This window comes from Couchioplanes caeruleus (assembly GCF_003751945.1).
In the GTDB taxonomy this organism is placed as follows: Bacteria; Actinomycetota; Actinomycetes; order Mycobacteriales; family Micromonosporaceae; genus Actinoplanes; species Actinoplanes caeruleus.
In genome coordinates this window covers 2,222,856-2,280,526 of sequence record NZ_RJKL01000001.1, presented here as the reverse complement: position 1 = coordinate 2,280,526, position 57,671 = coordinate 2,222,856, and the positions used below count along the sequence as shown (strand labels likewise).

Annotated in this window: 48 protein-coding genes, 2 pseudogenes and 1 riboswitch (2 of these 51 cut by a window edge); of the genes and pseudogenes, 43 read left to right on the top strand and 7 right to left on the bottom strand. The window is 72.4% G+C overall.

The features are described 5' to 3' along the window. The 6 genes from EDD30_RS09840 to EDD30_RS09815 form a co-directional block, all read left to right on the top strand. Positions 1-3,046, top strand: the 3' portion of a protein-coding gene (locus EDD30_RS09840; protein WP_071809679.1) for an error-prone DNA polymerase. It extends 302 nt beyond the left edge of the window; the window shows 3,046 of its 3,348 coding nt (coding positions 303-3,348); its start codon lies off the left edge, out of view; it ends in the stop codon at positions 3,044-3,046. 89 nt (positions 3,047-3,135) lie between these two features. Further along, a complete protein-coding gene (locus tag EDD30_RS09835; protein WP_084557786.1) occupies positions 3,136-3,639 on the top strand; it encodes an SSI family serine proteinase inhibitor in 504 nt (167 codons plus the stop codon). A 77-nt stretch (positions 3,640-3,716) separates the two neighbouring features. Further along, positions 3,717-4,463, top strand: coding sequence for a methyltransferase domain-containing protein (locus EDD30_RS09830; RefSeq protein WP_071809678.1), 747 nt, complete (start codon positions 3,717-3,719; stop codon positions 4,461-4,463). Continuing rightward, positions 4,460-5,641, top strand: coding sequence for an alkaline phosphatase family protein (locus EDD30_RS09825; protein ID WP_071809677.1), 1,182 nt, complete (start codon positions 4,460-4,462; stop codon positions 5,639-5,641). The genes EDD30_RS09830 and EDD30_RS09825 overlap by 4 nt, the downstream gene beginning before the upstream one ends. Before the next feature lie 158 nt (positions 5,642-5,799). Continuing rightward, on the top strand, positions 5,800-7,095 hold the full coding sequence (locus EDD30_RS09820) for a DNA polymerase IV (protein ID WP_071809676.1): 1,296 nt from the start codon (positions 5,800-5,802) through the stop codon (positions 7,093-7,095). 92 nt (positions 7,096-7,187) lie between these two features. Next, on the top strand, positions 7,188-7,574 hold the full coding sequence (locus EDD30_RS09815; RefSeq protein ID WP_071809675.1) for a DUF3040 domain-containing protein: 387 nt from the start codon (positions 7,188-7,190) through the stop codon (positions 7,572-7,574). A gap of 503 nt (positions 7,575-8,077) precedes the next feature. Here EDD30_RS09815 and EDD30_RS09810 read toward each other — a convergent pair. From EDD30_RS09810 to EDD30_RS09800, 3 genes are read right to left on the bottom strand one after another with little or no spacing between them, the layout of a single operon-like run. Next, on the bottom strand, positions 8,078-10,534 hold the full coding sequence (locus tag EDD30_RS09810; RefSeq protein ID WP_071809674.1) for a transglutaminase TgpA family protein: 2,457 nt from the start codon (positions 10,532-10,534) through the stop codon (positions 8,078-8,080). Between the two features lie 16 nt (positions 10,535-10,550). Continuing rightward, positions 10,551-11,843, bottom strand: a complete 1,293-nt coding sequence (locus tag EDD30_RS09805; protein WP_071809673.1) for a DUF58 domain-containing protein — start codon at positions 11,841-11,843, stop codon at positions 10,551-10,553. Position 11,844: 1 nt separating this feature from the next. Continuing rightward, on the bottom strand, positions 11,845-12,894 hold the full coding sequence (locus EDD30_RS09800; RefSeq protein ID WP_071809672.1) for an AAA family ATPase: 1,050 nt from the start codon (positions 12,892-12,894) through the stop codon (positions 11,845-11,847). A 395-nt stretch (positions 12,895-13,289) separates the two neighbouring features. Here EDD30_RS09800 and leuS point away from each other — a divergent pair, with 395 nt between their 5' ends. After that, positions 13,290-16,103 carry a leucine--tRNA ligase gene (leuS, locus tag EDD30_RS09795; RefSeq protein ID WP_084557790.1) on the top strand — a complete coding sequence of 938 codons (2,814 nt, stop codon included), beginning with the start codon at positions 13,290-13,292 and terminating at the stop codon, positions 16,101-16,103. 60 nt (positions 16,104-16,163) lie between these two features. On the opposite strand, the gene EDD30_RS09790 is transcribed toward leuS, so the two are convergent. The 3 genes from EDD30_RS09790 to EDD30_RS09780 all read right to left on the bottom strand — a co-directional run bounded on the left by EDD30_RS09790 (position 16,164) and on the right by EDD30_RS09780 (position 18,933). Next, positions 16,164-16,901 carry a TVP38/TMEM64 family protein gene (locus EDD30_RS09790; protein WP_071809670.1) on the bottom strand — a complete coding sequence of 246 codons (738 nt, stop codon included), beginning with the start codon at positions 16,899-16,901 and terminating at the stop codon, positions 16,164-16,166. 64 nt (positions 16,902-16,965) lie between these two features. Then, positions 16,966-17,679, bottom strand: coding sequence for a type 1 glutamine amidotransferase (locus EDD30_RS09785; protein ID WP_071809669.1), 714 nt, complete (start codon positions 17,677-17,679; stop codon positions 16,966-16,968). Between the two features lie 33 nt (positions 17,680-17,712). Then, positions 17,713-18,933, bottom strand: a complete 1,221-nt coding sequence (locus tag EDD30_RS09780; RefSeq protein WP_071809668.1) for a MurT ligase domain-containing protein — start codon at positions 18,931-18,933, stop codon at positions 17,713-17,715. 504 nt (positions 18,934-19,437) lie between these two features. Beyond that, a riboswitch (cyclic di-AMP (ydaO/yuaA leader) is annotated at positions 19,438-19,560 on the top strand. Between the two features lie 6 nt (positions 19,561-19,566). Here EDD30_RS09780 and EDD30_RS09775 point away from each other — a divergent pair. The 27 genes and pseudogenes from EDD30_RS09775 to EDD30_RS09650 all read left to right on the top strand — a co-directional run bounded on the left by EDD30_RS09775 (position 19,567) and on the right by EDD30_RS09650 (position 50,922). Further along, positions 19,567-20,379, top strand: a complete 813-nt coding sequence (locus EDD30_RS09775; RefSeq protein ID WP_244945182.1) for a C40 family peptidase — start codon at positions 19,567-19,569, stop codon at positions 20,377-20,379. A 438-nt stretch (positions 20,380-20,817) separates the two neighbouring features. After that, positions 20,818-21,249: a division/cell wall cluster transcriptional repressor MraZ gene (mraZ, locus tag EDD30_RS09770; RefSeq protein WP_071807514.1), complete on the top strand. Its 432-nt coding sequence runs from the start codon at positions 20,818-20,820 to the stop codon at positions 21,247-21,249. 227 nt (positions 21,250-21,476) lie between these two features. Beyond that, complete coding sequence (gene rsmH, locus EDD30_RS09765; protein WP_071807515.1) at positions 21,477-22,544, top strand: 16S rRNA (cytosine(1402)-N(4))-methyltransferase RsmH; 1,068 nt, start codon at positions 21,477-21,479, stop codon at positions 22,542-22,544. Then, positions 22,541-23,020 (top strand): annotated as a pseudogene (gene ftsL / locus EDD30_RS09760) (cell division protein FtsL); the annotation flags it as partial. The gene rsmH and the pseudogene ftsL, both read left to right, overlap by 4 nt. 364 nt (positions 23,021-23,384) lie before the next feature. After that, entirely contained in the window at positions 23,385-25,853 is a 2,469-nt protein-coding gene (locus EDD30_RS09755) for a peptidoglycan D,D-transpeptidase FtsI family protein (protein WP_123678199.1), read from the top strand. A 55-nt stretch (positions 25,854-25,908) separates the two neighbouring features. Next, complete coding sequence (locus tag EDD30_RS09750) at positions 25,909-27,423, top strand: UDP-N-acetylmuramoyl-L-alanyl-D-glutamate--2,6-diaminopimelate ligase (protein ID WP_123678198.1); 1,515 nt, start codon at positions 25,909-25,911, stop codon at positions 27,421-27,423. Further along, positions 27,420-27,557, top strand: coding sequence for a hypothetical protein (locus EDD30_RS38945; RefSeq protein ID WP_170047319.1), 138 nt, complete (start codon positions 27,420-27,422; stop codon positions 27,555-27,557). Before EDD30_RS09750 ends, EDD30_RS38945 begins: the two co-directional genes overlap by 4 nt. After that, complete coding sequence (gene mraY / locus EDD30_RS09745; protein ID WP_071806128.1) at positions 27,554-28,651, top strand: phospho-N-acetylmuramoyl-pentapeptide-transferase; 1,098 nt, start codon at positions 27,554-27,556, stop codon at positions 28,649-28,651. The genes EDD30_RS38945 and mraY overlap by 4 nt, the downstream gene beginning before the upstream one ends. A 169-nt stretch (positions 28,652-28,820) precedes the next feature. Further along, entirely contained in the window at positions 28,821-30,173 is a 1,353-nt protein-coding gene (locus EDD30_RS09740) for an FtsW/RodA/SpoVE family cell cycle protein (RefSeq protein ID WP_244945583.1), read from the top strand. Next, complete coding sequence (murG, locus tag EDD30_RS09735; RefSeq protein ID WP_071806130.1) at positions 30,173-31,282, top strand: undecaprenyldiphospho-muramoylpentapeptide beta-N-acetylglucosaminyltransferase; 1,110 nt, start codon at positions 30,173-30,175, stop codon at positions 31,280-31,282. The genes EDD30_RS09740 and murG overlap by 1 nt, the downstream gene beginning before the upstream one ends. A gap of 28 nt (positions 31,283-31,310) precedes the next feature. Further along, complete coding sequence (murC, locus tag EDD30_RS09730) at positions 31,311-32,729, top strand: UDP-N-acetylmuramate--L-alanine ligase (RefSeq protein WP_071806131.1); 1,419 nt, start codon at positions 31,311-31,313, stop codon at positions 32,727-32,729. Positions 32,730-32,781: 52 nt separating this feature from the next. Continuing rightward, positions 32,782-33,549 carry a cell division protein FtsQ/DivIB gene (locus EDD30_RS09725; protein WP_071806132.1) on the top strand — a complete coding sequence of 256 codons (768 nt, stop codon included), beginning with the start codon at positions 32,782-32,784 and terminating at the stop codon, positions 33,547-33,549. 281 nt (positions 33,550-33,830) lie between these two features. Beyond that, positions 33,831-34,976 carry a cell division protein FtsZ gene (ftsZ, locus tag EDD30_RS09720; protein ID WP_071806133.1) on the top strand — a complete coding sequence of 382 codons (1,146 nt, stop codon included), beginning with the start codon at positions 33,831-33,833 and terminating at the stop codon, positions 34,974-34,976. A gap of 4 nt (positions 34,977-34,980) precedes the next feature. Then, a complete protein-coding gene (locus EDD30_RS09715; RefSeq protein WP_071806134.1) occupies positions 34,981-35,793 on the top strand; it encodes a YggS family pyridoxal phosphate enzyme in 813 nt (270 codons plus the stop codon). A 224-nt stretch (positions 35,794-36,017) separates the two neighbouring features. Further along, entirely contained in the window at positions 36,018-36,731 is a 714-nt protein-coding gene (locus EDD30_RS09710; protein WP_071806135.1) for a cell division protein SepF, read from the top strand. Positions 36,732-36,755: 24 nt separating this feature from the next. Continuing rightward, complete coding sequence (locus tag EDD30_RS09705) at positions 36,756-37,061, top strand: YggT family protein (protein ID WP_071806136.1); 306 nt, start codon at positions 36,756-36,758, stop codon at positions 37,059-37,061. Positions 37,062-37,119: 58 nt separating this feature from the next. Next, positions 37,120-37,941, top strand: a complete 822-nt coding sequence (locus EDD30_RS09700) for a DivIVA domain-containing protein (protein ID WP_071806137.1) — start codon at positions 37,120-37,122, stop codon at positions 37,939-37,941. 49 nt (positions 37,942-37,990) lie between these two features. Continuing rightward, positions 37,991-38,177: pseudogene (locus tag EDD30_RS41965) on the top strand (hypothetical protein); the annotation flags it as partial. Between the two features lie 1,367 nt (positions 38,178-39,544). Beyond that, complete coding sequence (locus tag EDD30_RS09690) at positions 39,545-39,904, top strand: DUF167 domain-containing protein (protein WP_071806139.1); 360 nt, start codon at positions 39,545-39,547, stop codon at positions 39,902-39,904. After that, a complete protein-coding gene (locus EDD30_RS09685; protein ID WP_071806140.1) occupies positions 39,901-41,418 on the top strand; it encodes a potassium/proton antiporter in 1,518 nt (505 codons plus the stop codon). The genes EDD30_RS09690 and EDD30_RS09685 overlap by 4 nt, the downstream gene beginning before the upstream one ends. A gap of 303 nt (positions 41,419-41,721) precedes the next feature. Beyond that, positions 41,722-42,123, top strand: coding sequence for a TraR/DksA family transcriptional regulator (locus tag EDD30_RS09680; RefSeq protein ID WP_071806141.1), 402 nt, complete (start codon positions 41,722-41,724; stop codon positions 42,121-42,123). Between the two features lie 74 nt (positions 42,124-42,197). Then, positions 42,198-42,743 (top strand): signal peptidase II, encoded by a 546-nt coding sequence (gene lspA / locus EDD30_RS09675; protein ID WP_084556474.1) that lies wholly within the window; start codon positions 42,198-42,200, stop codon positions 42,741-42,743. Beyond that, entirely contained in the window at positions 42,740-43,666 is a 927-nt protein-coding gene (locus EDD30_RS09670; RefSeq protein ID WP_071806143.1) for an RluA family pseudouridine synthase, read from the top strand. Before lspA ends, EDD30_RS09670 begins: the two co-directional genes overlap by 4 nt. A gap of 29 nt (positions 43,667-43,695) precedes the next feature. Further along, positions 43,696-44,718 carry a hypothetical protein gene (locus EDD30_RS38940; RefSeq protein WP_170047321.1) on the top strand — a complete coding sequence of 341 codons (1,023 nt, stop codon included), beginning with the start codon at positions 43,696-43,698 and terminating at the stop codon, positions 44,716-44,718. A gap of 186 nt (positions 44,719-44,904) precedes the next feature. Continuing rightward, positions 44,905-46,500, top strand: coding sequence for a MinD/ParA family ATP-binding protein (locus EDD30_RS09660; protein ID WP_071806145.1), 1,596 nt, complete (start codon positions 44,905-44,907; stop codon positions 46,498-46,500). An 83-nt stretch (positions 46,501-46,583) separates the two neighbouring features. Further along, complete coding sequence (dnaE, locus tag EDD30_RS09655) at positions 46,584-50,117, top strand: DNA polymerase III subunit alpha (RefSeq protein ID WP_071806146.1); 3,534 nt, start codon at positions 46,584-46,586, stop codon at positions 50,115-50,117. Positions 50,118-50,160: 43 nt separating this feature from the next. Then, on the top strand, positions 50,161-50,922 hold the full coding sequence (locus EDD30_RS09650) for a DUF2567 domain-containing protein (protein WP_084556475.1): 762 nt from the start codon (positions 50,161-50,163) through the stop codon (positions 50,920-50,922). On the opposite strand, the gene EDD30_RS09645 is transcribed toward EDD30_RS09650, so the two are convergent. After that, positions 50,837-51,547, bottom strand: a complete 711-nt coding sequence (locus tag EDD30_RS09645; RefSeq protein ID WP_071806147.1) for an LON peptidase substrate-binding domain-containing protein — start codon at positions 51,545-51,547, stop codon at positions 50,837-50,839. The genes EDD30_RS09650 and EDD30_RS09645 overlap by 86 nt on opposite strands. Positions 51,548-51,695: 148 nt before the next feature. Here EDD30_RS09645 and hisD point away from each other — a divergent pair, with 148 nt between their 5' ends. The 9 genes in view from hisD to hisF are tightly spaced (at most 22 nt apart) and all read left to right on the top strand, a layout consistent with a single transcriptional unit that may run on beyond the window. After that, positions 51,696-53,006: a histidinol dehydrogenase gene (gene hisD / locus EDD30_RS09640; protein WP_071806148.1), complete on the top strand. Its 1,311-nt coding sequence runs from the start codon at positions 51,696-51,698 to the stop codon at positions 53,004-53,006. After that, positions 53,003-54,079 (top strand): histidinol-phosphate transaminase, encoded by a 1,077-nt coding sequence (locus tag EDD30_RS09635; protein ID WP_071806149.1) that lies wholly within the window; start codon positions 53,003-53,005, stop codon positions 54,077-54,079. Before hisD ends, EDD30_RS09635 begins: the two co-directional genes overlap by 4 nt. Then, positions 54,076-54,687: an imidazoleglycerol-phosphate dehydratase HisB gene (gene hisB / locus EDD30_RS09630; protein ID WP_071806150.1), complete on the top strand. Its 612-nt coding sequence runs from the start codon at positions 54,076-54,078 to the stop codon at positions 54,685-54,687. Before EDD30_RS09635 ends, hisB begins: the two co-directional genes overlap by 4 nt. After that, positions 54,684-54,857, top strand: coding sequence for a hypothetical protein (locus EDD30_RS38935; protein WP_170047317.1), 174 nt, complete (start codon positions 54,684-54,686; stop codon positions 54,855-54,857). Before hisB ends, EDD30_RS38935 begins: the two co-directional genes overlap by 4 nt. Continuing rightward, positions 54,854-55,483, top strand: coding sequence for an imidazole glycerol phosphate synthase subunit HisH (hisH, locus tag EDD30_RS09625; RefSeq protein ID WP_071806151.1), 630 nt, complete (start codon positions 54,854-54,856; stop codon positions 55,481-55,483). Before EDD30_RS38935 ends, hisH begins: the two co-directional genes overlap by 4 nt. Continuing rightward, positions 55,480-55,794 (top strand): hypothetical protein, encoded by a 315-nt coding sequence (locus tag EDD30_RS09620; protein WP_071806152.1) that lies wholly within the window; start codon positions 55,480-55,482, stop codon positions 55,792-55,794. Before hisH ends, EDD30_RS09620 begins: the two co-directional genes overlap by 4 nt. Before the next feature lie 22 nt (positions 55,795-55,816). After that, positions 55,817-56,542, top strand: coding sequence for a bifunctional 1-(5-phosphoribosyl)-5-((5-phosphoribosylamino)methylideneamino)imidazole-4-carboxamide isomerase/phosphoribosylanthranilate isomerase PriA (gene priA / locus EDD30_RS09615; protein ID WP_071806153.1), 726 nt, complete (start codon positions 55,817-55,819; stop codon positions 56,540-56,542). Beyond that, complete coding sequence (locus EDD30_RS09610; protein ID WP_071806154.1) at positions 56,539-56,934, top strand: Rid family hydrolase; 396 nt, start codon at positions 56,539-56,541, stop codon at positions 56,932-56,934. The genes priA and EDD30_RS09610 overlap by 4 nt, the downstream gene beginning before the upstream one ends. Then, positions 56,931-57,671: the 5' portion of an imidazole glycerol phosphate synthase subunit HisF gene (hisF, locus tag EDD30_RS09605; RefSeq protein ID WP_071806155.1), read on the top strand. 54 nt of this gene lie beyond the right edge of the window; 741 of the gene's 795 nt are visible here — the first part of the coding sequence; the start codon lies at positions 56,931-56,933; the stop codon falls past the right edge of the window. Before EDD30_RS09610 ends, hisF begins: the two co-directional genes overlap by 4 nt.

Here is a 57,671-nt window from a genome sequence, read left to right as displayed (position 1 = left end):
CCACGACGGCTTCTACGGGGTGGTGCGGTTCTCGCAGGCCGCCCGGGAGCTCGGCCTGCCCACGATCTTCGGTGCCGAACTCTCCCTGGACCTGTCGAAACCGCAGAACGGCGAGGCCGATCCGGAGGGCCGGCACCTGCTCGCCCTCGCGCACGGGCCGGAGGGGTACGCCCGCCTTGCCCGGACGATCTCCCGCGGCCAGCTCGACGGTGCGGAGAAGGGCAAGCCGGCGTACGGGGAGCTCGAACAGGTCGCCGAGGTGCTGCGCGACCACGTGCTGGTGCTGACCGGATGCCGCAAGGGCAGCGTCCCGCGGGCGCTCGCCGCCGAGGGGCCGCGCGGCGCGGCGCGGGAGCTGGACCGGCTGGTGGACCTCTTCGGCGCCGGCAACGTCGCCGTCGAGCTGACCGACCACGGCGACCCGTACGACGACGACCGCAACGACGTGCTGTACGACCTGGCGAAGAGCCGCCGGCTGGAGATTGTCGCCACCAACAACGTGCACTACGCGACCCCGGGCCGGCGGCGGCTGGCCACCGCGCTGGCCGCGGTCCGGGCCCGGCGCAGCCTCGACGAGATCGACGGCTGGCTGCCCGCGGCCGGCGCCGCCCACCTGCGCAGCGGCGCCGAGATGAAGCGACGGTTCGCGGCGTACCCGGGTGCGGTGGAGAACGCCGCGATGTTCGGCGACGATCTCGCCTTCGACCTGCAGTTGGTCGCGCCGCGGCTGCCGGACTTCCCGATACCGGAGCCGGGGCACACCGAGATGAGCTGGCTGCGGGAGTTGACCATGCGCGGCGCCCGGGAGCGGTACGGGCCGCCGCAGGCGCATCCGAAGGCGTACGCGCAGCTCGAGCACGAGTTGCGGATGATCGAGGAGCTGGAATTCCCGGGCTACTTCCTGGTGGTCTACGACATCGTGCGGTTCTGCCGCGAGCAGAACATCTACTGCCAGGGGCGGGGCTCGGCCGCGAACTCCGCGGTCTGCTACGCGCTGCGCATCACCAATGTGGACGCGGTCGAGTACGACCTGCTCTTCGAGCGGTTCCTGGCGCCGGAGCGGGACGGTCCACCGGACATCGACGTGGACATCGAGTCGGACCGGCGCGAGGAGGTGATCCAGTACGTGTACGGCAAGCACGGTCGGGAGCACACCGCGCAGGTCGCCAACGTGATCTCGTATCGTCCGCGTTCCGCCGTACGCGACATGGCCAAGGCCTTCGGTTTCTCGCCCGGGCAGCAGGACGCGTGGAGCAAGCAGATCGACCGGTGGGGCAGCGTCGCGGCCGTCGACGTGGAGGACATCCCGGAGCAGGTGGTCGCGTTCGCGAACGAGGTGCAGGACTTCCCGCGGCACCTGGGCATCCACTCCGGCGGCATGGTGATCTGCGACCGGCCGATCATCGAGGTGTGCCCGGTGGAGTGGGGACGGATGCCGGGGCGCACGGTGCTGCAGTGGGACAAGGACGACTGCGCGGCGGTCGATCTGGTCAAGTTCGACCTGCTCGGCCTGGGGATGCTGTCGGCGCTGCACTATGCGTACGACATGATCGAGTCCGATTTGGATCTTGGCAACATGCGTCTCGACGATTCCGAGGTCTACGAGATGTTGTGCAGGGCCGATTCTGTCGGGGTTTTCCAGGTGGAGAGCCGAGCGCAGATGGCCACTCTGCCGCGGCTCAAACCGGATAATTTCTACGATCTGGTGGTCGAGGTGGCCCTGATCCGCCCGGGTCCCATCCAGGGCGGCTCGGTTCACCCGTACATAAGACGGAAGAACGGGCTGGAGGAACCCTCGGTTCCGCACCCGCTCATGGCCAACGCCCTGTCCAAGACCCTGGGCGTGCCGCTGTTCCAGGAGCAGCTCATGCAGCTCGCCATCGACGTCGCCGGGTTCGACCCGGCCGAGGCGGACCAGTTGCGCCGGGCGATGGGATCCAAGCGGTCGGTCGAGAAGATGGAGAAGATCAAGAAGCGACTGTACGAGGGGATGGCGGGGCGGGGGATCACCGGCGACCTCGCCGACGACCTGTTCCTGAAGCTGTCCGCGTTCGCCAGCTACGGCTTCCCGGAGAGCCACGCCATGAGCTTCGCCTACCTCGTGTACGCGAGCGCCTGGCTGAAGCGCTACCACCCGGCCGCCTTCTGCGCGGCCCTGCTCAACGCCCAGCCGATGGGTTTCTACTCGCCGCAGTCGCTGGTGGACGACGCCCGCCGGCACGGGGTCGAGGTCCGCCGGCCGGACATCAACCTCAGCGACGCCGCGGCGACCCTGGAGACCACGGCGACCACCCGGTGGAGCTCGGCGCCCGGGGAACCGCCGCACGCGTGGGGGCTGGGCGGGCCGGCGGTACGGATGGGGCTGTCGAGCGTCCGTACCCTCGGCGAGGAGCTGGCGAAGACCCTCGAGGAGGAGCGCCGTGCGCGCGGCCCGTACCGTGACATGGCGGATCTCGCCCGCCGGACCGGATGCGCGACCGCCCACCTGGAGGCCCTCGCCACCGCCGACGCCTTCGCGGGTTTCGGACTCTCGCGCCGGGAGGCGCTGTGGGCGGCCGGGGCCGCCGCGCAGGACCGGCCGGACCGCCTACCGGGCACGGTCACCGGCACCGACGCGCCCACGCTGCCCGGCATGGGCGATGTGGACAAGCTGGTCGCCGACGTGTGGGCGACGGGCCTGTCCCCGGACGCGCACCCCGCGCAGTTCCTCCGCGAGGAGCTGACCCGCCGGGGCGCGCTGCCGATCGCGAGGCTCGGCCGCGTCGAGGCCGGCACCCGCATCCGCGCCGGCGGCATCGTCACCCACCGGCAGCGCCCGGCGACCGCGGGCGGGGTCACCTTCGTCAACCTCGAGGACGAGACCGGGATGCTCAACGTCACCTGCTCGCCGGGGCTGTGGCAGCGCTACCGGCGGGTGGCCCGGACCAGCTCGGCGCTGGTGGTGCGGGGGCGGCTGGAGAAGGTGGAGGGGGTGCTGAACCTGGTCGCCGACCGGCTCGACGCGCTCACCCCGCCGGTCACGCCCGCGTCCCGCGACTTCCGCTGATCGGACACTATATTTCCGTTCTGCGTGTGCCGCACCTTTTGGGGCGTACACCGGATGCGCAGGGAAACGTACGACGGGGGAGCGACATCATGATCCGTACTTTCGGCCTGTCCGCCGTCCTGGTCCTCGCCGGTCTCACCGCCGTGACCCCGGCTTCCGCAGCGCCCCCGGTTCTTGCAGCGCCCCCGGTCTTTGCGCCCCCGGCATCCGCGGTGGCGTCGCCTTCCGCGGCTTCGGCTGCGGTGGCGGGCTCGGCTGCGGTGGCGGGCTCGGCTGCGGTGGCGTCGAAGAAAAAGAAGACCGAGTTGACCCTCAGTTACATGGCCGAGGCGGGCTTCGCCGCCGCGGTCGTGCTGCGTTGCAACCCGACGGGCGGCGCGCATCCGAAGAAGGGCAAGGCGTGCGCGGCGCTGGCCAGGGCCGGCGGCGACCCGGCGAGGCTCGAGCCCGTCGCCGGGGTGTGCACGATGGAGTACGCGCCGATCACCGCCGAGATCACCGGCCGGTGGAAGGGCGCGAAGGTCGACTGGACGCGGCAGTTCGGCAACCCCTGCGAGATGCACCTCGCGACCGGAATCGTCCTGGCCTTCTGAACTCCGGCGTCCGGCGATCGGGGGTGACCGGCCCGGCGTGGCGCCGGTCGCGAGCCGTCGGCCGATACGCTGCGCGGGTGGACACCGCACCGACGCGTAGCCCCCGACCGCCCGTCACCCCGCGCACGGCCGCCGTCTGGGCCGTGCTCCGCCGCGAGCTCGAGCGTCACGCCGGGCGGGAACTGACCGTGGTGGACGTCGGCGGCGGAACCGGAGGCTTCGCCGTACCGCTGGCCGAGGCCGGGCATCGCGTCACGGTCGTCGACGCCAGCCCGGACGCGCTCGCCGCCCTCACCCGGCGCGCCGCCGACGCGGGCGTCGCCGACCGGGTCCGCGCCGTCCAGGGCGACGGCGACGCGCTCGCCGGGCTGGTCGCGCCGGGCAGCGCCGACCTGATCCTGTGCCACGCCGTGCTCGAGGTCGTCGACGACCCGGCGGACGTGGTCGCCGCCGTCGCGGCGGCGCTGCGGCCCGGGGGAGCGGTCAGCCTGCTGGTCGCCGGGCGGGCCGCCGCGGTGCTCGGCCGGGCCTTCAACGGTCATCTGGACGCGGCGTCCGCGCTGCTCGACGACCCCGACGGCCGCGCCGGCGGGCGCGACACACTGCGCCGGCGCTACGACGCGGAGACCGCCGAGGCGCTGCTCACGGCGGTGGGGCTCACGGTCGAGGAGACCCGAGGGGTACGGGTCCTCGCGGACCTCCTGCCCGCCGCGGTGGTGGAGGCGGACCCGCGGACCATGCTCGATCTGGAGCTGGCGCTGTCCACCCGGCCGCCGTTCCGCGACATCGCGGCCCAGCTCCACGTCTTCGCTCGCCGCCCGTGACGCCCGGCTCCGGTCTGCCCGGCCCCGGATCGCTGGGTGGGTCCGGGGCGCTCGCGGTGGTGCGGCCCGCCTACGGTTCCGGGAGCCTTGCCGAGCTGATGCCGAGCGTGATGGCCGTGCTCGGGGTGCCCGGTGCCACGGACGTGCTGGGGCTCGGCGAGGTGCTCGGCGGCGTGGACCGGGTCGCGGTGCTGCTGGTCGACGGGCTGGGGGCGTACCAGATCCCGGTCGCGGCGGCGCACGCGCCGATTCTGACGCAGCTTGACGGACGGACGCTGACCTCGGGTTTTCCCTCCACGACGCCGGTCAGCCTGGTCACCCTCGGCACCGGCGCGCCGCCCGGCGCGCACGGCATTCTGGGCTTCACGGTACGGCGGCCGGACGGCGGCGTGCTGAACCACATCGTGTGGGGCGCCGACCCGGACCCGGCACTCTGGCAGCCGGTCCCGACGCGGTTCGAGACGGCGGCCGCCGCCGGGACCCCCACCACGCTGGTCACCAAGGCCGAGTTCGCGGGCACCGGGCTGACCGTCGCGGCCTACCGCGGCGCGAGGTTCACCGGGGCCGGTGACCCGCACGCCCTGGCCACGGCCATGCTGGCGGCGCTGGACGGGCCCGGCCTCGTGTACGGCTACCACCCCGACCTCGACCACCACGGGCACGCCTCCGGCATCGACTCCGACCCGTGGCGGGCCGCCGCGGTCACCGTCGGCGCGCTGGTCGCGCGCCTGGTCGACGGGCTGCCACCGGGCGCCGCGCTGCTGGTCACGGCCGATCACGGGCAGCTCGACATCCCGGCCGACACCCGCGTCGACCTGGCCGCCGACCCCGCCCTGAGCGCCGGGATCGTGGGTGTCTCCGGGGAGCCGCGGGTTCGCTACCTGCACACCCGGGACGGCGCGGCGGCCGACGTCGTGGCGGCGTACCGCTCGGTGCTCGGTGCGTCGGCGTGGGTGCTCACGCGCGAGGAGGCGGTCGGGAGCGGCCTCTACGGCCCGGTGCCGTCGGGCCATCTCGGGCGCATCGGGGATGTGGTGGTCGTGTGCCTCGATCGCACCGTCGTGCTCGCCGGCGGGTGGGAGCCGCCGACGGTCGGGCGGCTGGTGGCCTACCACGGCTCCGTCACCGCCACGGAGATGACGGTTCCGCTGCTCAGTTACGTCCGTCCCAGTGCCTGACCGCGTTTCAGACCTGCGGCCGGCCGGATGCGGTTCTGTCTGACCTCGATCGGGCCGGATGCGTTCGTGTCGGATCTTGGTAGGGCCGGATGCGGTTCCGTCTGACGTTCAGCAGGGCGGACGCGGTTTTTGTCAGACCCTCTGGCTAGTGTGCTGCCGTGGGACGCAGTCAGGCGATCGGGCAGGGGCGTGACCCGCGGTTCGGCCCGGACGCCGACGACGCGGGGTGCACGATCCTGCACGTCGACATGGACGCGTTCTTCGCCTCCGTCGAGGTGCGCCGCCGGCCCGAGCTGCGTGGGCGGCCCGTCGTGGTGGGCGGGGCGGGTCCGCGCGGGGTGGTCAGCTCGGCCAGCTACGAGGCCCGGCGCTTCGGCGTGCGCAGCGCGATGCCGGGCATGCGGGCGCGGGCGCTGTGCCCGCAGGCCGTGTTCCTGCCGCCCGACTTCAGCGCATACTCGGCCGCCTCCGAGGCGGTCATGCGGATCTTCCGCGACGTGACCCCGCTGGTCGAGCCCCTCTCGCTCGACGAGGCCTTTCTCGACGTGGCCGGCGCCCAGCGGCTGCTCGGGCGGCCCGCGGAGATCGCCCGGTCGATCCGGCGGCGGGTCTTCGCGGAGCAGCGGCTGACCTGCTCGGTCGGGGTCGCCCCGAGCAAGTTCGTCGCCAAGCTCGGCTCGACCCGCGCCAAGCCCGACGGCATGATGGTCGTCCCGTCCGGCCAGGTCCTGGAGTTCCTGCACCCGTTGCCCGTCGGCGCGCTCTGGGGCGTGGGCGAGAAGGCGGCCGCGCACCTGCACCGGCTCGGCCTGATGACCGTCGGCGACCTGGCCCGCGCGCCGGTGCGCATGCTGCGCGGCGCGCTCGGGGAGGCGTCCGCCGCCCACCTGCACGAGCTGTCCTGGGGGCGGGACCCGCGCCGGGTGGTCGCCGAGCACGAGGAGAAATCGATCGGTGCCGAGTTGACCTACGACATCGACGTCACCGACCCCACCACGATCCGCCGCAGTCTGCTCGCGCTCTCCGACAAGGTCGGCGCCCGGCTGCGCGCGAGCGGCAACGTGGGGCGCACCGTGTCCATAAAGATCCGGCTCGCCGACTTTCGCACGGTCAGTCGGTCTCGCACGATGCGGACGACCACCGATGTGGCACGCGAGATCTTCGAGATCTCCTGGGCGCTGTTCGAGGCGCTGCGCCCGGCCGAGCCGATCCGGTTGGTCGGCGTCCGGGTCGAGGGCCTCGCCGCCGCGGCGACCGCATCCCGGCAGCTCACCCTGGGTGAGCCGGAGCGTGGCTGGCGGGAGGCGGAGGCCGCGGCCGATGCGGTCGCCGCCCGGTTCGGCCGCTCCATCGTCGGACGGGCCAGTCTTTTGGGACGAACCGATCTCCGCCGGACCGAAAATCACCCGCACTCGACGGTCGTCCCGCTTTCCGACCCGCCAACCCCCTCGTAGACTTGCGGTAAGGCAGCCGGTCGGCTGCCTCGCACCATCGGCCCGCCCGCACCAACGCCGGAGGGCCGGACATGCGCCCGGGGAGGAATGCCGTGCCGCTCTCGGAGCACGAGCAGCGGCTGTTCGATCAGATCGAGCGGTCGCTTGCCGAGGACCCCAAGTTCGCCTCGGCTGTGCGAAACAGTGACCCGCGCTTCCACGCCCGGCGGCGGCTGGTCGCCGGGGCGTTCGTGATCGCCTTGGGTCTCGCACTGGTTGTCTACGGCACGGTGAGCAGCAATACGCCGCTCGGCGTGGCCGGTTTCGTGGTCATGCTGTCCGCGGCCGCGTTCGCGATGCAGACCCGCCGCAAGGGGCAGGCACCCGACCTGCACGCCGTCGGCGGCACCGCTACGCGCCGCACCCGGCAGACGCGCAAGGCGGGCATCATCGACCGGCTCGAGGACCGCTGGCGTCAGCGCCCCGAGGGCCACCGCTAACCCGGCGACCCACGGCGACACGATGGCGGCCACTCGGCCGCCATCGCCATATTCGCCGCCTCATCACCCACGATGAGCCGGCCACCACCCAGCGGCGCCCGGCCCGCGACGATACGACGGCGGCCCGGACGCCGCCGAACGCTGCTCGCCCATCGCGGCCGCCCGCTCGCCCATCCCGGCCCGCCGGCTTCGACCCGCTCGCCCACAACGCCGCTGTCCGGGCCGCTCACTCTTGCCGCGGCCGTGTCGGCGCTGCTCGTCACCGTGTTCGCGGAAGCGTTGACGGTCCCGCCCGCCTGCCCGCCTGCCGCTGTTGCGGTCCGGCCCGGCCCTTCGGCGGAGGACGCCGGTGCGGCTGCCTTCCCCCACGGCCCGGAAACGGCCCGCCGCCCCAGGTCATCGGGCAGGCGTGGTCTGCCGGTCCCGGGTGACCGGGCAGGGGCGTCGTCTGCCCCTGCCCGGTCACCCGTCGGCGGCCGCGGCTGTCGCTCGAAGGGGCGTGCTCAGCGGGCACGTCCCGCGAGCAGCCGGCGTGGGCTGAACCGGACCAGCACGTCGCGCGCCCGGCTGAACGAGCTCAGCCAGCGTGTCGACTGCTCGGCCAGGCCCATGCGCCAGCGGAGTATCACCGACGGCGGCAGGAGTACCGCCCTGAGCCGGGTCGGGCGTGTTGCCGTGGCGGCCAGGCCCTTGCGCACCTGCGTCAGGGCCGCCGTGAGCCCCTCTCCCTGCAGCGGGCGGCGGGCATACCGGGCGCGTTCCTCGGCGTGGCCCAGCAGGACCGCACCGTCGGCCGGCGCGCCGGCCAGCTCCGCCTCGCGGATCAACCGCTGGGCGGTGTGCCGGGGGGTCTCGGTCGGGTCCACCGGTACGCGGTAGTCGACCATCGTGTCCACGAGCTCGTCCCAGGCGGCGTGGGCGTCCTCGCGGGCGCGTACCGTCTCGGTCGTGACGGTGACGTCGCGGGTTCCCGGTGGGGATGCCGTTGCGGTCGCCGTCGTGACCGGGGCCGTCGCCGCGTGCCGGCGCTTGCGGACCAGGATCCGGCGGAGTGCCGGGACCAGCAGCAAGGCCACCACCAGTGCGGCGAGGCCGGTGATCAGCAGGCCGGTGGAGGAGCCGCCCGACGGGTTCTCGGCGCCGGTGGCGCCGAGGTTGTTCTCGCTGGGGTCCCGGTCGGGGCGGTTGGCGCCGCCCGGGCCGACGGAGCTGGAGGCGCCCGGTGCGCTCGAGGCCGTCGGCGACGCCGAGGGGGTGTCGACCCGGTCGATGTCGGGCGCCCACTCCGAGCGGCTGGAGCCGACGACCGACGCCTGCGGGGTGGCGTCGAACGGGATCCAGCCGAAGCCGTCGAGGTAGACCTCGGTCCAGGCGTGGGCGTTGCGGTTCGTGATGACGTACCGGTCGCCCTCGCGGCCGCCGCCGCGGGTGAAGCCGAACGCCACTCGGGCCGGGATGCCGGCCACGCGGGACATCCAGGCGAGCGCCGTCGCGTACTGCTGACAGAAGCCGGTCTTCTGTTCCAGGAAGGCGGCGATGGCCGAGGCGCCGCCCTCCGGTTCCGGCGCCTTCAGGGCGTACGAGAAGCCGTTGTCCCGGGAGAAGTGCCGGTAGAGCGCAAAGACCTTGTCGTACTCGGACTCCTTGTCCTTGGTCAGGCGTGCCACCAGGGCCTTGACGCTGGGATCGTCGGGGACGGTGGTGAACTCCTGGCGGATCGGGTCGTCGGCGGCCAGCGGCTCGGCCTGGCGGAGCTGGTCCGGCGTGTACTTGGCGCGGACGTAGTCGAAGGAGTACTTCTGGCTCTTGGTGGTGTTGCGCCGGGAGAAGATGGCCTGAGCGGTCGAGTCGTACGACCAGGCGCCGTCGAGACCGTCGACCTTGATGGTCGACGAGTAGACCGGCGCGAGGGTCTGCGCGTATTTGTTCGTGATCTCGACCTCCGCGCGGTACTGCTTGAGGTCCCCGGTGACGACGGGGTTTTCCCGGGGGTCGGGCAGACCGCGCGAGAGCGGGCTGCCGGTCGGCGTGCGGTTGGCGATGCCCTCGGCGGTGAGCAAGTCCGCGGTGCCGAAGCGCAGGTAGTACGGGTCCGGCTCGTTGGTCCTGACCTTGATGTAGTCGACGGTCTCGCTCTGGTTGAGGTCGCCGGTGAGCGAGGCGAAGAGGTTGACGCGGCCGCTGCCGCCGCCGCCCGTACCGCCGCCCACGCCCGTGCCCACCTGGGTGAGCCGGTTGAGCAGGCCGGTGTCGAGGCCGGGCACGGTCAGCGGGAGCAGCACCGCGGCGGCGACGCCGATCACGGCGAGCCGGCGGCCGGCCGCGGCCAGCGGCGACGGTTCCCAGACGTCGACGTCGCGGCCGTCGCCGGTGAAGCGGCGGCCGAAGCGGCGGACCCGGTCGACGTTGTCGGCGACCAGCAGCCAGAGGAAGCCGATCGCGCCCACGACGAAGGGGAAGACCGGGACGCTGTCGACGTACACCGCGACCGGCACCGAGTAGATGGCCAGCATCGGCAGGCCGGCCAGCGCGGGGCGGCGGGCCACCACGGTGAGCAGGTCGACGGCGATGGCGACCGCGCCGATGCCCAGCGTGGCGATGAAGAGCAGGCCGTCGCGGTCGGGGACCGGTACGCCGTACGACCGGGTGTCCGTGCCGGCCTGGGCGAACAGCTCGCCGAAGTGCTGGAAGGTCGGCGGCGTCGGGATCACCGACAGCAGCTCGTCGCCGCTGGGGAACATCCAGGAGAGCGTGAGCAGCAGCGTCAGCGCCATGCCCACGATCTGGGCCCAGGTGGGCAGGCGCAGGCTGCGGGTCAACACCGCCGAGCCGGCGACCAGGCTGACCGCGAGGATGCACTGCAGCAGCCAGGTCCAGGTGTCGAAGATCGCCGACAAGGGTGCCGCGGAGAGCAGCGTCGCCGCCGCGGCCACCAGTCCGAGTCGTCGTCGCCCGGTCACAGCAGACCTCCCGTCATCACATGCCCGCCACGGTCTCGGCCATCGGGGCCCGGACGGCGAAGCCCTGGGATCCGCGCCCGGCCGCCGGCCACAGCGTCGCGAGCGAGTCGCCGTGCTTCACCGGCACCGAGCGCCAGCCGCTGCGCACCAGGGCCAGCGACGCCGCCGCGTGCTGCCGGTCCGACTCCTGCCGGTCGGTGGGCGTCATGGAAACCCAGGTGGAGCTGTCCACGGCGAACCCGATGCAGGTGGCGCCGTTGCCGCGCAGGCCGGTGAGGATCTCGGCCTCGGCGACGGTGAGCGCGCCGAACAGCCCGATCACGAGTCCGCCGTCGGAGCGGCGCCGGACCATGTCGACCAGGACGGAGAGGTCGCCGTTCTGGGTCAGTTTCACGTCCGCGAGGGTGTCCAGCACGGCGCCCTCGCCGCCGGCCTCGATCGCGTCGAGGTCGATGCCCGTACCCGTGACCAGGCGGAGTTTGTATCCGGACTGGCGCAGGTGGACCGCGATGCTGGCGGCCGCCGAGACCGCCCACTCGAAGCTGGCCGTCGGGCCGTCGCCGCGGTGGGCGTAGAGCCGGGTGTCGAGGACGACGGTGGCCCGCGACTCCCAGGGCTGCTCCTCGCGGCGCACCATCAGCTCGCCGGTGCGGGCGGTCGAGCGCCAGTGGACCCGCCTCAGGTCGTCGCCGCGGCGGTACTCGCGGGTGGCCGCGTCGTCCTCGCCGTGCACGGCGACCGAGCGGGCACGGCTGTCACCGGTGCCCGCGTACTCGCCCGCCAGGCGCACCGCGGGCAGCGGGGTCACCTCGGGGATGACCGTGAGCCGGTCGACGCTGGGGAAGGAACGGGTCAGCTCGCACAGGCCGAAGGGGTCGGTCAGCCGGATCACCAGCGGGCCCACCGGGTAGCGGCCGCGGACGTCGGCGCGCACCGTGTACGCCACAGAGCTCGCCATGTGCGCGCCGAGGCGTTCGAGCACGACGCGGGGCCGGCTGCCCAGGGCGTACGGCAGCCGGTCCTCCATCAGCAGCGTGCCCGTGGGCAGCCGGGACAGGTTCTGCAGGCGCAGCACGACCCGCGCGCTGGAGCCGACCGGCGCCCGGCCCGGCTCCAGCGAGCGGGTGCAGGCCAGCTTGTACCGGCTGCGTCCGACATACGCCGCGGCCAGCAGCGGCAGTGCCGCCAGCAGGATCGCGACGCGCAGCAGGTCCTTCTCGCCGAGGATCACGGCGGAGACCCCCGCGGCGCCGGCCGCGGCGAGGAACGAGCGGCCGCGGGTGGTCATGCCCCGCAGGGCCTCCCGCATGTCAGAGCCCCCGCGACTCGTACTGCGTGCCTCCGCCGCCCGCGGCACGGGTGTCGTACGGCGAGCGGTTGCGGTCGTGCGGCAGCGGCAGCCGGTGCACGATCTCGGCCACGATCGCGTCCGTGGTGCGGCGGTTGAGCTGCGCGTCGGCGGTCGGGATGATCCGGTGCGCGAGGACCGGCACGGCCAGCGCCTGCAGGTCGTCGGGGAGCACGTAGTCGCGTCCCTCGAGCGCCGCGACCGCCTTGGCCGTGCGGATGAGCTGCAACGTGGACCGCGGCGACGCGCCGAGGCGGATCTCCGGGGCCTCGCGGGTGGCCGTGACCAGAGCGATCGCGTACTGCTGGACGGCCTCGGCCGCGTGCACGTCGCGCGCGGTGGCGATCAGGCGGCGCATCAGCGCCGCGTCCGCGACGGCCCGCAGGTCGTCGAACGGGTCGTGGGCGCCGTGGCCGTTGAGCATGGCCATCTCCGCACGCGGGTCCGGGTAGCCCATGGCGATCCGGGCGGTGAACCGGTCACGCTGCGCCTCGGGCAGCGGGTACGTGCCCTCCATCTCGATCGGGTTCTGGGTCGCGATGACCATGAACGGCGACTGCAGCTCGTACGTGGTCCCGTCGACCGTGACCTGCCGCTCCTCCATGCACTCGAGCAGGGCGGACTGGGTCTTCGGGGAGGCCCGGTTGATCTCGTCGCCGACTACGAGGTTGGCGAAGACCGCGCCCGGCTTGAACTCGAAGTCGCGCGTCTCCTGGTTGTAGACGCTGACGCCGGTCACGTCACTGGGCAGCAGGTCCGGGGTGAACTGGATACGGCGCACCGAGCAGTCGATCGAGCGGGCCAGCGCCTTGGCAAGTGTCGTCTTGCCGACGCCGGGTACGTCCTCGATCAGCAGGTGGCCCTCGGCCAGCATCACGGCGAGCGCGAGCCGTACGGTCGCGCTCTTGCCCTCGATGACCTGCTCGATGTTGGCGATGATCGCTTCGCTGGCGGCGCGAAAAGCGTCAGCCGGCAGCGGACCGCCGGGCTCGTCCCAGGTAGGGGTTGTCACGGGCCTCCTCCATGTCGTTCAAGCCCCTTCCCGGTGTTGACACCGGTAAGGGGCCGAAGGTTCGCGGGCGGCCGGGGTGTCCGTGGGCCTCCGGCGCCGCCGCCCGTTCTCCACAGGTTATCCCGGTCACACCAACTAGCCGAGTGGGGCGTTGGGCCTCAATTCGGCACTCGGTCAACCAGATACGCATATCGGATGGGTTACGAATCGGCGCGGACGATACCGGTCGTCGCGACCCAAGCGGGGCGGGTATCATCCCCCTATGGCCCGTGCCTTCCTGCTTCTTAGCTAGCCGTGCTGCTCGTCCGGCGGACGAGACTCAGCGCGGCGCCCCCTCCTGCGTAGGGGGCCTTTTTTGTGTCCCCAGGCAGGCCGACGAGAACGAGATGGTGACGATGAGCGAGTCCGAGACCGGCGCGGACGTCCCGCCGTACCGCTACACGGCCGCGATGGCGGCGGAGATCGAGCCGCGCTGGCAGGCGTACTGGGCCGAGAACGGCACCTTCTTCGCGCCGAACCCCACCGGTGAGCTGGCCGATCCCACGCACCCTCGGGCCGGGGCGCCCAAGCTGCACGTGCAGGACATGTTCCCGTACCCGTCGGGCGCGGGCCTGCACGTCGGGCACCCGCTGGGCTACATCGGCACCGACTCCTACACCCGCTACAAGCGCATGGCGGGCTTCAACGTGCTGCACCCCATGGGCTTCGACGCGTTCGGGCTGCCGGCCGAGCAGTACGCGGTGCAGACCGGCACGCACCCGCGCACCACGACCGAGGCGAACGTCGAGCGATACCGGGGACAGTTGCGGCGCCTGGGACTGGCGTACGACGAGCGCCGCACCTTCTCCACCACCGACCCGGACTATTACCGCTGGACCCAGTGGATCTTCCTGCAGGTCTACAACTCCTGGTTCGATCCGGAGCTGCGCAAGGCACGTCCGATCGACGAGCTGATCGAGGCCTTCGCCTCCGGCCGGCGGCCGGTGCCGGGCGGGAGCTGGGACGCGCTGTCGCCGGACGACCGGCGCAGGCTGATCGACGACCACCGCCTGGCGTACGTCAGCGAGGCGCCGGTCAACTGGTGCCCGGGGCTGGGCACGGTGCTGGCCAACGAGGAGGTCACGCCGGACGGCCGCAGCGAGCGCGGCAACTACCCCGTCTTCCCGCGCGCGCTGAAGCAGTGGATGATGCGCATCACCGCGTACGGTGACCGCCTGGTCGACGACCTGGACGCGCTGGACTGGCCCGAGCCCGTCAAGCTGATGCAGCGCAACTGGATCGGCCGCAGCCGGGGCGCCCACGTCGACTTCGAGGCCGGCGACGGTCGCATCCGGGTCTTCACGACGCGCCCCGACACCCTGTTCGGCGCCACCTACATGGTGCTGGCGCCGGAGCACGAGCTGGTCTCCGCCCTGGTGCCCGCGGCCTGGCCGGAGGGCACCAGGGACGCCTGGACCGGCGGCCACGCGACGCCGGCCGAAGCCGTCGCGGCCTACCGGGCCGCCGCCGCGGCGAAGACGGAGGAGGAGCGCACCGCCGACGCCAAGGTCAAGACCGGCGTCTTCACCGGCGCGTACGCGACCAATCCGGTCAACGGCGCGCGCATCCCCGTGTTCATCGCCGACTACGTGCTGGCCGGCTACGGCACCGGCGCGATCATGGCGGTGCCCGGCCAGGACGAGCGCGACTGGGCCTTCGCGGAGGTCTTCGAGCTGCCGATCATCCGTACGGTCGAAGCGCCGGAAGGATTCGAGGGAGCCTTCATCGGCGACGGGCCGGCGATCAACAGCGACTGGCTGAACGGCATGGGTGTCGCCGAGGCCAAGGCGGCGATGATCGCCTGGCTGGAGGAGCACGGCAAGGGCACGGGAGCCACCACCTACCGGCTGCGGGACTGGCTGTTCAGCCGGCAGCGCTACTGGGGCGAGCCGTTCCCGATCGTCTACGACGAGACCGGCCTGCCGGTCGCGCTGCCGGAGTCGATGCTGCCCGTCGAGCTGCCCGAGGTCGACGACTTCTCGCCGCGCACCTTCGACCCGGACGACGCCGACACCGAGCCGGAGACGCCGCTGTCGCGCAAGAAGGACTGGGTACAGGTCGAGCTGGACCTGGGCGACGGCCCGAAGACCTACACCCGCGAGACCAACACCATGCCGCAGTGGGCCGGCTCCTGCTGGTACGAGCTGCGTTACCTGGACCCGCGCAACGACAAGGCGCTGGTCGACAAGGACAACGAGGCGTACTGGATGGGCCCGCAGGGTCCGGGCGACCCCGGCGGCGTCGACCTGTACGTCGGCGGCGTCGAGCACGCGGTCCTGCACCTGCTGTACGCCCGCTTCTGGCACAAGGTCCTGTTCGACCTGGGCCACGTCTCGTCCTTCGAGCCGTTCCGCAAGCTGTTCAACCAGGGCTACATCCAGGCGTACGCCTACCGCGACGCCCGCGGGGTGATCGTGCCCGCCGGGGAGGTCGTCGAGCGTGACGGCAAGTGGTTCCACGGCGAGCAGGAGGTCGCCCGCGAGTACGGCAAGATGGGCAAGTCGCTGAAGAACGTCGTCACCCCGGACGAGATGAGCGAGCAGTACGGCGCCGACACGTTCCGGGTGTACGAGATGGCGATGGGCCCGCTGGACGTCTCGCGCCCGTGGGAGACCCGCGCGGTCGTGGGGTCGCAGCGGTTCCTGCAGCGGGTGTGGCGCCTGATCGTCGACGAGGACAGCGGTGCGGTGCGGGTCACCGACGACCCGCTGGACCCGAAGGTCCGCCGGGCGCTGCACCAGACCATCGCCGGGGTCCGCGAGGACATGGACGAGCTGCGCTTCAACACGGCGATCGCCAAGCTGATCCAGTTGACCAACACGCTGACGCCGCTGGAGACGACCTCGCGCGAGGCGGTGGAGCCGCTGGTGCTGATGATGTCGCCGTTCGCGCCGCACCTGGCCGAGGAGCTGTGGCGCAAGCTGGGCCACGAGGGCACGCTGGCGTACGCGGACTTCCCGGTCGCCGACCCGGCCCAGTTGGTCGCCGAGTCGGTGACCTATCCGGTGCAGGTCAACGGCAAGGTCCGAGGGCGGGTCGAGGTCGCGCCGGACACGGCCGAGGATGCCGTACGGGAGGCCGCGCTGGCCGCGGTGGCCGAGGTGCTGGCGGGCCGCGAGCCTCGCAAGGTCATCGTGGTCCCGGGACGCCTGGTGAGCGTCGTCGTCTGACCCGGGTCATGGAAAGGGCCCGTCGCGCAGGTGCGCGGCGGGCCCTTCTCAGTGGCTCTCTCAGGCGGCGGCCGCGGCGGCGCGGCGGGCGGTGAACCGCCAGCGGAGCACGATCGCGGTGGTCAGGCCGAAGCCGATGACGGCCGGCGTCAGGGTCAGCGGGCTCATCGACCCGGGTGAGGTCACCGCGGCGCCGATCACGGCGTAGGAGACCGCGGACGGGACCGCGGCGAGCGTCGTGCCGAGCAGGTAGCGCTTGCGGCAGACCGACGTGGTGCCGTACGCGTAGCCGATCAGGCCGTACGGCGCGAGCGGGAGGAAACGCACCAGCAGCACCGCGGCCAGCCCGCGGCGGTTGAGCCAGCCGTCGAGCCGGGCCATCCGGCCGCCGGCCTTCGCACCGAGCGCGCCCCGGCCCGCCCAGCGGCCCGCGTAGTAGGTGGCGATCGCCGCGATCACCGCGGCGGCCAGCGCGGCGGCCGCACCCGTCGCCGGGCCGAGCAGCGCGCCGCAGGCCAGGGTGATCGCCGTCCGCGGCACCAGCACCGACAACAGCAGCCCGCCCACGACCGCGACGGCGACCGCGGCGGCCGGGCCGAGGGACATGACCGAGTGGGCGATCGACTGCAGCGGGAGGACGGCGGCCGCGACGCCGAGCCCGGCGACGGCGACGGCGAGGACGCCGAACCGGGCGAGGCGGTGACGCCAGCCCATCGGCGTGTCCGGGGTCTGCTGGCTGGCCTGAGGGTCCGCGGCGGGGGAGTGGGCGCCCGGCGGGGCGATCAGGTAGTCAGTCATGCAGGCGTACCGCCCCTACTTCTCGTCGGTCCAGTAATAACTGCTGGTCAGGCGTGGAATCGGGTCATACGGCACCCGCTGCGGCGAGCCGCTCGCCCCGGAGCCGGTCGGCCCAGGTGTCGTCGAGCTGTTGAAGACTATCCGCGCCGGTCGCCCAACGCAGTAGCAGATCGGCTATCGCTGGGTTGCGAGCGAGCGCCGGGCCGTGCGCGTACGTGCCGAGGATCTTGCCGTGCCAGGCGCCCTCGGTCTGCCCGTCGTTGCCGATGCCGGCGGTGACCCGGGCCAGCGGCGCCACGCCGGGGCCGAGGTGGGTGCGCCCGCCGTGGTTCTCGAAGCCGGTCAGCGGGGGCAGGCCCAGGCGCGGGTCGATGTCGCCGCGCACCTCGCCGACCGCACGGGTCTCGCCCCGGTCGGAGCTGATGTCCAGCAGGTCGAGCCCGGCACATCTGGCGCCCTTGGCCGAGAACGAGGACCCGAAGAGCTGGTAGCCGGCGCAGATCGCCAGCACCGCTGCGCCCTGGGCCACCGCGCGGTGCAGGCCGCCGTCGGCGATGAGCCGCTGGGCGGCCAGCGCCTGCGGCCCGTCCTCGCCGCCGCCGATCAGATAGATGTCGGCGGTCGTGGGCATCGGCTGGTCCGAGCGGACCTGGTAGGTCTCGACCGGGATGCCGCGAAGCTGGGCGCGCCGCGCCAGGATCAGCATGTTGCCCCGGTCGCCGTAGGTCGACAGGAGATCGGGATAGATCCAGACGATCCGGAGGGTGCTCTCGCTCATGCTTCCGACCTCGGTTCTCCGCTGCGGGCAAGCTCAGTTGACACGATCCAGCTCCGCTCGGATGTCCTGGAACGCCGTGTAGTTCGCGATCACCTCGAGTCGGCCCGGGGGTGTGGCCCGCAGCGCCTCGTCGAAGGATTTAACGTGCCGGAAGGCCACATCGTTCACTTCCAGCCGGACCGCGAGGTCGTAGGCCCGGTCGCCGGTGATCAGGACGGGCCGTCCACGCAGGGGAGAGAAGTCGACGTCGTAGAGCCACGAGGTGTCGAAGCCGTCGGGGTCGCGCGCGTTGATGGAGAGCAGTGTCGGGGCGAGCTCGGCCATGTCGAAGGCCTCGAGCCAACTGGCCGGGTTCTTCGCCAGCAGCAGCCGGATGGTGCGCCCGTCGCGTTCCACCTGGGCGTAGCGACCGGCCACCGAGGCCACGCTCGCGAGCCGGGGCACCGCCTCGATGGGGCGTACGCCGAACTCCGCGGCCACGGCCAGCGCGGTGGCCGCGTTGCCGAGGTTGACCTGGCCCGGCAGTTGCAGCTTGACCAGATGCCAGTCACCTCGGGGGTCGACCACACCCTCCTCGTCGACCGTCCACTGTGCCTGCGGCCGGCGCAGCGGGCAGCCGGTGCACCACCAGTCGCCGTGTGCACGCTGGATGGACCCCCCGCATTCGGGGCAGACCCACGAGTCGTCCGTCCACCGCTGGCCGGCGCTGAACCAGGTGACGTGCCCGGCGGAGACGGCCGACCAGACCACCATCGGGTCGTCGGCGTTGGCGACGACGTGCACGTCCGGGTGGCCGGCGAGGGCGGTGCGCCACATCTGCGCCATCATCGCCACCTCCTTGGCCCGGTCGAGCTGGTCGCGGGAGAGGTTGAGCAGGGCGACCACCCGGGGTGCGGTCTCGTCGATCACCTGCGCGAGGTAGTGCTCGTCGACCTCGAGGACGGCGAAGGGGGTCGCGCCGGCCTTCGCCAGCGCGGAGGTGTGCCCGGTCGGCATGTTGGCGCCGAACGAGTTGGTGGCGACCGGGCCCAGGACCCCGAGCGCCGCGGCGGCGAAGCGGGTCGTGGTGGTCTTGCCGTTGGTGCCCGAGACGAGCGCGATCGCCCGGCCGGCGGCGAGGTTGCGTAGCAGGTCTGGGTCGATCTTGAGGCCGATCCAGCCGCCGATGACCGAGCCGTCGCCGCGTCCCGCGGCCCGCGAGAGCGCCGCCGCCGTGCGCGACACGGAGGTCGCGACCTTGGCCCGCAAGGGCATTTTCCCGTCCGTCACGGCGACGAGGGTACCGGAAACGGACACTACGTCGAGTGGCGGTGAGTGCGACGCTGCCCGTCCGGCGCCGGATGGGCCGAACGGTCGATCGGCATCGTGCGTCCGGAGTGGTGTTTGGCCCGGTGGGGAGGTTTTCGGTGGCATTCGCCCGACGTTGCACCCTTCCGTGGTCAGACGCGTCATCACTTTTTATGTGTTGTGATTCACCCGTAACCATCGACGGATAGTGATTGGTCGTGTGCTCATAGTGGCGGCATATGTCACAGACTGGTTGCGAACCGGACACTGTCCACTGTGCCAAATACGAAGAGTGACGGACAGGGGGCAAGCGGTGGATCAGAAAATCCGGTAGGCAGGGTGGGCCGGTGAGCGACCGCCCACCGCTCGCACCGCACGGATCACGCCGAGCCCTGCCCCGGTCCGCGCGGTACGACCACGGAGCAAGCGAACAACCATAAAGGCATACGGGGGCAGGGACGGGGGACCCATTTCCGGTCCGCGCCCGGGTCGTCTGGCCCGGCGGACCTCGGGGTGAAGTCGCCACCCGGCGACCGGGCACACCTTCCCGCCCGAACCCGACAGCTAACCTCGCAGGCGTGCCGGAGGGAATCTTCTACCGTGCACGAACGCAGTTCGAGCCGGGGCCGCCGCATGTCCGCCGGCACCGGAACCGTCGCACTGTCCCTGGGTCTCTGCCTCTGCGCCGGCCAGCTCATCGCGACGCCTGCGGCCTCCGCGGCCGCGGCACCCGTCGTCACGACGGTCACGGCGGCGAAGCCGGTCAAGCCCCGCATCTCCTCCTCGTGGAGCGCGCGCAAGGTCAACTGGGGCACGAAGGTTCGCGTGACCACCAAGCTGATCAACCCCAAGACCGGTAAGAAGGTGGTCGGCGGCTGGGTGCGGCTCCAGACGCATCAGAACGGCAAATGGAAGACCTGGCTGAAGAGCCGCAACACCTCGGGGGCCGTCACCTTCGCGACCGCGCCGCACGAGACGAGGTGGTTCCGCACCGCGTTCGGCGGAGCGGGCGGCGTCACCGCGGCCACGACCAGGCCCACCAAGATCCACATCCGGTCCAGCGGAGCGAGGATCCTCGCCGAGGCCAAGAAGCACCGGGGCGCCGCCTACGCCTACGGCGCGGAAGGTCCCCGGCGCTTCGACTGCTCGGGTTACACGAAGTACGTCTACAAGAAGGCGACCGGCAAGAAGCTGCCGCACAGCGCGAACTCGCAGCAGTACTACGGCAAGAAGGTCAGCAAGAGCAGCAAGCAGGTGGGCGACCTCATCGTCTTCCGCAACGGCTCGCACGGCTACCACGCCGGCATCTACGCGGGCGGCGGCTACATGTACGACTCGCCGCGGCCGGGCATGTCGGTGGGCAAGCACAAGATCTGGAGCAACAACTACGTCGTGCGGCGCATCGCCGCCTGACGCGGATGCGGTAGGAGCGGTACCGACGGTTCAGTGGGACGTGACCCGGTTCGGGTCACGTCCCACTGTCGTCGCCCCCGCCGTCGCGCGTTTCCTCCACGTCGCTCAGCAAGATCCCTCCACTTCCCTCCCCAAAGGGCGTTCCGCGCGCGCGGAACGCCCTTTTTCAGTGGAGTTTCGTGCCCGACTGGGCGGCTTGTCGGAAAGTGGACCATGATCGGAGCCGCTCCGCCCTCCACCCCGACCCCACCGCTTCTGACGTGCGGATTCATCCGCGAATCCGCTTCGCAGACGGGCCGATTCCGGTTGCGAGTGGAGGGAAGTGGAGTAGAGTGGAGCGCAGTGGCAGGGCCGGACCGGGCCTGCCGGCCCGAGCGAACCGGCGGACCGCGCTGAGCCATTCGAGAAGCGGCGCCACAGGGCAAGGGGGGTCGGCCGATGTTCCTCGGCACGCACACCCCGCGCCTGGACGACAAGGGCCGGCTGATCCTTCCGGCGAAGTTCCGGGACGAGCTGGCGGGAGGTGTCGTGATCACCAAGGGGCAGGAGCGCTGCCTGTATGTGTTCCCGATGCCGGAGTTCCAGCGGATCGCGGGGCAGTTGCGGGACCAGCCGGTCACCCACAAGGCCGCCCGGGCCTACAGCCGGGTGTTCTTCGCCAGCGCGCACGACGAGATCCCCGACAAGCAGGGCCGGGTCACCATCCCGGCGCACCTGCGGGAATACGCGGCTCTCGACCGTGAGCTCGTGGTGATCGGGGCGAGCACACGGGTGGAGATCTGGGACAGACAGTCCTGGGAGCAGTACCTCTCGGCGAGCGAGGACGACTTCGCCGACATCGAGGAGGGGGTGCTGCCCGGCGGACTGTAGGCGTCGTTACCTGTCGGCCGCCGAGGTGGTCCGGACGTCGCTGCCGCCGTACTGCGAGATCTCCAGCCGCTCCCGCTCCTGGCGCCTCTTCCCCGGTGCCAGGCGTGTGTCCGGTGGGGCGCGCCCGATGGCAACGGGCACGAGCGGATGGGGATCTGGCGGTACGGAAGACGATCGGATACGGATCAAAAGGTCGGCCGCGTGGCGCGCGGGAAAGTGCAGGGGCGATGGGGGTCGACATGGGGGAGCTTCGCGGCACGCACGTGCCGGTGCTGCTCGAGCGCTGCCTCGAGCTGCTCGCCCCCGCGCTCGACCGTCCCGGTGCGGTGCACGTCGACTTCACGCTCGGCCTGGGCGGGCACGCCGAGGCCGTCCTGGAGCGGCACCCGGCCGTGGTCCTCATCGGACTCGACCGGGATCAGGAGGCGCTGGCGCACTCCCGGCACCGGCTCCAGCGCTTCGCCGGCCGTATCCATCTGGTCCACGCCGTGTACGACGAGCTTCCCGAAGTCCTCTCGGATCTCGGCCGCCCGGTCTTCCACAGTGGGCTGTTCGACCTGGGCGTGTCCTCGTTGCAGCTCGACGAGGCGGACCGCGGCTTCGCGTACGCCAAGGACGCGCCGCTCGACATGCGGATGGACCAGTCGCGGGGCATCACCGCGGAGGAGGTCGTCAACGGCTACGAGCCGGGCGAGCTCGTCCGGATCCTGCGGGTGTACGGCGAGGAGAAGTTCGCGCAGCGCATCGTCTCGGCGATCGTGCGCGAGCGGGCGAAGGCCCGGATCGTCTCCTCTGCCCGGCTCGCGGACCTGGTCCGGGACGCCATCCCGGCCGCCGCGCGGCGAACGGGTGGCAATCCCGCCAAAAGAACGTTTCAGGCACTACGTATTGAGGTAAATGCGGAGCTCACCGCGCTCGAGTCGGCGGTACCGTCCGCGCTGGACCTACTGGCCCCGAAAGGGCGCCTTGTCGTCATGTCGTATCAGTCATTGGAGGACCGGATCGTCAAGCGTGCCCTGGCCGAGAGGGCGCGTAGCACCGGGCCGATCGATCTGCCGGTCGAGCTGCCCGGGACGGGGCCGAGCCTGCGATTGCTGACCCGCGGTTCGGAGCCGCCCACGGCGGCGGAGGTGGCGGAGAACCCGCGCGCGGCGTCGGTGAAACTGCGCGCCGCGGAACGGATCGAGGAACGAGACCAGGGACGAGGGGCCGCCCGCGAACGGCCCCGGATGTCCGTGCACGGGGGACGAGGGCGGCGACGCCCGGGGGAACACCAGGAGGGGGAGGGGCATTGAGCGAGCGCACGAGCGCTGCGCCGCGGTCGGGGGGCCGGACCGCGGAGCGGGCGGAGAAGGGCCGGCGTACGCCGGCCGGCACGAAGGGAACGGCGCGGGGGGCGCGCCAGTTCCCGATCCAGGGAACCACCGCGCTGAAGCTCGACGCCGAGCAGCAGCGGGAGACGGCCGCGGCGCCGCGCCTGCGGGTCGCGCCGCCCGCACCGATCAACGCGCCGCGGGCGCCGTTCATCGCGCTGGTCGTGGCGGTCGTCGTGGCCGGCGTGCTGGGCGTCCTGCTGATCAACACCAAGACGGCGGAGAACTCGTTCGAGCTCGACACGCTGGAGAAGCGGCAGGCCGAGCTGAACGCGCGGCAGCAGGCGCTGGAGAACGAGATCGCGGCCAACAACATGCCGGGCAACCTGGATGTGGCCGCGCGGCGGCTCGGCCTGGTCAAGGCCGACTCGCCGGCCTACCTGCGGATGCCCGACGGCAAGGTGTTCGGCGTGATGAAGCCGGGCAGCGGACCCAGGGCCGTGACCGCCCAGGACCCGGCCACCGCCGCCACGACCGCGGAGAAGAACGCGTCCCCGGCGCGGCCGGGCACGTCCACCCAGGACGCCACCACCCGGGACGTGACGCCGGGCGCCGCCAACCCGGCCGGTGTGCCGGGTCAGGCTGTGCCGGGTCAGGCTGTGCCGGGTCAGGCTGTGCCGGGTCAGGCTGTGCCGGGTCAGGCTGTGCCGGGTCAGGCTGTGCCGGGTCAGGCTGTGCCGGGTCAGGCTGTGCCGGGTCAGGCTGTGCCGGGTCAGGCTGTGCCGGGTCAGGGCACGCTTCCCGCAGCCGGGCAGTAGCGCGGTGACGCCGCGCTCGGACGAGACGCCGCGCCGGGGCTCCCAGCCCCGGCGCGGCGCTTCTTCACAGGACCAGACACCCGGCGACGGCGAGCCGGACCGCGGCTTCGGCGGCATCGGGGACGCGCGGGCCTACACCCCGCGCGGCCGGACCGTCCGCGAGGGCGACCAGCGCACCCGATCGCCGCGGGCCGGACGCACCAGCGACCCGTTCCGTCCGTCGCTGCAGGTGCTCGACGGCGGGCGCCCCGCGCCGGAACGCCGCCGTGACGCCGAGGAGGACCTGCCACCGCAGCGGCGTGGCCGCAACGACGGTGGCGCACAGGAGAGCACCCGCGGACGCAACCGTCGTGACCCGGATGACGCCGGCACCCGGGGCACCGGCCGGGGACGGGACGCCCGCGCTGACCGGGATGCCCGTGCAGACAAGGAGAGTGGCCGGGCCGGCAGAGAGGCCGGCCGGGGCGGCAAGGAGACCGGCCGCGGCAGCACGGCGGACCGCGGGCGCGTCCAGGCCGGCCGTGGTGAGCCGACACGCACGACCGCGGGTGCCGGCCGGGGGCGCCCGGCCGCGCGCCGGACCACCGCCGGGCGCACCGATGCGGGACGGGAACGCCGCGTCGCCTCCACCCCGGGACCACGTCGAGCGGGCGGGACCCGGGCCGGCGCCGCGCCGCCGCGGACCGCCGACCGCCGCCTGAGGCCGGTCGTTGCGCCCGAGCCACCGCGCCTGGCCAACAGCGCCAGGCGGCTGCGGCTGGGCACGGTGCTGGCGCTCGCGCTGTTCGTGATGATCGGCGTACGGCTGGTCGTGCTGCAGGTCATGGACTCGCCGGCCGCGGCACAGAGCCTGCTGGAGCAGCGGAAGAACCGGCTGACCGAGGTCGTGCTGCCGGCGCCGCGGGGCAGCATCCTGGACCGCTCCGGCGCCGTGCTGGCGCACAGCGTCGAGGCCCGCTACGTCTACGCCGATCCTGAGCTGGTGGAGAATCCCACTCAGGCGGCGGCCCAGCTCTCCCCGCTGCTCGGCGTGCCGCAGTCCGAGCTGGTGCAGCTCATGGCGAAGAAGAAGCGCCCCGGCGGCGGCGCCTCCCGCTTCGAGTTCCTCGCCCGCGGCGTCGACATCGCGGTCGCGGAGAAGATCGAGAAGCTGAACCTGGCCGGCATCGGGTCCCGCCGCGACGAGCGTCGCGACGTCCCCGGTGCGGACCTGGCCGCGAACCTGATCGGTTTCACCGGCGAGGACCACACCGGGCTGGAGGGCATCGAGGCCCGCTACGACGAGCTGCTGCGCGGCACCAACGGCATCAAGGTGTACGAGACCGGCCGCGGCAACCTCGCCAAGGAGATCCCCGGCGGCTACCGCCGCGAGACGCCGGCCGCGCCCGGCTCGTCGATCCAGCTCACCATCGACCGGGACCTGCAGTTCGAGGTGCAGCGCTACCTCAGCCAGCGGATGGAGAAGATCAACGCGACGGTCGCCGGCGCCATCGTGCTGGACGTGCAGACCGGCGAGGTGCTCGCGCAGGCCAGCTACCCGCCGTACAACGCGCAGAAGCCGTTCGACTTCACGCCGAAGGAGCGCGAGGACGCGGTCTCCAGCGTGATCTCCGACCCGGGCTCGACGCACAAGGCGTTCACCATCGGCGCGGCCATGCAGGAGGGCCTCGTCGACAAGAACTCCGACATCACCGTCGGCCGGGCGATGCGGCTCGGCGGCCGGCTCTTCACCGACACGCACCCCTTCCCGAACGGTACGAAGCTCAGCATTCCGCAGGTGCTGGCGTACTCGTCCAACGTGGGCTCGATCCGCATCGCCCAGAAGCTAGGCAAGGAGAAGCTGTACGAGTACCAGCAGAAGTTCGGGCTGGGCCGGCCTACCAACGAGGGCATGCCCGGGGAGGCGTCCGGCCGGCTGCTGCATCCTGACGAGTGGAGCGGTTCGGCCTGGGGCTCGGTGCCGATCGGGCACAGCGTCGACGCGACGCTGCTGCAGATGGCCGCCGGCTACGGCGCGATCGCCAACGACGGCGTCTACATCCAGCCGCACCTGATCAAGGCCACCATCTCCGGCCGGGACGGAACGGTCACCCCGGCCGCGCCCCCGGAGACGCACCGGGTGCTCGACACCCAGGTGGCCCGCGACCTGCGCGAGATGATGGAGGCGGTCGTCGACTCCAAGGGCGCCACCGGTTCGGCGGCCAAGGTCGACGGCTACCGGGTCTCCGGCAAGACCGGCACGGGCAGCCTGCTGGTCGACGGCCAGTACACGAACCACAACGCCGGGTCGTTCATCGGCATGGCGCCGGCCGAGAAGCCGCGCTTCGTCGTCGGCGTCTTCGCCGACGTGCCGAACGGCACCGGCGGCGTCATCGCCGCGCCGGCCTTCAGCAAGATGATGGGTTCGGCGCTGCTGCACTATCGGGTACCGCCCTCGGGCACGAAGCCGCCGACGTTCCGGTGGAAGGAGTGAGCCACGCGGATGGGGTTCGCCGCCGGGTCCACCTGACCGGGTAGGGTCTGACGCCGTGTCCGGCATTCCCCGTCCCCAGACCGCCCGGTCGTCCCGGCTGGCCGACCTCGCGGCGCTGGTCGACGCGGAGCTGGCCGGCACGGACGCCACGGTCACCGGCGTGACCCACGCCAGCGGCGAGGTGCGACCCGGCGACCTGTACGCCGCCCTGCCCGGCACCCACCGTCACGGCGTCGAGTTCGCCGGCGCCGCGGCCCGGGCGGGCGCCACCGCCGTGCTGACCGACCCGGCCGGGCGCGACACCGCGGCCGCCGCGGGGCTGCCCGTGCTGGCGGTGCCCGACCCGCGCGCGGTGCTCGGCAAGACGGCCTCCGCGATCTACGGCGACCCGTCCGCGAAGCTGACCGTCATCGGGCTGACCGGCACGGCGGGCAAGACCAGCACGGCGTACCTGGCCGACGCGGGCCTGCGCGCCGCCGGGCTGACGACCGGGCTGATCGGCACGGTGGAGACCCGCCTCGGCGACCTGTCGGTGAAGAGCGCCCGGACCACCCCGGAGGCCACCGACCTGCACGCCATGCTCGCCGTCGCCGTCGAGCGCGGGGTCACCGCGGTGGTGATGGAGGTGTCCAGTCACGCGCTGGCCCTGGGCCGGGTCGGCGGCGTCCGCTTCACCGTCGGCGGGTACACCAACTTCGGCCAGGACCACCTCGACTTCCACGCCAGCGCGGAGGACTACTTCGCCGCCAAGGCGAAGCTCTTCGACGGCCGCTGCCGCTTCGAGGTGCTCAACGCCGACGACCCGGCGCTCCTACCGCTCACCAAGCCGGACACCATCGGCTACTCGGCGTCCGGCGACACGGCGGCCACCTGGTACGCGACCGGCATCACCGGCGACGCCACCGGGCAGCGGTTCACCGCGCACGGCCCGGGCGGGGCCGTGCCGGCGGGGGTGGCGCTGCCCGGGCGGCACAACGTCGCCAACGCGCTGCTCGCGCTCGCCGTCCTGGTCGCGGCCGGCATCGCCCCGCGGGTCGCCGCGCGCGGCATCGCCGCCTGTCCCGGTGTGCCGGGCCGCCTCGAGCGGGTCCACTCGCCGGGCGACGTGACCGGCGTCGTCGACTACGCGCACAAGCCGGACGCGGTCGTTGCCGCGCTGACCGCCCTGCGTGAGGTCGCCTCGGCCCGCGGCGGGGCGCTGGTCTGCGTCATCGGCGCCGGCGGCGACCGCGACCGCGGCAAGCGGCCGCTGATGGGCGCGGCCGCGGCTCGCGGCGCGGACATCGTGGTGATCACCGATGACAATCCGCGGACCGAGGATCCGGCCGCAGTGCGCGCCGCGGTCCGCCGGGGCGCCGAACAGGCCGGCGCGTCGACGAAGATCATCGAGGTGGCGGGCCGCCGGGCCGCCATCGACGAGGCGGTACGGCTGGCCGGTCCCGGCGACGTCGTGGCCGTCCTCGGCAAGGGACACGAACGAGGCCAGGAGGTGAACGGCTCGGTGCTGCCGTTCGACGACCGGATCGAGCTCGCCGCCGCGCTGGCCGGGCGCCTGGGCGGTGCCGCGTGATCCGTATGACGCCGGGCGAGGCCGCCGGCCCGCGCCCCGACGACGTGGTGCTGGTCCAGGGTTCGCGCTACCGCACGTGGGAGGTGGCCGATGCGTTGCGCGTGCATGCGGCCGCCGAGGAGGTAAGCCCGTGAGGGCAGTCATCGTCGCGGCCGCGGTCGCGTTCATCATCTCGCTGTTCATCACCCCGGTCGCCATCCGCGTGTTCACCGCGCTGAAGGCGGGCCAGCCGATCCGCGCCGTCGGACCGGCCAGCCACCAGGGCAAGCAGGGCACCCCCACGATGGGCGGCGTGGCGTTCATCGTCGCGACCGTGCTGGCGTACGTGGCCGGGCACATCGCCCTGACCACGCTGCCGTCGCAGCAGATCGCCCAGGTCGATCCGACCATGACGGGTCTGGTGCTGCTCGGCCTGTTCGTCTTCTGCGGCGCCGTCGGCTTCCTCGACGACTTCCTCAAGGTGCGCAAGCGGCACTCCGGAGGGTTGAGCGCCAAGGGCAAGCTGCTCGGGCAGCTCCTGGTCGGCGGCGGCCTCGGCGTCGCGGCGCTCTACGTGCCGAGCACCAACGGGCAGACCGTGGCGAGCGAGCACATCTCGTTCATCCGCGACATCAGCTTCCTCGACGTCGGCAAGGTCGGGTCGGTCATCGTCTTCGTCTTCGTCATCATGTCGATGTCGAACGGCGTGAACCTGACCGACGGCCTCGACGGCCTGGCCACCGGCGCGTCGATCCTGGTGCTGGGGGCGTACGCGCTGATCGGATTCTGGCAGTACCGCCACTGGTGCGGCGACACCGCGTACACGGGAAACTACTGCTATGAGGTGCGCGACCCACTGGAGGTCGCCCTGATCGCCTCGGCCGCGGCCGGCGCCTGTGTCGGCTTCCTCTGGTGGAACACGTCCCCGGCGCGGATCTTCATGGGTGACACGGGCGCCCTGGGCCTGGGTGGGCTCATCGGCGGCCTCGCCATGGCGACCCGCACCACGCTGCTGTCGATCATCATCGGCGGCCTGTTCGTCATCATCACGATGTCCGTCGTCATCCAGATCATCTCGTTCAAGACCACGGGCAAGCGGGTCTTCCGGATGTCGCCGCTGCAGCACCACTTCGAGCTGGCGGGCTGGAGCGAGGTCAATATCGTGGTCCGCTTCTGGATCGTCGCCGGTATCTGCGTCGCGATCGGACTGGGGCTGTTCTACAGCGACTTCCTGCGCGTCATGGGATAGATCTCCCGCGACACGCCACGGCGTTATCCGAGGCGTGGCGTGTCGCGCCACCATGATGGTGGGCATGGGGGAGGACAAGCCAGAAACCCGGACCACGGTCACCGTGTCGCCGGCCGCCACCGTGCAGCCCGCGCCGCCGCCGGTACGGCCCAAGACGCTGAGCCAGCAGATGCTGCCCGCGGTGCACGGATTGCTCGCCCGGCCGCTGTCCTCGTACTACCTGCTGATCGCCAGCTCGGTCCTGCTGCTGGTGATCGGCCTGACCATGGTGTTCTCCGCGACCAGCGTCATGGCGTACGCGGAGAAGGGCAGCGCCTTCGGCGCCGTCCGCAACCAGTTGGTCTTCGCCGTGCTGGGCCTGGTGGGCTTCTGGATCTGCCAGCGCCTGCCGGCGGGCACGCTGCGTTTCCTCGGGGTGTACGTGCTCGGCGCCGCGGTCGTGCTGCTCGGCCTCCTGGACTTCCTGATGGCCCTCAAGGCCGTGGAGATCCTCAAGGAGCCGACGCTCGGCCCCTTGCACGCCGAGCTGCTGTGGCTCTACATCGGCCCGGTCGGCATCCAGCCCTCCGAGCTCGCCAAGCTGGGCGTGGTGCTCTGGGGCGCCGACGTCATCGCCCGCAAGGGCGCGTCGCTCGGCTACTGGCGCGAGCTGTCCATGCCGCTGTTCCCCGTGATCGGCCTGATGTTCGTCCTGGTCGGCTACAACGACCTGGGCACCATGCTGGTCCTGCTGGCGCTGATCATCGGCCTGCTCTGGGCGGCCGGGGTGCGGCTGCGGGTGTTCGCGGCGCTGGGTGTCCTCGGGCTCGCCGGCATCGGCCTGCTCATCGCCGCCGCCTCCCGTGGCGCCGGCTCCGGCACCGAGGGCGAGCCGAACTACCGGCTGCAGCGCCTGACCACGTTCCTGACGTCGCCGGAAAAGTGCGACTTCGACCTCTGCTACCAGATCCTGCAGGGCCGCTCGGCCATCTACGAGGGCGGCTGGTTCGGCGTGGGGCTCGGCAAGGGCGCCCTGAAGTGGAACTGGCTGCCCGCGGCCGACAACGACTTCATCTTCGCGGTGGTCGCCGAGGAGCTGGGCGTGGTCGGCTGCATGGTGATCGTGGCGCTGTTCGCGGTGCTCGCGTACACCGGCTTCCGGATCGCCCGCCGCGTCGAGGACCCGTTCCGGCGTCTCGCCGCGACCGGCATCACCACCTGGCTGGTCGCCCAGGCGGTCATCAACATCGGCGGCGTGGTCGGCCTGCTGCCGATCACCGGCCTGCCGCTGCCGTTCATCTCCGCAGGCGGCAGCGCGCTGGTGGTGACGATGGCCGGCGTCGGCATCCTCGCCTCCTTCGCCCGCGCCGAGCCCGAAGCCGCCCGAGCCCTGCACGCCCGTCCGCCCTCCCGGTGGGTACGACTAGTGTGGGCTCCGCTGCCGCCGCTCCCTCCGCCGCGGCGGCCGGGTCCTTCGCGCCCTTCCGCCCGCAAGGCGGGTAACCGGGCATCCGCTGACAAGGGGGGTGTGGGGAGACGGTGATGGGTGTGCTGCGGTCTGTCGTGCTCGCCGGGGGTGGCACCGGCGGTCACATCTATCCGCTGCTCGCCTTCGCCGACGCGCTGCGGCGTCACTTCCCCGAGGTGCGCATCACCACCCTGGGCAGCCCGAAGGGCATGGAGAACGACCTCATCCCGCCGGCCGGATACGACCTGCGGGTGATCCCGGCGTTCCAGCTCCCGCGCGCGATCAACCTCAACCTGCTGCGCACCCCGGACCGGATGTACAAGTCCGCGGCCGCCGCGGGGAAGATCCTCGACGAGGTCAAGGCCGACGTGGTGGTGGGCTTCGGCGGGTACGTGTCGGTGCCGGCGTACCTTGCGGCGTGGCGGCGCGAGCTGCCGATCGTCATCCACGAGGTCAACGTGCCGCCGGGCGTGGCCAACCGGATGGGCATGCGGTTCACCAAGAACGTCGCGGTGGGTTTCCCCAACCAGCCGAAGGCCGTCGAGTCGCTGCGCCACGCCAGGGTCGTCGGCGTGCCGCTGCGCACGGCCATCACCCGGATGGACCGCGCCGGGCTGCGCGCCCAGGCGCTGTACCACTTCGGCCTGCGCCCCGACCTGCCGGTGCTCTTCGTCTCCGGCGGTTCCTCGGGTGCCCGCACCATCAACCTGGCGGTGGCCGCGGCGGCCAAGAAGATCGCCCACGCGGGCATTCAGGTGCTGCACGTGCAGGGCGGGCGCAACGACCCGTTCGAGGTGCCCAGCGACCTGCCGGTGCCGTACGTCGTGGTGCCCTACCTGTCGGACATGCAGCTCGGATACGCGGCCGCCGACCTGATGCTGTGCCGCGGCGGGGCGATCACGGTCGCCGAGACCACGGCGATCGGCATGCCCGCCGTCTACGTGCCGTACCCGCACAGCAACCAGGAACAGAAGCGTAATGCCCTGCCGGTCGTTGAATCCGGCGGCGGGCTGCTCGTCGACAACGCCGAGCTGACTCCGGAGTGGATCGAGCGTACGGTCATCCCGCTGGCCCGTGACCCGCAGCGGCTCGCCGCGATGGGCCGGGCGGCGGGTTCCTACGGCCGCCGCGACGGCGACGAGGCGTTGCTGGACTTCGTGTGTGAGGCGGTCGCCCGCCGATGACTTATCTCGGATACAGGAGAGTGACGGCGTGAACACGGCGGAGCTGAAGCCGGCCGGCGGGTTGACCGCCGAGGACCTGGGCACCGTTCACCTCATCGGCATCGGCGGCGTCGGGATGGGCGGGCTGGCCCGCCTGCTGCTGACCCGCGGCGTCCCGGTCTCCGGCAGCGAGCTGCGCGAGTGGCCCGCCCTCACCGCCCTGCGCGCGCTCGGCGGGACGGTGCACATGGCGCACGAACCGGCCAACCTCGACGGCGTCGACACCGTCGTCTACTCCACCGCGATCCCGCAGGACCACGTGGAGATCGTCGAGGCGCGCCGGCGCGGCCTGCGCGTGCTGCACCGCTCCGAGGCGCTCGCCGCGGCGATGACCGGCCGTCGCACGATCGCCGTCGCCGGCACCCACGGCAAGACCACCACGACGTCGATCATGACCGTGATCCTGCAGCACGCCGGCGAGGACCCGTCGTTCGTCATCGGCGGCGAGATCTCCGCGGCCGGATCGAACGGGCACCACGGCACCGGCCCGTACTTCGTGGCCGAGGCCGACGAGAGCGACAAGTCGTTCCTGGTCTACCGGCCGTACGTCTCGATCGTCACCAACATCGAGGGCGACCACCTCAACAACTGGGGTGACCTGGACGGGCTCAAGGCGGGCTTCCTGGAGTTCGCCGAGCTCGCCCATCCCGACGGCTTCGTCGTCACCTGCGTCGACGACGAGGGCGTGCAGGAGCTCCTCGCGGCGCTGCGCGCCAAGGGCCGGACCGTCTACACGTACGGGGAGAGCGAGGACGCCGACCTCCGGCTGACCGACGTGGTCTCCTCCGTGCAGGGCGTGCGCTACCAGGCGACCCTCGACGGCAAGCCGCTGGGTGAGATCGCGCTCGCGCTGCCCGGCCGGCACATGGGGCTCAACAGCGCCGCCGCGGTGCTGACCGCCCTGCGGCTGGGTATCCCGCTCGAGAAGATCACCGAGGCGCTCGGGTCCTTCCCCGGCGTGCGCCGGCGCTTCGAGCGCAAGGGCACGGTCGCGGGTGTCCGGGTCTACGACGAGTACGCCTACCACCCGACCTCCGTCAAGGCGGCGCTGCGCACCCTGCGCGAGGTCGCGGGCTCCGGGCGTCTCGTGGTGGTGTTCCAGCCGTACCGGGTCTACCGCACCCGTGACCTGCAGGCCGAGCTGGCCGAGGGGCTGGCGATCGCCGACGAGGTGATCGTCATGGAGGTCTTCGGCCCGGGCGAGACCCGCGGACCGGGCGAGGGCGGTGTCGCGCTCACGGCCGCGATCGACCTGCCGGCCGAGCGCAAGGCGTTCGTGCCGTCCTGGGAGGACGTGCCGGCCGAGGTGGTGCGCCGCAGTCGGCCCGGCGACGTGGTGGTGACCATGGGTGCGCCGCCGATCTCCCTGATGGGCGACGAGCTGCTCGCCGCGCTGGCGGAGGGCTGATCCGACTTCGAGCCGCCGGCCGGCGGCGGCGACGGGACGACCGGGGGGTGCGGTGAGCGACGGGGGCGGACGCAACTGGCGGCTGGTGCGGGCGGACACGGACGCCGTCCCGCCGTCGGTGCGGCGGTTCATGGCCCGCGCCCGGCAGCGCCGGCTGCGCGCGGCGCTGCCCTGGGCCGTCGGACTGGGCGTGCTCGTCACCGTGGGCGCGCTGCTCTGGACCGTGTACGGCACGTCGGTGCTGGGAGTCCGCGAGGTACGGATCGTCGGCACCGACACGCTGACCCCCCTCCAGATCGAGGAGGCGGCCTCGGTCCGGATGAGCGAGCCGCTCGCCCGGGTCGACCTCGACGCGATCCGGGCACGGGTGCAGGCGCTGCCGGCCGTCGAGCGGGCGATCGTGTCGCGAAGCTGGCCCGCCACGGTCGAGGTGCAGGTCGTGGAGCGTACGGCCGTGGCCGCCGTACCCGTGGGCAAGGAGTTCTCGCTCATCGATGCCGAGGGGGTCGCCTTCCGGACGGTCGTGAAGCGGCCGGCGGGGCTGCCGGTGGCCAAGCTCGCGGCGCCGGGTCCGGCCGACGTCAACACCCGCTCCGCGCTGGTGGTGCTCTCCTCGCTCACCGCCGAACTGCGCGAGCAGCTCGTGTCGATCTCGGTGCCGGCGCCGGCACAGGTCAGGCTGGGGTTGCGCAAGGACAGGACAATCATCTGGGGCGACGACACCGAGAGCGAGAAGAAGGCTCAGGTGGCGACCGCGCTGCTGCCGCGCAAGGGCGACACGATCGACGTGAGCGCGCCGACGGTGGTCACCATCCGGTAATCGGACAAGACACGCCAAACGGCTTATTACGTCGAAGGTTACGGCTGAGTCGGATACTCGCCTCATCAGCGGACGCCGACACGCCGCGTTGGTCCTTGGATCGGGCGACACGTCCGCTTACGTTGCCCCGAGAGGTTCAGTAGTTGACATAACACTAAGCCTCTAGTAGAGGGTGAGGGTTTCCTCGCCCTCCCTTGTACGGAGCGGACGTCGATGGCGGTTCTTGGCCGGACCGCTGGGGCCTCGACGTCCGCCAATCCTGGAAGGGAAGGCTGAGCCCGATGACACCTCCGCACAACTATCTTGCGGTCATCAAGGTCGTCGGCATCGGTGGCGGTGGCGTGAACGCCGTGAACCGCATGATCGAAGTAGGGCTCAAGGGAGTCGAGTTCATCGCGATCAACACCGATGCCCAGGCGCTGCTGATGTCCGATGCCGACGTCAAGCTCGACGTCGGCCGCGAGCTGACCCGCGGGCTCGGCGCCGGTGCGCAGCCCGAGGTCGGCAAGAACGCCGCCGAGGATCACCGCGACGAGATCGAGGAGGTCCTCAAGGGGGCCGACATGGTCTTCGTGACCTGCGGCGAGGGCGGCGGCACGGGTACGGGCGGGGCGCCCGTGGTCGCGAACATCGCCCGCAAGCTCGGCGCGCTGACCATCGGCGTGGTGACCCGGCCGTTCTCGTTCGAGGGTAAGCGCCGCCAGGTGCAGGCCGAGTCGGGCATCGACGAGCTGCGCAACCAGTGCGACACGCTGATCGTCATTCCGAACGACCGGCTGCTCGCGCTCGGCGACCGCGGCATCAGCATGATGGACGCGTTCCGCCAGGCCGACCAGGTGCTGCTCTCCGGCGTGCAGGGCATCACCGACCTGATCACCACGCCGGGTCTGATCAACCTGGACTTCGCCGACGTCAAGAGCGTCATGAGCGGCGCGGGCAGCGCGCTCATGGGCATCGGCAGCGCCCGCGGCGACAACCGCGCGGTCGAGGCCGCCGAGAAGGCCATCTCCAGCCCGCTGCTGGAGCAGAGCATGGACGGCGCGCGCGGCGTGCTGCTCTCCATCGCCGGCGGCTCGGACCTCGGCCTCTTCGAGATCAACGACGCGGCGCAGCTCGTCACCGACGCGGCCCACCCGGATGCCAACATCATCTTCGGTGCCGTCATCGACGACGCGCTAGGCGACGAAGTGCGGGTCACGGTGATCGCCGCCGGCTTCGACGGAGGGACACCGTCGTACAAGCCGTCGGAGCCGGCCCGCAAGGTGGTGCAGCAGCCGACGGCGCCGCCCGCGGTGACGCCCAGCGTGCCCGCGCCGGTCAGCCCGGCTGCGGTGACGCCGCCGGCTGCGGCCGCGACCACCCCGCCGCCCCGCCGGGTGCTCTTCGACGACGTCGACGTGCCGGACTTCCTGAAGAACGGTTCCTGACGGCTTGCCGGAACAGGCACGCAGGGAAGAACTGGCCGCCTCGCTCGCCGAGGTGCGCGAGCGGATCGCGCGTGCCTGCACGGCGGCCGGGCGCGACCCGGGCAGCGTGGCTCTGGTCGCCGTGACCAAGACGTACCCGGCGGCCGACGTCGTGCTCCTGGCCGGGCTCGGCGTCACCGACGTCGGGGAGAACAAGGACCAGGAAGCCGCGGCGAAGGCGGCCGCGGTCGCCGAGGCGGGCGCCTCGGTTCGGTGGCATTTCGTCGGGCAGTTGCAGCGCAACAAGGCCGCCTCGGTGGTGCGCTACGCCGACGTCGTCGAGTCGGTCGGCTCGCTGCGGCTGGCGTCCGCTCTGGACGCCGCCGCCGGCAAGCATCGGGACCGGCCGCTCGACGTGCTGATCCAGGTGAGCCTCGACGGCGACCCGGCGCGTGGAGGAGCGGTCGACCCGGCCGCCGGCCGCTCGCCGGCCGGTGCCGCGGCGGCGGGCGGCAGTTCGCCGGCCGGCGGCGGCGCGGCTGCTTCGCCCGGGGCTTCCCTCGATCCGGAGCGGGATCTGTGGCGGATCGCCGACCTCGTCGCGTCCGCCGGGATGCTGCGGTTGCGCGGCCTGATGGCGGTCGCACCGTTGGGGTGGGAACCGGCGCGGGCGTTCGCGGCGCTGGCGGCGACCGCCGACCGGCTCCGAGCCGATCATCCGGATGCGACGGTGCTATCGGCGGGCATGAGCGGCGACCTCGAGGAGGCCGTCCGGCACGGAGCGACACACGTGCGGATCGGCACATCTTTGCTCGGGATGCGAAACACGCTGCGGTAGCCTTGCGGCGGGCAGCAAACTACATACGTGTTGTTTACGCGCGACGTGCTCAGGGCGGCGCGCCCGACGACGCAGCGTCGTTAGCGGGCGCCGGGGTCCGAAGGTTTGAAGATCACGGAATCCGTGCAAGGGGGGAAGCGGCACGCCCGGGGGCGCGGGCCGCACACGGATGGAGGTGGGGGCATGGACGAGCGGTTCGGCGCCGAGCAGGGTCTGGTGATGGCATGAGCGCGCTGCGCAAGGCCGGTGTGTGGCTGGGCCTGGTCGAGGAGGACGACCAGTACGACGACCGCGGTTACCGCGACGGCGGATACCGCGATCGGGAGCGCGACCGTGACCGCGACCGGGACCGGGCCCGGGAGCGCGACTCCGGTTACCGCTACGCCGACGAGTACGCCGACGACGAGGACGACGTCGACGACGCTCCCTCGCTGCCGCGGGCCCGCGCGTCCGAGCGGAGCAGCGGCCGGCTGGAGCGGGCCGCCGCGGCACTCGACCGCGAGGAGCACGACCGGGCCGAGCGGGGCAGTGTGCGCTCGATCACCCGTCCGTCCGCATCGGTGAGCGAGCCCTCGGGTGCGCTGAGCTACTCCACCCGCGACAATCTGGCGCTCGCGCCGCAGACGCAGGTGCACCAGCGGCCGGCCGAGGACGAGCAGCGGTACCAGATCACCACGCTGCACCCGACGACGTACCGGGAAGCCCGCACGATCGGCGAGCACTTCCGCGACGGCGTGCCGGTGATCATCAATCTCACCGAGATGGATGAGGGAGACGCCCGCCGGCTGGTCGACTTCGCCGCCGGACTCGCGTTCGGCCTTCGCGGTACGATCGAGCGCGTGACCAACAGGGTTTTCCTGCTCTCACCGGCCAACGTCCAGGTCACCGCGGAGGACAAAGCCAAGATCGCTGAGGGCGGCTTCTTCACCCAGAGTTGACCCCTAACGAGGGACCCGTCTGACGTGCTGTCGATCGTGTTTCAGATCATCTATCTGTTGGTCTATGTGTTCTTCCTGACCCTGCTGGCCCGGTTCGTGCTGGGTGCGGTGCTGCAGTATGGGCGGAGATGGCAGCCTGGACGGGGTGCGTCGGCGGCATTGGAATCGGTGTGGAGCGTCACTGATCCACCCCTCAAGGCGTTGAGGCGTGTGATCCCACCGCTTCGAATTGGTACCGTGAGCTTGGACCTGGCATCCCTGGTCCTGCTGGTTATCCTGTTCGTGCTTTTGAGATTCGTGTTAGAGAAGCTGATCTGGAACTTTGCCTGACCGCGGGCGCCCTGATCGGCTGCTCCCCACGCGGCCGCAACTGACCCGAGGAGTTTCGATGCCGCTGACCCCGGCGGACGTGCACAACGTCGCCTTCAAGAAGCCCCCGATCGGCAAACGGGGGTACGACGAGGAGGAGGTCGACGCCTTCCTTGACGAGGTCGAGCGTGAACTCGCCCGTCTGATCGAGGAGAACAACGAGCTGCGCGCCCAGGTGGAGCGCGGTGGACGGGGTGGCGCACCGGCCGGCCCGAGCGCCGACCCCCGCCTCGCGGCCGAGCTCAACGACATGAAGGCGCAGCTCGACCGCGTCCAGCGTGACAAGACGGCAGCCGAGCAGGCGGCCCGGCAGATGCAGGCCGAGCTCGAGCAGGTCCGCGCCCAGGGCCCGGTCGGCGCAGGCCCGTCGTCGTCCGGCAGCGGTGACGGCGAGCAGCAGGCGCTGCGCGTCCTCATGATGGCCCAGCGTACCGCCGACGACCACGTGTCGGACGCGCGCCGCGAGGCCGACAAGCTTCTCTCCGACGCCCGCTCCAAGGCGGAGGAGGTCACCCGCGAGGCCCGCGCCAAGGCGGACGCCCTCGAGCGGGACGCCCGCCAGCGTCACCAGGAGGCCATGGGCGGCCTGGACGCCAAGCGGTCCGCGCTGCAGAAGCACATCGAGGAGCTCAAGCAGTTCGAGCGGGAGTACCGCACGCGGCTGAAGGCTTACCTCGAGAGCCAGCTCCGCGACCTCGACGGCCGCGGCCAGGGCCTGGAGGCGGAGATGACCCGCGCCGACGCCAACCGCACGGTCGGCGGCTCGGGCGGCCTCGCCGCGGCGGGCCTCGCCGGCTCGTACGGCGGCAGCCGCGCCACGTCGATCGAGACGGGCCGCTGACCCCCTGCGTCACCCCTGAACGACGTATCCACTGCGGCGGGGATGAGCCATGATCGTTGCGAGTCTGCTGCTCATCCTCGTCGCTGTGGTTCTGCTCGTCCTCGGCCTGGCCGGTGGCTCGAGCACCCTGCTGATCAGCTCCATCGTCGCCAGCCTGCTGGCCGCGGTGGCCCTGGTCATCGGCGCCCGGCAGGCCACGGCCGGCCGTCGCGCCGTCGGCGAACCCCTCCCCGCCGACCTGGAAGACCCACCATCCACCACCGCTGCCGCCGACCGTGGCGAGCCGGTTTCCACTGGTCGTGGTGAGCCCGTCTCCGCCGTCCGCGGCGCAGGACAGGCCGCTTCCCCGGACCACTCCGCCATGGCCGCGGCTTTCGCGGAGGCGGATCTGCCCGTGCGGCCGGTCACTTTCGCGGAGCCGGACACATCCGGTTCGGCGCCCACAGCCACTTCGGACGCCGAGGATGCGCAGGCGTCGCCGGGCCACTCCCGCGACGACCGCGATCCGGCCTGGGACGCCGCCGTCGCTTCCGACAGCGAGCCGGACCGCGCCGCCGCCCACGCCGCGGGTCAGCGTGACAGTGGGGCGGACCGTGCCGGGGGTGCAGGGGGTGCCGGGGGTGCCGCGGGTCAGCGTGACAGCGAGGCGGACCGTGCCGCCGCCCGTGCCGCGGGTCAGCGCGACACCGAGGCGGTCCTCGGAGACCGGTCCTGGACCGCCGCCGGCGGCGCCGGACCCGACGTGACCCAGCGCCTCGAGCGCGACGCCGAGGGGCCGGACGTCCTCGGCGCGGCCCGCGCCCCACACTCGGGCCCGGACGCGGACCGTACGGCCGGGGACTATGACCAGGCATCGTCGATGATCGGCGGAGCCCGCGCGGAGGACGACGACTCGTGGCGCCGTGCCTCCGACGCCGCTCCCACCGTCGCCGACTCCTCTTCGGAGTCGTCGTGGTCCGAGTCCGGCAGGGCGGGGGAGCCGGCCTGGTCCGAGTCCGGCAGGGCGGGGGAGCCGGCCTGGTCCGATTCCGGCAGGGCGGAGGAGTCGTCGTGGTCCGGTCGCGGGGAGCCTGTCGCGGCGGGTGAGTTCGGCGACCCCGATCCCGACGACCCGGACGACGAACCGCTTCCACAGAAGGTCCGGCCCGCCGACGCGGTCCGGGTGGCCCGGCTCGACGCCGAGGTGGTGGTCGTGGACGGACGGCCGCGCTACCACGTCGCCGACTGCCCGCACCTGAGCGGCCGGCAAACCGAGGGGCTGCCGGTCGCGGAGGCGGTCGAGCTGGGCTTCAGCCCCTGCGGCCAGTGCCGGCCGGTCGATCGCCTGGTCGCGGCCGCCGTACGCCACTAGCCGGTCCGCTCGCGGTCCGCTCGCAAGCCGGGAGCAAGCCGGGACCGGGCCGGGAGCAGCCGGGAACCTGCCGGGACCGGGCCGGGAGCAGCCGGGAACGTGCCGGGACCGGGCCGGGAGCAGCCCGGATCGGGCCGGGAACGGGCCGGGATCAAGTTGTGAGTGTGCCGGGAGCGGGCCGGGAGCCGGAATCACGGTGGGTTGTCGGCCGACCCCGCTTCGGTGGCGCCGCGAAGATCGGCACAATGGGGCATGGCCAAGCGGCGTGTGTCCTCCTCCGAATCCGGTGTTACGGCACCGGCGTCCGGGGGTCCGGCCGCGTCCGGGTCGGGGGACTGCTCCGTCGCGGTACGGGTCCGTCCCGGTGCCGGGCGCAACCGGGTCGGCGGCCGGTACGACGGGCGGCACGGTCCCGCGCTGATCGTCGCCGTCGCGGCCCCGGCGGTGGACGGCAAGGCCACCGAGGCGGTCCGGCGGGCGCTGGCCGAGGCCCTGGGCGTGCGTCCCGGCGCCGTGACCCTCAAGGTCGGCGCCACCAGCCGGGACAAGGTGTTCACGGTCGCCGGTGACGTCGGGCCGCGGCTCGGGGAACTGCGCGACGGGACCGCATGAGCGGCGGGCTGGACCTCGCCCTGCTCGTCGGGGCCGCCGTCCTGCTCGTCGCGGTCGCCGCGGTCCGGCTGTCGACCCGGATGGGGGTGCCCAGCCTCCTCGTCTATCTGCTCATCGGGATGGCTCTCGGCGAGGCGGGGATCGGGATCCGGTTCGACGACGCCGAGCTCACCCGTACGCTCGGCTTCTGCGCCCTGATCATGATCATCGCCGAGGGCGGGTTGACCGCGCGCTGGAGCACCCTGCGCCCGGTGCTGGGCCTGTCCGCGGTCCTGGCCACCCTCGGGGTGGCCGTCAGCATCGCGGTCGTCGGCGCCGTCGTGCACTGGGTGCTCGGGCTCGACTGGCAGCTCGCCCTGCTCTACGGCGCCGTGCTGTCGTCGACCGACGCCGCGGCGGTCTTCGCCACCCTGCGGCGGCTGCGCCTGCCGCCGCGGCTGGTCGCGACGCTCGAGGCCGAGTCCGGCATGAACGACGCTCCCGTGGTGCTGCTGGTGGTGCTGCTCTCCACCGCCGGGTTCGCCCGGCCGTGGTGGCACGAGCTGCTGGTCGTGGCCTTCGAGCTCGCCGCCGGCGCCGCCATCGGGGTCACCGTCGGCCTGGTCGGGCGCTGGCTGTTGCGGCACGCCGCCCTGCCGTCGGCCGGGCTCTATCCGATCGCGGCCGTGGGCCTGACCGTGCTGGCGTACGCGGCCGGCGCCGTCGCCCACGCCTCCGGCTTCCTGGCCGTCTACGCGGCCGGCGTGGTCCTGGGCAACGCGCGGCTGCCCCATCGACGGTCCATCCTCGGGTTCGCGGACGGGCTCGCCTGGATCGCGCAGATAGGGCTCTTCGTCCTGCTCGGACTGTTGGTCTCGCCCCACGAGCTGCCCGCCGCGCTCGTGCCGGCGCTCGTCGTCGGAGGCGTGTTGGTGCTGCTCGCGCGGCCCCTGTCGGTCGGCGTCTCGGCCGTCGTGACCCGCAGCGTCGGGCGGCTCGGCTGGCGCGGCCAGGCCTTCCTCTCCTGGGCCGGGTTGCGCGGCGCGGTCCCGATCGTGCTGGCGACCATCCCGCTCTCCAGCGCCACCCCGGGCGCGGATGGGCTCTTCAACGCCGTGTTCCTGCTCGTGATCATCTTCACTCTGGTGCAGGCCGGGACGCTCGCCCCGGCCGCGCGCCGGCTGGGCGTCACGGCGCCGGCCGAGGCGGTCGAGATCCACGTCGAGACGGCGCCGCTGGAGCGGATGCGCGCCGACCTGTTGCAGATCGACGTGGCGCCCGGGTCCCGGCTCGCGGGGGTGCACATCGACGAGCTCAGGCTGCCGGTGGGCGCCAGCGTCACGCTGGTCGTCCGCGATGGCGCCGGCTTCGTGCCGGGACCGGACACCCGGTTGCGTACGGGGGACAGCATGCTGATCGTCACGACGGCGGAGGTCCGGGACACCGCCGAGCGCCGGCTGCGCGCGGTCAGCCGCCGGGGGCGGCTGGCCCGCTGGTTCGGCGAGGACGGCGCCGAGCGGCCGGGAGGCCGGTGACGCCGGCGTCGGGAATCCGACCGTGGGGGTGGGCGATTCCTCAGCATTTGACGCTCGGCCGGATCGGTGCGCCATGTTGTCGCCGCTCTTCACGTTCCGTATCCTTGCGAGCCTCCGGGGGTGCGCGGCAGAAACGGCCGCGCCTTTCGTGCACGTGGGGGCCGTGCACCGGGTCGCGCGGGGGCGTGACCCGTCGCGCGGGGGTGTGACCCGACGACACGCAGGGGCGGTGGGCGACCGCATCCTGCATTCACCGACACCGCCGATTTCGCCGCGCGCCTCGCGCGGCCCAGGGGAGCGACGATGGCCAAGGCAACCGAGAAGGCTGCGTCCGAGCGGACCCGCAGCGCGGCGGAGACCGAGAAGATCCGCGCCGCGCTGGTCGAGCGCCGCGACGAGCTGCAGGCCGAATACGACCAGTCGCTCACCGAGATCACCGAGCTGCAGCGGGAACGGCTCGCCGACTCCGCCGGGGATGACCAGGCGGACACCGGCACGAAGACGTTCGAGCGGGAGCAGGAGATCACCCTCGCCAACAACCTGCTGGAGCGCATCACCCAGGTGGAGCGTGCCCTCGAGCGCCTCGGCGAGGGCAACTACGGTTGGTGCGAGCGGTGCGGCAACGCCATCCCGGTCGAGCGGCTGGCGGCGTTCCCGGTCGCGACCCGGTGCGTGGCCTGCAAGCAGTTGGAGGAGCGACGCTGAACGCCGACAAGTCAGCCGGTTCCGGCCCGGAGCCGGCCGGCGCCGAGCCGGCGCCGGCGCCTGCGCCGGCCGGGATGCGGCGCAAGGCCGTGGTCGTCCTCGGCCTCACCGCGCTGTTCGGCCTCCTGCTCGACCAGCTCACCAAGGAGCTCTCCACCAACGGGCTCACCGAGGGCCACCCGGTGCGGATCCTCGGCGGCCTGGTCCATCTCTCCCTGCTGCGCAACAGCGGCGCCGCCTTCAGCCTGGGTAGCGGATACACCTGGGTGTTCCCGCTGGTCACGCTCGTCGTGGTCGGCTGGATCGGCGCGATGACGCTACGGCTACGCTCCGTGCCGTGGGCGGTGGCGCTCGGCCTCGTGCTGGGCGGCGCGCTGGGCAATCTCGGCGACCGGCTGTTCCGGGCCCCCGGGGTGTTCCAGGGGCACGTCGTCGACATGATCAGCCTGTTCGGGCCGTACGGTGAGTATTTCGCGGTGTTCAACATCGCCGATAGCTGCCTGAGCGTCGGGGTCGTGCTCGCCGTCCTGCTGGAGCTGACCGGCCGCCAGCGTGACGGCACCCGGCTGACCAAGCGTGCGACCGCCAGCGACGAACCGGGAGAGAAGACCACAGCATGACCGCGCGTTCCCTGCCCGTACCCGACGGCCTGGACGGCATGCGCCTGGACCAGGCCGTGTCCCGGCTGTTCGGGCTGTCCCGCACCGCCGCCGCCACGCTGGTCGAGGCCGGCGACGCCCTGGTCGACGGCGTGCCGCGACCCAAGTCCGACAAGGTCAGCGCGGGCGCGTGGCTCGAGGTCACCCTGCCCGCGCCGGTCACCGCACCCGTGCTCGTGGCCGAGCCGGTGCACGGGATGGGAATCGTCTACAGCGACGAGGACATCGTCGTGGTCGACAAGCCGGTCGGCGTGGCGGCGCACCCGAGCCCGGGCTGGACCGGCCCGACCGTGATCGGCGGCCTGGCCGCGATGGGGCAGAACGTCGCCACCAGCGGCGCCGCCGAGCGTCAGGGCGTGGTGCACCGCCTCGACGTCGGCACCACCGGGCTCATGGTCGTGGCGAAGAGCGAGACCGCGTACAGCGTGCTCAAGCGCGCGTTCAAGGAGCGCGAGGTCGACAAGCGCTACCACGCCGTCGTGCAGGGCCACCTCGACCCGCTGCGCGGCACGGTCGACGCGCCGATCGACCGGCACCCCACCGCCGACTACAAGTACGCGGTCATGTCCGGCGGCAAGCCGAGCGTCACCCATTACGACACGCTGGAGGCGTTCCGCTCCGCGAGCCTGGTCGACGTGAAGCTGGAGACCGGGCGCACCCACCAGATCCGGGTGCACTTCTCGGCCCTGCGGCACCCGTGCGTGGGCGACCTCACGTACGGCGCCGACCCGACCCTCGCCGCGCGCCTTCAGTTGGGCCGCCAGTGGCTGCACGCCCGCGAACTCGGCTTCGTCCATCCCCGTACGCACGATGAGGTTCGCTTCGTCAGCGACTACCCTGACGATCTGGGGTACGCGTTGGACGTGCTCCGCGACGCGAGCTGACGACCCTCCGCCAGGAGGAGGACACGCCCATGAGGCCCGGGGACCGGATGATGCCGGCGGCGGCGCGCAGCCTGCCTCCCGCCGTCGCCGGGCCGCTGCGGCTGTGGGTGCTGACCGGGCTCACCCTGTCGGCCGTCGCCCTGCTGGTCGCGGTCGTGACGATGACCGACCGCGGCCCCGACCGCGTGCCGGGTCCCGAGGGCGACGTCGTGCGGGTCGGCGTGGTCGAGGGCCAGTCCGTGTCGGGCTACCTGCGCTCCAGCGACCACGAGCTTGCCGCCCTGCTCCCGGCCTCGGGCGCGCCGGCGGCCGGGGAGACCTGGGCACTGGTGAGCCTGGTCTCCTACTACGGTGCCGACAAGCTGCCCGGCCTGCTGGAGGGCGCGGCGGTGGCCCAGGTGTACGCCCGGGTGCCACTGCCGAACGTCCGGACCCAGGTGGTGAAGATCCCGGTCTACCGGATGCCGCAGGACGTCGTCGCCGGGATGCTCAACGCCGCCCTGGCCCGCGACCAGGAGCAGGCCGACTACCGCAAGCTCGGCGGCGAGCTGGCCGGTGACGGCGTGGACGAGCTCCGGCTGCGGCGGGCGTACGACAGCGCCGCACAGACCGCCGCGGAGGAGGCTGCCGCCTTCCGTGCGCAGTGCGCCTGCGTCTTCGCCGCGGTCGTCCGGGCCGATCCGGCCGTGCTGGCGCGGATCGGCACCCGTGCCGAGGTCAGGGTGGTGGATCCGGCGCCGGAGGTGCGCCAGCTCGATCGCACCGAGTTCCGCCCGGTGCTGCCGGAGCAGACGACGACCGTGCACGAGGGCAAAGAGCCGCCTGTGCCGTCGCAGGCCGTGACTGTTGCCCCCGCCGCGTCCGCGCCACTACCCTCATCGACCGGAGCGGGTGTGACATCGGCCTCACCCGCCGACCCCGTCCGGGAGACCGGACCCGCTGCCACGGCACCGGAGGAGAGCGCAGCCGTGCCCCCTGCCCCGCCCGCGAACCCGGGTCCCGGCGTGCCGTCCTCGGCCTCGGGAGCATCCCGGAGCGCGTCCGGGCGTTAATTTTTCCGTCTGCGTCGGCCGGGACGCCCCTGCCAGCCGTATGAACCGGTGGACGTACCTGTCCGGCAGCTCGTGCATTTGGGGCTGTCAGGTGTGGCCCGAAGGGGGTCGGCGTCCGTAGCCTGTTGCAGGGCGGGAACGCTCGCCGAGGACACCGAGATCGAGTAGGCGCTGGGAGGACGAGCCGTGGACGGGACCGAGACCGGCTGGGGCCGGCCTGCGGAACCAGCCCCGCGTTGGCGGGGGCTGCTCGACCGCGCCCGGCATGCCTCCCGGACGGGCGACGACGCCGAGGAGGCCGAGGCCGAGGGGCGCCGCCCGGTGAGCGGACCGCCGCTGCCGAGCCGCCCCGGCCGTCCGTACAACCCTCTGGACCCGCGCATGCGCGACCAGGCCGGGCGCGAGCCGAACGGTTACAGCCCGGCGGAGCCGCCGCGCCGGCCGCCGATCAACCCGCTCGACCGGCGTCCCGGCCGGGCCGGCCTGGGCGAGCGTCTCGGCGCTACCGAGCCGCTGTCGCCGCCGGTCGATCCGCGCCTGGCCGAGCCCCGCCCGGCCCATTCCCTGGAGGGGCGCCGCCAGTCGCGCATCAGCGAGGGGTTCCACGCCCGGTCCGACGCCGAGCCGCACAGCTTCTTCAACCCGGCCACCCGCGCGGTGCCGCCGTCGATCGGCCGGGTCGCGCCGGAGCCCGGCATGCCGCACGGCCGCGGAGCGATCCCGGCCGGCTCGCCGTCGATGCTGCGCCCGCCGGCCGTTCCGCCGCAGGCCGCCGCCCCGCCGCTGACCGCACCGCCGCAGCGTCACCCGGCGCCGCACGCGCCCGCCGTGCCGCCGCAGAACCAGCCGCCGCACGGTCCCGGAGCGCTGCTCGGGGCGCCGTTGTCGCCGGCGCCCGGTGCGCTGCCGAGCGGGGCGCCGGCGCCCGTCTCGCCGCCGGCCGCGCGCATCGAGTGGCGCCAGACCCGGCCGGAGCCCGAGGACCGCGCCGCCGGGGTGCTGCGCCGCATCCTCGGCAAGCCGCGGGTGCTGGCCTTCGCCAACCCCAAGGGCGGCGTACACAAGACCACGGCGACCGTGCTGGCCGCGGCGACCATCGGCAGCGTCCGCGGCCGCGGCGTGCTGGCCTGGGACGACAACGAGCTGCGCGGCACGCTCGGCCTGCGCGCCGGCAGCGCCCGGCACGCGCGCACGATCCGGCACCTGGTCGGCGATCTGATCGAGATCGAGAACATGCACGGCAACGACCTGATGCAGTTCTTCGACGGATACCTGCGGCACGCCTCCGACGGGTCCTACGACGTACTCGCCGGCGAGGAGAATCCCCGCTTCGCCCAGCGGCTCGACCAGAGCACCGTGCGCCGGGTGATGGACCTCCTGCGGCGTACCCACGATGTGATCTGTGTGGACACCGGCAACAACGTCGAGAGCGTCAACTGGCAGACGGTGATGCGCAGCGCCGACCAGCTCGTCGTGACCACGGTGCCGCGCGAGGATGCCGCGTTCACCGCCGACTGGATGCTGGACGTGCTCAACGAGACCGGCATGGAGGACCTCGTCGCCAACGCGGTGACGCTGATCTCCTGCCCGTCGCCCGGCAAGCTGCCGCTCCTCGACGATCTCGCCAAGCATTTCGCCACCCGGACCCGTGCGGTGGCCGTCGTGCCCTACGACCCGGCGCTCGAGGTGGGCTCCTCGATCGAGTACACCGTGCTGCAGCCCGAGACGAAGCAGGCCTGGCTACGCGCCGCCGCGGTGATGATCGAGCCATTCGCCGAATAGCCGGGTGTCACCGGTGCCGTCCGCCGCGGCCGAAGGACTAGGCTCTCAGGGCTGGATCCGCCGCGGGAGTAAGGGGGCCCTGGGTGTCTGACTCGTTCGTGCACCTTCACGTGCACACCGAGTATTCGATGCTCGACGGCGCCGCCAGGCTGAAGGACCTGTTCACCGAGGCGAATCGCCTCGGCATGCCCGCCGTGGCGATCACCGATCACGGCAACATGCACGGGGCGTACGACTTCTACCAGCAGGCGACCGCGGCCGGCATCACCCCGGTGATCGGCATCGAGGCGTACGTGGCACCCGAGTCGCGACTGCACAAGGCCCGGGTCAAGTGGGGCCGCCCCGAGCAGAAGTCCGACGACATCTCCGGTAACGGCGCGATCACTCACAAGACGATGTGGGCGCGCGACGCGCGGGGCCTGAAGAACCTCTTCCGCCTCAGCAGCCGGGCGTCCATGGAGGGCCACTACGTCAAGTGGCCCCGGATGGACATGGACATCATCGCCGAGCACGCCGAGGGCATCATGGCGACGACGGGCTGCCCGTCCGGCGCGGTGCAGACCCGGCTGCGCCTGGGACAGGACGAGGAGGCCTACCGGGTCGCCGCGCAGTACCAGGAGATCTTCGGCAAGGAGAACTACTTCCTCGAGATCATGGACCACGGCCTCGAGATCGAGAACCGGGTCCGCGACGGGCTGCTCGACATCAGCCGCCGGCTCGGTATCCCGCCGCTGGTCACCAACGACTCGCACTACACGCACGAGTCCCAGGCCGAGGCGCACGACGTGCTGCTGTGCGTGCAGACCGGCAGCAACATCGCCGACCCCAACCGGTTCCGCTTCGACGGCGGCGGCTACTTCATCAAGTCCGCCGACCAGATGCGCGCGGTCGACTCCTCCGACGCCTGGCTGGAGGGTTGCCGCAACACGCTGCTCGTGGCCGAGAAGGTCGACACCGAGGGGATGTTCTCGTTCAAGAACCTGATGCCCCGCTTCCCGGTGCCGGAGGGCCACACCGAGGAGTCCTGGTTCCGGCACGAGGCGTTCGAGGGCCTCAAGCGGCGGTTTCCCGGCGGCATCCCCGAGACGCACATCAAGCAGGCGGAGTACGAGCTCGGGATCATCGTCCAGATGGGCTTCCCGTCGTACTTCCTCGTGGTCGCCGACTTCATCCAGTGGTCCAAGCGCAACGGCATCGCGGTGGGCCCGGGCCGCGGCTCGGCGGCCGGCTCGCTGGTCGCGTACGCGATGGGCATCACCGACCTGGACCCGCTGCCGCACGGCCTGATCTTCGAGCGGTTCCTCAACCCCGAGCGCGTCTCCATGCCCGACGTCGACATCGACTTCGACGAGCGCCGGCGCGGCGAGGTCATCCGCTATGTCACCGACAAGTGGGGCGAGGACAAGGTTGCGCAGATCGCGACCTTCGGCACGATCAAGGCGAAGGCCGCGATCAAGGACTCCGCCCGGGTGCTCGGCTATCCGTTCGCGGTCGGCGACCGCATCACCAAGGCCCTGCCGCCGGACGTGATGGGCAAGGGCATCCCGCTCTCCGGCATCTTCGACAAGGAGCACAAGCGGTACAGCGAGGCCGGTGAGGTCCGGACCCTGTACGAGCAGGATCCCGACGTCAAGAAGGTGATCGACACCGCGCGCGGCATCGAGGGCCTGATCCGGCAGACCGGCGTGCACGCGGCCGGCGTGATCATGAGCGCCGAGCCGATCATCGACCACATCCCGCTCATGCGCCGGGCCACCGACGGCGTGATCATCACGCAGTTCGACTATCCGACCTGCGAGACGCTCGGGCTGCTGAAGATGGACTTCCTCGGCCTGCGCAACCTGACGATCATCGACGACGCGGTGAAGAACATCCAGCTCAACCACGGCATGGAACTGGACCTGCTGGGTCTGCCGCTGGACGACAAGGCCGCGTACGAGCTCCTCGCCCGCGGTGACACGCTGGGCGTCTTCCAGCTCGACGGTGGGCCGATGCGGTCGCTGCTGCGGCTGATGAAGCCGGACAACTTCGAGGACATCTCCGCGGTTCTGGCGCTGTACCGACCCGGTCCGATGGGCGTCGAGTCGCATACCAACTACGCGCTGCGCAAGAACAAGCTGCAGGAGATCACCCCGATCCATCCGGAGCTGGAGGAGCCGCTCAAGGAGATCCTGGAGCCGACGTACGGTCTGATCGTCTATCAGGAGCAGGTGCAGCGCGCCGCGCAGATCCTGGCCGGTTACAGCCTCGGGCAGGCCGACCTGCTCCGCCGGGCGATGGGCAAGAAGAAGAAGGAGATCCTCGACAAGGAGTTCATCCCCTTCCGCGACGGCTGCCGGGAGCACGGTTACAGCGACGAGGCCATCCAGGCGGTGTGGGACGTCCTCGTGCCGTTCGCCGGCTATGCGTTCAACAAGGCGCACTCGGCCGCGTACGGCCTGGTGTCGTACTGGACGGCGTACCTCAAGGCGCACTACCCGGCGGAGTACATGGCCGGGCTGCTCACCAGCGTCGGCGACGACAAGGACAAGATGGCGATGTATCTGGCCGAGTGCCGGCGCATGGGCATCCAGGTCCTGCCGCCCGACGTCAACGAGTCCGCCGGCCCGTTCACCCCGGTCGGCCGGGACATCCGCTTCGGTCTCGCCGCGATCCGCAACGTCGGGCACAACGTGGTGGAGGCGGTCGCCCGCTGCCGCGAGGAGAAGGGCAAGTATCAGGATTTCTACGACTTCCTGTCCAAGGTGGACGCCGTCGCCTGCAACAAGAAGACGATCGAATCCCTGATCAAGGCCGGCGCCTTCGACTCCATGGGGCACAGCCGCAAGGGCCTGCTCGCCGTGCACGCCGAGGCGATCGACGCGTACGCCGACGTCAAGCGCAACGAGGCCGCCGGGCAGTTCGACCTGTTCGGCGCGTTCGGCGACGACGCGGGCGGCAGCTCCGCGACGGTGGCGATGCCGTCCATCAGCGACGGCGAGTGGGACAAGCGCGACAAGCTCGCCTTCGAGCGGGAGATGCTCGGCCTCTACGTGTCCGACCATCCGCTGGCCGGCCTCGAACAGGTGCTGGCCAATGCGGCCGACACCACGATCGCGGCGCTCAACGAGGAGGGCTCGGTCCCCGACGGGCAGGTCGTCACCCTCGCCGGCATCCTCACCGGCGTGCAGCGGCGCATCACCAAGCAGGGCCGCGCCTGGGCGTCGGCCACGCTGGAAGACCTCGCCGGCGGGGTGGAGGCGCTGTTCTTCCCCAACACGTACGAGGTGATCGGCCAGTACATCGCCGAGGACGCCATCGTCGTCGTGAAGGGCCGGGTCGACCGCCGCGACGACACCCCGCGCATCATGGCGATGGACATGTCGATGCCCGACGTCACCCACAACCCGGACAGCAAGCCGATCACCCTGACCATGCCGATCACCCGGTGCACGCCGCCGCTGGTCTCCGAGCTCAAGGAGATCCTGGTCAGCCACCCGGGGGACAGCGAGGTGCACGTTCACCTGCTCAACGGCAGCCGCAAGACGGTCATGCGCCTGGGCGGGTTCAAGGTCGCGCCGACGCCCGCGCTGCGCGCCGACCTGAAGATGATCCTCGGCCCCTCGGCGGTCGCCTGATGGTCCCCGGCGCCTCTCCCGCGGCACCTGGCAGGATCGGGGGGTGAATCCCAGTCCGGAGCCGGGCCCGCAGCCCCACGAGCAGCAGGAGTCCGTCCTCCCGTACGGGCCGGAGCCGGAGCTCGCCGGCTGGGCGCCTCCGCCGCCGTCGCGTCGGCCGTGGCGCCGTACCGTCGGCGTCGCGGTCCTGATCACCTCGGTGATGACCGTGATCGGCGCGCCGCTCGGCCTGCTCTGGTCGTGGCTCGCGCCCGCGGTGCCGGTGGTCAACGCCGGGCAGAACGGGATCGTGGTCAGCGACCCGTCGCCGGAGGAGTACATCGCCGCCGACGGCTGGTTCACCATCATCGGCTTCTCGTTCGGCCTGCTCGCCGCGATCGTGGCCTGGCTGGTGCTGCGCCGCGACCGCGGGCCCGGGGTGCTGCTCGGGGTGACCTTCGGCGGGTTGGCCTCGGCCCTGGCCATGTGGGGGACCGGGCGGCTGGTCGGGCTCTCCGGGTGGCGCGACTGGCAGGAGACCTCGATCGCGGGCGACACCTACGGCCGCCCGCCGGACCTGCACACCCACGGCGCGCTGCTGGTCGCCGCGTTCGCGGCGGTGATCGTCACCACGCTGTTGGCCGGCTGGTCCAACGACCCCGACCTGGACCGGCCGGGCGCGAAACCGGGCTACGGCCACGACGCCGGGGCCGAGGAGGATCAGGCCGAGCCCGTGCCGTTCAGTTCGGGCTCACCGGACGCGCCAGATCCGACAGCGGCACCGGCACCGCCCGCACCCTGGCCAGCAGACCCGCCTCGCGGTTGAGCAGCCGCAGCTCGGTGCGCAGCCGGCTGGCGGTGTCGGGCGCGGCGAGCAGCTCCTGCCGCTCGTCGGTGGTGAGCTGGGCGGTGGCCGCGATCAGGTGGGAGAGCACGGTCGGGTCGTCCGGCACCTGGTCGAGCACCTCGGACTCGGGGCGCAGCAGATCCAGGTAGGTGCGGAAGGCGGCCAGCACCCGGGGGGCGAGCAGCCCGGCGGTCTCGTCGGCCGGCTCCTCGTCCTGCAGCCACTCGACCTCGGCGGTCAGATAGGGGTGCGGGTCGGCCGCGATGCTCAGCACCCGGAAGCGCCGCCGCCCGACGGTGACGACGTCGAAGCGCCCGTCCGGCAGCTCGGTCACCTGGCGCAGCTCGGCGGTGCAGCCGATGTCGTAGAGCTGGCCGGCGGCGACCGGCGGCTCACCGGCCGGCGGCTCGCCGTCGCCGTCGCCGGACAGCACCTCCGATCCGTGCCGCAAGGTCACCACGCCGAATTCGTGCGGTTCGTCGCCCGTCGTGGCGACCAGGTCGCGCACGAGCGTGCGGTATCGCTCCTCGAAGATGTGCAGGGGCAGCACCAGGCCGGGAAAGAGCACCGTGCCCAGCGGAAAGACCGGGAGTATCGCGCCCACGATGCGAGCGTATCGGCATGGTCGCGGTCCGCGAAGGTCCCGCGGCGGTGATCTTTGCCCGGTGGTCGACAAAAGCCGCATAGTGGCCGGTCCCACTGCCTGGTACGGCCGCGGAGTCCCGCCGGTCCCGCCGCCTAGACTTGGCCGCGTGCTGAACCGGATCGACCTGCGCGGCGCCCGCCGTGACCCGCGCGGTCTGCTGCCCCGTGCCCAGCTCGACGTCTCCCAGGCGGTCGAGAAGATCAGGCCCGTCGTGGAGGCGGTCCGGCACCATGGCTTCGGCGCGATCCGGGAGGCCACCGAGAAGTTCGACGGCGTACGGCTGGAGCGCCTGCGCGTGCCCCGGGAACGGATCGCGGCGGCCCTCGACGCGCTCGACCCGGACGTGCGCGCGGCGCTGCTGGTGTCGATCGAACGCGCCCGCCGGGTGCACGCCGACCAGCGTCGCACCGACGTCACCACCCAGGTCGTCCCCGGCGGCACCGTGACCGAGCGGTGGGTGCCGGTGTCGCGCGTCGGCCTCTACGTCCCCGGCGGTCTCGCCGTCTATCCGTCCACCGTGGTCATGAACGTGGTGCCCGCCCAGGAGGCCGGCGTCGGCTCGCTGGTCGTGGCCAGCCCGCCCCAGCCGGAGAACGACGGGCTGCCCGACGCGCGCGTGCTCGCCGCCTGCGCGCTCCTCGGCGTCGACGAGGTGTATGCGGCCGGCGGCGCCCAGGCGATCGCCATGCTCGGCTACGGCTCGTCCGGCGCCGACGAGACGGACGGCTGCGCGCCGGTCGACGTCATCACCGGCCCGGGCAACATCTGGGTCACCGCGGCCAAGCGGCTGCTGCAGGGCACGGTCGGCATCGACGCCGAGGCCGGCCCGACCGAGATCGCCATCCTGGCCGACGACACCGCCTCGCCGGTGCACGTCGCCGCCGACCTGATCAGCCAGGCCGAGCACGACCCGCTGGCCGCCAGCGTGCTCGTCACCGACTCCCCGGCGCTCGCCGACGCGGTCGACGCGCAGCTCGCGGTGCAGGTGCCGGCCACCAAGCACGAGGCCCGGGTCCGCGAGGCGCTCGGCGGCACCCAGTCCGGCGTGGTCCTCGTCGACGATCTGGCGCACGGCCTCGCGGTCGTGGACGCCTACGCGGCCGAGCACCTCGAGATCCAGACCCGGGACGCGCGCGAGTGGGCGATGCGGGTCCGCAACGCCGGCGCGATCTTCGTGGGGGCGTACTCGCCGGTCTCGCTCGGCGACTACGCGGCGGGATCCAACCACGTGCTGCCCACCGCGGGCTGCGCGCGGCACTCTTCCGGCCTCTCCGTGCAGTCGTTCCTGCGTGGCATCCACGTCGTCGAGTACGACGAGGCCGCGCTGCGCGACGTCGCACCGCACGTGGTGGCGCTCGCCAACGCCGAGGATCTGCCGGCGCACGGACAGGCCGTGACGGCGAGGTTCGCCTCATGACCACCCTCGACGACCTGCCGTTGCGCGACGACCTGCGCGGCAGGTCCCCGTACGGCGCGCCCCAGCTCGACGTGGCGGTGCGGCTGAACACCAACGAGAACTCGTACCCGGTGCCGGACGCCGTCGTGGACGCCATCGGCAAGGCGGTGCAGGCGGAGCTGCGCGACCTCAACCGCTACCCCGACCGGGACGCCGTCGCCCTGCGCACCGACCTCGCCGCCTATCTCGGGCACGGGCTGACGCCCGCGCACGTGTGGGCGGCCAACGGCTCCAACGAGGTGCAGCAGCAGCTCCTGCAGGCGTTCGCCGGGCCGGGCCGCACGGCGCTCGGCTTCGGCCCGTCGTATTCGATGCACCCGCTGCTCGCCGCAGGCACCGGCACCCGCTGGATCGGCGCCCACCGCGACCCGGACTTCGGCCTCACCCCGGCATCGGCGCTGGCCCAGCTCGAGGAGCACGACCCCGACCTGGTCTTCCTGTGTTCGCCCAACAACCCGACCGGCACCGCCCTCGACCCCGGCGTGGTCACGGCGGTGCTCGGCGCGGCGCGCGGCATGGTGATCGTGGACGAGGCGTACGCGGAGTTCGCCCGCCCGGGCACACCGAGCGCCCTCGCGCTGCTGAGCGGGCATCCGCGACTGGTCGTGACCCGCACGATGAGCAAGGCGTTCGGCTTCGCCGGCGGCCGGCTGGGCTACCTCGCCGCGGACCCGGCCGTGGTCGACGCGGTGCAGTTGGTCCGTCTGCCGTACCATCTCTCGGCGCTGACCCAGGCCGCCGCCCGCGCGGCCCTCGCCGAGCGGGACGCGCTGCTCGCCACCGTCGACGCGATCAAGGAGCAGCGCGACCGGATCGTCGGCACGCTGCGCGCCCGCGGCACCGAGGTGGCCGACAGCGACGCCAACTTCGTGCTGTTCCGCACCGGCGCCGACCAGAGGGCGGCCTGGCAGGCGTTCCTGGATCGCGGCGTGCTGATCCGCGATGTGGGGCTGCCGGGCTGGCTGCGGGTCACCGCCGGCGATCCCGCCGAGACGTCCGCTTTCCTGACCGCCGCCGAGGAGATTCTGCCGTGAGCCGCACCGCGCGCATCGAGCGCGTCACCCACGAGACCAAGGTCCTCGTCGCGATCGACCTGGACGGCACCGGCGAGGCCGAGCTCTCCACCGGCGTCGGGTTCTACGACCACATGCTGCACCAGCTCGCCAAGCACGGCGGTTTCGACCTGACCGTGCGCACCGAGGGCGACCTGGAGATCGACGCCCACCACACCATGGAGGACACCGCCCTCGCGCTCGGCGAGGCCTTCGCACGGGCGCTGGGTGACAAGGCCGGGATCCGGCGGTACGGCTCCGCCACGATCCCCATGGACGAGGTGCTGGTCCGGGCCGCGGTCGACCTGTCCGGGCGGCCGTACGTGGTGCACGACGAGCCGGAGCTGGCGCCCTACATCGGCCCGGTCTATCCGACCAGCATGACCCGGCACATCTTCGAGTCGTTCGGCCACGCGGCGAAGGTGACTCTGCACGTGAGCGTGCTGCGCGCCGCCCGCGACGGCGGCCGGCCCGACGCCCACCACGTCGTCGAGGCGCAGTTCAAGGCCTTCTCGCGGGCGCTGCGCGAGGCCGTCGAGATCGATCCGCGCAACGCCGGTGCGTTGCCGTCCACGAAGGGTGTGCTGTGAGCAGCTTCGTCCCGGTCCTGCTGCTCATGGTCGCCGGCATCCTGGTCGGCGGGGTCATCTCGCTGGTGAAGCAGGGCGCCACCAAGTTCTCCATCGGCCTCGTCGCCGCGCTGGCCGTGCTCGCCCTCGTCGGCGGCGTGCTCTGGATGTTCCCCGGGAAGTCCACGTGACGCGGGTCGTCGTCCTGGACTACGGGTCGGGCAACCTGCGCTCGGCGGAGCGTGCCGTCGCGCGGACCGGCGTGGATGTCACCGTGACCAGCGACCTGGACGCCGCCGCCGCGGCGGACGGCCTGGTCGTGCCCGGTGTCGGCGCGTACGCGGCCTGCATGGCCGGCATCGAGAAGCTCGGCGCCGGCCCGGTCATCGCCGACCGGGTCGCTGCCGGCCGGCCGGTGCTGGGCATCTGCGTCGGCATGCAGATCCTCTTCGAGTCCGGTGTGGAGCACGGCGTCGAGACCCGGGGCCTGGGACTGCTGCCCGGTGCGGTGACCCGGCTGGCCGCGCGCCGCATCCCGCACATGGGCTGGAACACGGTGTCGGTTCCCGCCGGGTCGGTCCTGCTGGCCGGGCTGGCGCCGGACGCCCGGTTCTACTTCGTCCATTCGTACGCCGCCGCGGATCTGGCGGCCCTGGAGGCCGCCGGCGCCACCGTGACGACGGCCGCGCACGACGAGCCCTTCGCGGCGGTGGTGGAACACGGGCCGTTGTCGGCCGCCCAGTTCCATCCCGAGAAGTCCGCCGACACCGGGTTCGCGCTGCTGCGCGCCTGGGTCGCCGGGCTGCCCGGCACATGAGCAAGGAACGGGCTCGCAAGCGGGCCGAGCGTCTCGCCGTCCTCGAGAAGGAGAAGGCCGCCCGGGCCCGCCGGGTCGCCCGGCGGGATCGCCGCCGCGCCCTCGCCCGCCGGCTCAGGCCACAGCGGCGCGGCACCGGCCGGCTCTACCGGCGCGGCCGGGCGGAACGCGCCGGCATCGTCGTCGTCCCCCTCGCCGCGTCCGCCATGATCTGGTTCCTGGTGCCGGACATCTCCCTGCGGATCGTCCTCATCGCACTCATCATCCTCATCCTGCCCGCCCTGGTCGTCGTGATCCTGGGCCGCCGCTAATCCCGCTGATCGGAGTTCCGCCGTGACCCTCACCCTGCTGCCCGCCGTCGACGTCGCCGACGGCCAGGCCGTGCGCCTGGTCCAGGGCGCCGCCGGCTCCGAGACCGCCTACGGCGATCCGCTGGACGCGGCGCTGGCCTGGCAGCACGACGGCGCGGAGTGGGTGCACCTGGTCGACCTCGACGCCGCGTTCGGCCGCGGCTCCAACGCCGCCCTGCTCGCCGAGGTGGTCGGCCGTCTCGACGCGCACGTGGAGCTCTCCGGCGGCATCCGCGACGACGAGTCGCTGCGCGCGGCGCTGGCCACCGGCGCCGCGCGGGTCAACATCGGCACCGCGGCCCTGGAGGACCCCGACTGGTGCGACCGGATCTGCGGCGAGTACGGCGACCGCGTCGCGATCGGCCTGGACGTGCGCGGCCGTACGCTCTCGGCCCGCGGCTGGACCCGCGACGGCGGCGACCTCTACGAGGTGCTCGAACGCCTCGACAAGGCCGGCGCGGCGCGCTACGTCGTCACCGACATCACCAAGGACGGAACCATGAAGGGGCCCAACCTGGAGCTGCTGCGCGAGGTGTGCTCCCGTACGCCGGCCCCGGTGATCGCCAGCGGCGGCGTGTCCACCCTGGACGACCTGCGGGCCCTGGCCACCCTCGAACCGGTCGGCGTCGAGGGCGTGATCGCCGGCAAGGCGCTCTACGCCGGCGCCTTCACGGTGGCCGAGGCGCTCGAGACGCTGCGGTCGGCATGATCGAGCGTTTCGCCTCCGGTGGCCCCTGGGAGGAACGGTACGGCTACTCCCGCGTGGTCCGCGCCGGAGACCTCCTCGTCACCGCCGGCTGCACGGCCACGGTGAACGGCTCGGTGAGCGCGCTGGGGGACCCGAGTGAGCAGGCGCGGATCGCCTTCCGCATCGGCCTGGACGCGCTCGCCGGCGCCGGCGCGGCCCCGGCCGACGTCATCCGCACCCGCATGTACGTCACCGACCGGTCGTACGCCGGCGCGGTCACCGCCGTGCACGGCGAGATCTTCCGGGACGTGCGCCCGGTGACGGCGCTGATCGTGGTCGCCGGACTGCTGCACGAGGACCACCTGGTCGAGGTCGAGCTCGATGCGTACGTGGGCGGAAAGGAACGGGCATGACGGTGGCGGTACGGGTGATCCCGTGTCTGGACGTCGACGCCGGCCGCGTGGTCAAGGGCGTCAACTTCCTCGACCTGCGCGACGCGGGCGACCCCGTCGAGCTGGCGGCGGCCTACGACGCCGCGGGAGCCGACGAGCTGACCTTCCTCGACGTGACCGCGTCCGCCGACGGGCGGGGGACGATGCTCGACGTGGTCCGGCGCACGGCCGAGTCGGTCTTCATCCCGCTGACCGTGGGCGGCGGGGTCCGCTCGGTCGACGACGTCGACACCTTGCTGCGGGCGGGCGCGGACAAGGTCGGCGTCAACACCGCGGCGATCCACCGCCCGGAGTTGATCTCCGAGATCGCCGGTCGCTTCGGCAACCAGGTCCTCGTGCTCTCCCTGGACGTCCGGCGCGCTGCCGTCTCCGGACCGGGCCCGGTCGACTCGTCGGCCTCTTCGGGCTCGGGCTGGGAGGTCACCACACACGGCGGGCGGCGCAGCGCCGGCCTGGACGCGGTGGAATGGGCCCGGCGGGTGGCCGAGCTCGGCGCCGGCGAGATCCTGCTCAACTCGATGGACGCCGACGGCACCAAGGCGGGCTTCGACCTCGAACTCATCGCGGCGGTCCGCGCGGTGGCCGACATCCCGGTGATCGCGAGCGGGGGCGCGGGGGCGGTGGCCCACTTCCCACCCGCCGTGGCGGCGGGCGCGGACGCGGTGCTCGCGGCGAGCGTGTTCCACTTCGGAGAGCTG

Bases quoted from the DNA above. Each gene is read 5' to 3' on its own strand.
- EDD30_RS09620 (WP_071806152.1), top strand. From the start codon at position 55,480: ATGAGCAAGGAACGGGCTCGCAAGCGGGCCGAGCGTCTCGCCGTCCTC.
- murG (WP_071806130.1), top strand. From the start codon at position 30,173: ATGGGTGTGCTGCGGTCTGTCGTGCTCGCCGGGGGTGGCACCGGCGGT.
- EDD30_RS09685 (WP_071806140.1), top strand. From the start codon at position 39,901: ATGAGCGGCGGGCTGGACCTCGCCCTGCTCGTCGGGGCCGCCGTCCTG.
- EDD30_RS09785 (WP_071809669.1), bottom strand. From the start codon at position 17,679: ATGAGCGAGAGCACCCTCCGGATCGTCTGGATCTATCCCGATCTCCTG.
- EDD30_RS09670 (WP_071806143.1), top strand. From the start codon at position 42,740: ATGACCGCGCGTTCCCTGCCCGTACCCGACGGCCTGGACGGCATGCGC.
- mraZ (WP_071807514.1), top strand. From the start codon at position 20,818: ATGTTCCTCGGCACGCACACCCCGCGCCTGGACGACAAGGGCCGGCTG.
- EDD30_RS09805 (WP_071809673.1), bottom strand. From the start codon at position 11,843: ATGCGGGAGGCCCTGCGGGGCATGACCACCCGCGGCCGCTCGTTCCTC.
- EDD30_RS09835 (WP_084557786.1), top strand. From the start codon at position 3,136: ATGATCCGTACTTTCGGCCTGTCCGCCGTCCTGGTCCTCGCCGGTCTC.
- EDD30_RS38940 (WP_170047321.1), top strand. From the start codon at position 43,696: ATGAGGCCCGGGGACCGGATGATGCCGGCGGCGGCGCGCAGCCTGCCT.
- EDD30_RS09680 (WP_071806141.1), top strand. From the start codon at position 41,722: ATGGCCAAGGCAACCGAGAAGGCTGCGTCCGAGCGGACCCGCAGCGCG.
- EDD30_RS09740 (WP_244945583.1), top strand. From the start codon at position 28,821: ATGCTGCCCGCGGTGCACGGATTGCTCGCCCGGCCGCTGTCCTCGTAC.
- EDD30_RS09635 (WP_071806149.1), top strand. From the start codon at position 53,003: ATGACCACCCTCGACGACCTGCCGTTGCGCGACGACCTGCGCGGCAGG.
- lspA (WP_084556474.1), top strand. From the start codon at position 42,198: ATGCGGCGCAAGGCCGTGGTCGTCCTCGGCCTCACCGCGCTGTTCGGC.
- EDD30_RS09690 (WP_071806139.1), top strand. From the start codon at position 39,545: ATGGCCAAGCGGCGTGTGTCCTCCTCCGAATCCGGTGTTACGGCACCG.
- ftsZ (WP_071806133.1), top strand. From the start codon at position 33,831: ATGACACCTCCGCACAACTATCTTGCGGTCATCAAGGTCGTCGGCATC.
- EDD30_RS09790 (WP_071809670.1), bottom strand. From the start codon at position 16,901: ATGACTGACTACCTGATCGCCCCGCCGGGCGCCCACTCCCCCGCCGCG.
- EDD30_RS09610 (WP_071806154.1), top strand. From the start codon at position 56,539: ATGATCGAGCGTTTCGCCTCCGGTGGCCCCTGGGAGGAACGGTACGGC.
- EDD30_RS09780 (WP_071809668.1), bottom strand. From the start codon at position 18,933: ATGCCCTTGCGGGCCAAGGTCGCGACCTCCGTGTCGCGCACGGCGGCG.
- EDD30_RS09710 (WP_071806135.1), top strand. From the start codon at position 36,018: ATGAGCGCGCTGCGCAAGGCCGGTGTGTGGCTGGGCCTGGTCGAGGAG.
- rsmH (WP_071807515.1), top strand. From the start codon at position 21,477: ATGGGGGTCGACATGGGGGAGCTTCGCGGCACGCACGTGCCGGTGCTG.
- EDD30_RS09700 (WP_071806137.1), top strand. From the start codon at position 37,120: ATGCCGCTGACCCCGGCGGACGTGCACAACGTCGCCTTCAAGAAGCCC.
- leuS (WP_084557790.1), top strand. From the start codon at position 13,290: ATGAGCGAGTCCGAGACCGGCGCGGACGTCCCGCCGTACCGCTACACG.